This is a genomic window from Micromonospora sp. NPDC049679 (assembly GCF_040659735.1).
Lineage (GTDB): Bacteria > Actinomycetota > Actinomycetes > Mycobacteriales > Micromonosporaceae > Micromonospora_I.
In genome coordinates this window covers 1-56923 of the sequence record NZ_JBFANZ010000005.1, presented here as the reverse complement: position 1 = coordinate 56923, position 56923 = coordinate 1, and the positions used below count along the sequence as shown (strand labels likewise).

General features: G+C 69.6%; 54 protein-coding genes and 3 pseudogenes (1 of these 57 cut by a window edge). 34 read left to right on the top strand and 23 right to left on the bottom strand.

The features are described 5' to 3' along the window. Window positions 1-249: the 5' portion of a hypothetical protein gene (locus AB0J06_RS05300; protein WP_357424849.1), read on the bottom strand. The gene continues 150 nt to the left of window position 1, outside the view; 249 of the gene's 399 nt are visible here — the first part of the coding sequence; it begins with the start codon at window positions 247-249; its stop codon lies beyond the left edge, outside the window. 308 nt (window positions 250-557) lie between these two features. Here AB0J06_RS05300 and AB0J06_RS05295 point away from each other — a divergent pair, with 308 nt between their 5' ends. Beyond that, on the top strand, window positions 558-1676 hold the full coding sequence (locus tag AB0J06_RS05295; protein WP_357425067.1) for a helix-turn-helix domain-containing protein: 1119 nt from the start codon (window positions 558-560) through the stop codon (window positions 1674-1676). Between the two features lie 80 nt (window positions 1677-1756). Here the strand turns inward: AB0J06_RS05295 and AB0J06_RS05290 are convergent, their stop codons facing one another. From AB0J06_RS05290 to AB0J06_RS05245, 10 genes are all read right to left on the bottom strand, one after another. Beyond that, entirely contained in the window at window positions 1757-2842 is a 1086-nt protein-coding gene (locus AB0J06_RS05290; RefSeq protein ID WP_357424847.1) for an N-acetylmuramoyl-L-alanine amidase, read from the bottom strand. A 65-nt stretch (window positions 2843-2907) separates the two neighbouring features. Beyond that, window positions 2908-3300: a hypothetical protein gene (locus AB0J06_RS05285; RefSeq protein ID WP_357424845.1), complete on the bottom strand. Its 393-nt coding sequence runs from the start codon at window positions 3298-3300 to the stop codon at window positions 2908-2910. Window positions 3301-3349: 49 nt separating this feature from the next. Further along, window positions 3350-3754, bottom strand: a complete 405-nt coding sequence (locus AB0J06_RS05280) for a hypothetical protein (RefSeq protein WP_357424843.1) — start codon at window positions 3752-3754, stop codon at window positions 3350-3352. 147 nt (window positions 3755-3901) lie between these two features. Beyond that, window positions 3902-4858: a penicillin-insensitive murein endopeptidase gene (locus AB0J06_RS05275; RefSeq protein ID WP_357424841.1), complete on the bottom strand. Its 957-nt coding sequence runs from the start codon at window positions 4856-4858 to the stop codon at window positions 3902-3904. 47 nt (window positions 4859-4905) lie between these two features. Beyond that, window positions 4906-5625 (bottom strand): D-Ala-D-Ala carboxypeptidase family metallohydrolase, encoded by a 720-nt coding sequence (locus tag AB0J06_RS05270; RefSeq protein WP_357424839.1) that lies wholly within the window; start codon window positions 5623-5625, stop codon window positions 4906-4908. 342 nt (window positions 5626-5967) lie between these two features. Next, window positions 5968-7206, bottom strand: coding sequence for an ROK family transcriptional regulator (locus tag AB0J06_RS05265; RefSeq protein ID WP_357424837.1), 1239 nt, complete (start codon window positions 7204-7206; stop codon window positions 5968-5970). Window positions 7207-7320: 114 nt separating this feature from the next. Then, on the bottom strand, window positions 7321-8421 hold the full coding sequence (locus tag AB0J06_RS05260) for a sugar-binding protein (protein ID WP_357424835.1): 1101 nt from the start codon (window positions 8419-8421) through the stop codon (window positions 7321-7323). Between the two features lie 52 nt (window positions 8422-8473). Further along, window positions 8474-9772, bottom strand: coding sequence for a multiple monosaccharide ABC transporter permease (gene mmsB, locus AB0J06_RS05255; RefSeq protein ID WP_357424833.1), 1299 nt, complete (start codon window positions 9770-9772; stop codon window positions 8474-8476). Further along, window positions 9769-11316: a multiple monosaccharide ABC transporter ATP-binding protein gene (mmsA, locus tag AB0J06_RS05250; RefSeq protein ID WP_357424831.1), complete on the bottom strand. Its 1548-nt coding sequence runs from the start codon at window positions 11314-11316 to the stop codon at window positions 9769-9771. The genes mmsB and mmsA overlap by 4 nt, the downstream gene beginning before the upstream one ends. A 288-nt stretch (window positions 11317-11604) precedes the next feature. Then, window positions 11605-11799, bottom strand: a complete 195-nt coding sequence (locus tag AB0J06_RS05245) for a hypothetical protein (RefSeq protein WP_357424829.1) — start codon at window positions 11797-11799, stop codon at window positions 11605-11607. 223 nt (window positions 11800-12022) lie between these two features. On the opposite strand from AB0J06_RS05245, the gene AB0J06_RS05240 reads away from it, so the two are divergent. The 8 genes from AB0J06_RS05240 to AB0J06_RS05205 all read left to right on the top strand — a co-directional run bounded on the left by AB0J06_RS05240 (window position 12023) and on the right by AB0J06_RS05205 (window position 20908). Next, complete coding sequence (locus tag AB0J06_RS05240) at window positions 12023-12580, top strand: PH domain-containing protein (RefSeq protein ID WP_357424827.1); 558 nt, start codon at window positions 12023-12025, stop codon at window positions 12578-12580. A gap of 139 nt (window positions 12581-12719) precedes the next feature. After that, window positions 12720-13229: a GNAT family N-acetyltransferase gene (locus tag AB0J06_RS05235; protein ID WP_357424826.1), complete on the top strand. Its 510-nt coding sequence runs from the start codon at window positions 12720-12722 to the stop codon at window positions 13227-13229. Window positions 13230-13330: 101 nt separating this feature from the next. Beyond that, the gene (locus tag AB0J06_RS05230) at window positions 13331-13501 is read left to right on the top strand and encodes a hypothetical protein (protein WP_357424824.1); all 171 of its coding nucleotides are present in this window, start codon (window positions 13331-13333) and stop codon (window positions 13499-13501) included. A 242-nt stretch (window positions 13502-13743) separates the two neighbouring features. Beyond that, a complete protein-coding gene (mraY, locus tag AB0J06_RS05225) occupies window positions 13744-14847 on the top strand; it encodes a phospho-N-acetylmuramoyl-pentapeptide-transferase (RefSeq protein WP_357424822.1) in 1104 nt (367 codons plus the stop codon). Between the two features lie 764 nt (window positions 14848-15611). After that, on the top strand, window positions 15612-16226 hold the full coding sequence (locus tag AB0J06_RS05220) for a GNAT family N-acetyltransferase (RefSeq protein ID WP_357424820.1): 615 nt from the start codon (window positions 15612-15614) through the stop codon (window positions 16224-16226). A gap of 101 nt (window positions 16227-16327) precedes the next feature. Next, a complete protein-coding gene (locus tag AB0J06_RS05215) occupies window positions 16328-18400 on the top strand; it encodes a penicillin acylase family protein (protein ID WP_357424818.1) in 2073 nt (690 codons plus the stop codon). A 199-nt stretch (window positions 18401-18599) separates the two neighbouring features. After that, window positions 18600-18857 carry a hypothetical protein gene (locus AB0J06_RS05210; RefSeq protein ID WP_357424816.1) on the top strand — a complete coding sequence of 86 codons (258 nt, stop codon included), beginning with the start codon at window positions 18600-18602 and terminating at the stop codon, window positions 18855-18857. Beyond that, complete coding sequence (locus AB0J06_RS05205) at window positions 18857-20908, top strand: acyl-CoA dehydrogenase (protein WP_357425065.1); 2052 nt, start codon at window positions 18857-18859, stop codon at window positions 20906-20908. Before AB0J06_RS05210 ends, AB0J06_RS05205 begins: the two co-directional genes overlap by 1 nt. 108 nt (window positions 20909-21016) lie before the next feature. Here AB0J06_RS05205 and AB0J06_RS05200 read toward each other — a convergent pair whose 3' ends face one another. Further along, the gene (locus AB0J06_RS05200; RefSeq protein WP_357424814.1) at window positions 21017-23260 is read right to left on the bottom strand and encodes a penicillin acylase family protein; all 2244 of its coding nucleotides are present in this window, start codon (window positions 23258-23260) and stop codon (window positions 21017-21019) included. Between the two features lie 1056 nt (window positions 23261-24316). Between AB0J06_RS05200 and AB0J06_RS05195 the strand changes: the two genes are divergently transcribed. From AB0J06_RS05195 to AB0J06_RS05165, 7 genes and pseudogenes are all read left to right on the top strand, one after another. Then, complete coding sequence (locus AB0J06_RS05195) at window positions 24317-24736, top strand: DUF1232 domain-containing protein (protein WP_357424812.1); 420 nt, start codon at window positions 24317-24319, stop codon at window positions 24734-24736. Between the two features lie 400 nt (window positions 24737-25136). Then, entirely contained in the window at window positions 25137-25310 is a 174-nt protein-coding gene (locus tag AB0J06_RS05190) for a hypothetical protein (RefSeq protein WP_357424810.1), read from the top strand. Window positions 25311-25839: 529 nt separating this feature from the next. Then, a pseudogene (locus tag AB0J06_RS05185) lies at window positions 25840-25995 on the top strand (IS5/IS1182 family transposase); the annotation flags it as partial. A gap of 78 nt (window positions 25996-26073) precedes the next feature. Further along, window positions 26074-27072, top strand: a complete 999-nt coding sequence (locus AB0J06_RS05180; RefSeq protein ID WP_357425063.1) for an RNA polymerase subunit sigma-70 — start codon at window positions 26074-26076, stop codon at window positions 27070-27072. Window positions 27073-27077: 5 nt separating this feature from the next. Further along, window positions 27078-27230, top strand: coding sequence for a hypothetical protein (locus tag AB0J06_RS05175; protein WP_357424808.1), 153 nt, complete (start codon window positions 27078-27080; stop codon window positions 27228-27230). A 141-nt stretch (window positions 27231-27371) separates the two neighbouring features. Next, complete coding sequence (locus AB0J06_RS05170) at window positions 27372-27827, top strand: DUF6069 family protein (RefSeq protein ID WP_357424806.1); 456 nt, start codon at window positions 27372-27374, stop codon at window positions 27825-27827. Window positions 27828-27998: 171 nt separating this feature from the next. Beyond that, window positions 27999-28169, top strand: a complete 171-nt coding sequence (locus AB0J06_RS05165; RefSeq protein WP_357424804.1) for a hypothetical protein — start codon at window positions 27999-28001, stop codon at window positions 28167-28169. 156 nt (window positions 28170-28325) lie between these two features. Here the strand turns inward: AB0J06_RS05165 and AB0J06_RS05160 are convergent, their stop codons facing one another. Continuing rightward, window positions 28326-29030: a CBS domain-containing protein gene (locus AB0J06_RS05160; RefSeq protein ID WP_357424802.1), complete on the bottom strand. Its 705-nt coding sequence runs from the start codon at window positions 29028-29030 to the stop codon at window positions 28326-28328. Window positions 29031-29215: 185 nt separating this feature from the next. Here AB0J06_RS05160 and AB0J06_RS05155 point away from each other — a divergent pair, with 185 nt between their 5' ends. The 4 genes from AB0J06_RS05155 to AB0J06_RS05140 all read left to right on the top strand — a co-directional run bounded on the left by AB0J06_RS05155 (window position 29216) and on the right by AB0J06_RS05140 (window position 35310). Beyond that, window positions 29216-31954, top strand: coding sequence for a GNAT family N-acetyltransferase (locus AB0J06_RS05155; RefSeq protein WP_357424799.1), 2739 nt, complete (start codon window positions 29216-29218; stop codon window positions 31952-31954). Between the two features lie 32 nt (window positions 31955-31986). Then, window positions 31987-32877, top strand: a complete 891-nt coding sequence (locus AB0J06_RS05150; protein ID WP_357424797.1) for a universal stress protein — start codon at window positions 31987-31989, stop codon at window positions 32875-32877. Window positions 32878-33002: 125 nt separating this feature from the next. Then, a complete protein-coding gene (locus AB0J06_RS05145; RefSeq protein WP_357424795.1) occupies window positions 33003-33305 on the top strand; it encodes an HPF/RaiA family ribosome-associated protein in 303 nt (100 codons plus the stop codon). A 271-nt stretch (window positions 33306-33576) separates the two neighbouring features. After that, window positions 33577-35310: a GAF domain-containing sensor histidine kinase gene (locus tag AB0J06_RS05140; RefSeq protein WP_357424793.1), complete on the top strand. Its 1734-nt coding sequence runs from the start codon at window positions 33577-33579 to the stop codon at window positions 35308-35310. Between the two features lie 8 nt (window positions 35311-35318). Here AB0J06_RS05140 and AB0J06_RS05135 read toward each other — a convergent pair whose 3' ends face one another. Beyond that, a complete protein-coding gene (locus AB0J06_RS05135) occupies window positions 35319-35957 on the bottom strand; it encodes a response regulator transcription factor (protein ID WP_357424791.1) in 639 nt (212 codons plus the stop codon). Between the two features lie 239 nt (window positions 35958-36196). On the opposite strand from AB0J06_RS05135, the gene AB0J06_RS05130 reads away from it, so the two are divergent. The 6 genes and pseudogenes from AB0J06_RS05130 to AB0J06_RS05105 form a co-directional block, all read left to right on the top strand. Further along, a complete protein-coding gene (locus tag AB0J06_RS05130; RefSeq protein WP_357424789.1) occupies window positions 36197-37201 on the top strand; it encodes a nitroreductase in 1005 nt (334 codons plus the stop codon). A 6-nt stretch (window positions 37202-37207) separates the two neighbouring features. After that, on the top strand, window positions 37208-37588 hold the full coding sequence (locus AB0J06_RS05125; RefSeq protein WP_357424787.1) for a universal stress protein: 381 nt from the start codon (window positions 37208-37210) through the stop codon (window positions 37586-37588). After that, entirely contained in the window at window positions 37585-38559 is a 975-nt protein-coding gene (locus AB0J06_RS05120) for a nitroreductase family protein (RefSeq protein ID WP_357425061.1), read from the top strand. The genes AB0J06_RS05125 and AB0J06_RS05120 overlap by 4 nt, the downstream gene beginning before the upstream one ends. Beyond that, entirely contained in the window at window positions 38556-39428 is an 873-nt protein-coding gene (locus AB0J06_RS05115) for a universal stress protein (RefSeq protein ID WP_357424785.1), read from the top strand. Before AB0J06_RS05120 ends, AB0J06_RS05115 begins: the two co-directional genes overlap by 4 nt. A 161-nt stretch (window positions 39429-39589) precedes the next feature. Then, window positions 39590-40141, top strand: coding sequence for a hypothetical protein (locus AB0J06_RS05110; RefSeq protein ID WP_357425059.1), 552 nt, complete (start codon window positions 39590-39592; stop codon window positions 40139-40141). A gap of 265 nt (window positions 40142-40406) precedes the next feature. Next, window positions 40407-40517 (top strand): annotated as a pseudogene (locus AB0J06_RS05105) (IS6 family transposase); the annotation flags it as partial. A gap of 153 nt (window positions 40518-40670) precedes the next feature. On the opposite strand, the gene AB0J06_RS05100 reads toward AB0J06_RS05105, so the two are convergent. Together AB0J06_RS05100 and AB0J06_RS05095 are read right to left on the bottom strand one after the other, a co-directional pair. Further along, window positions 40671-41222: a TOPRIM nucleotidyl transferase/hydrolase domain-containing protein gene (locus AB0J06_RS05100; protein ID WP_357424783.1), complete on the bottom strand. Its 552-nt coding sequence runs from the start codon at window positions 41220-41222 to the stop codon at window positions 40671-40673. Window positions 41223-41449: 227 nt separating this feature from the next. Next, window positions 41450-42031, bottom strand: coding sequence for a DinB family protein (locus AB0J06_RS05095; RefSeq protein WP_357424781.1), 582 nt, complete (start codon window positions 42029-42031; stop codon window positions 41450-41452). Between the two features lie 150 nt (window positions 42032-42181). Here AB0J06_RS05095 and AB0J06_RS05090 point away from each other — a divergent pair, with 150 nt between their 5' ends. The 6 genes and pseudogenes from AB0J06_RS05090 (at window position 42182) to AB0J06_RS05065 (ending at window position 45716) form a co-directional block, all read left to right on the top strand. Further along, window positions 42182-42535 (top strand): transposase, encoded by a 354-nt coding sequence (locus tag AB0J06_RS05090; protein ID WP_357424779.1) that lies wholly within the window; start codon window positions 42182-42184, stop codon window positions 42533-42535. A 45-nt stretch (window positions 42536-42580) separates the two neighbouring features. Continuing rightward, a pseudogene (locus tag AB0J06_RS05085) lies at window positions 42581-43725 on the top strand (IS3 family transposase). Between the two features lie 126 nt (window positions 43726-43851). Further along, window positions 43852-44178: a hypothetical protein gene (locus tag AB0J06_RS05080; protein ID WP_357424777.1), complete on the top strand. Its 327-nt coding sequence runs from the start codon at window positions 43852-43854 to the stop codon at window positions 44176-44178. A 362-nt stretch (window positions 44179-44540) separates the two neighbouring features. Continuing rightward, entirely contained in the window at window positions 44541-44771 is a 231-nt protein-coding gene (locus tag AB0J06_RS05075; protein WP_357424775.1) for a lipopolysaccharide assembly protein LapA domain-containing protein, read from the top strand. 140 nt (window positions 44772-44911) lie between these two features. Then, entirely contained in the window at window positions 44912-45436 is a 525-nt protein-coding gene (locus AB0J06_RS05070; protein WP_357425057.1) for a DUF5994 family protein, read from the top strand. 133 nt (window positions 45437-45569) lie between these two features. Further along, a complete protein-coding gene (locus AB0J06_RS05065; protein WP_357424773.1) occupies window positions 45570-45716 on the top strand; it encodes a hypothetical protein in 147 nt (48 codons plus the stop codon). Window positions 45717-45885: 169 nt separating this feature from the next. Here AB0J06_RS05065 and AB0J06_RS05060 read toward each other — a convergent pair whose 3' ends face one another. From AB0J06_RS05060 to AB0J06_RS05030, 7 genes are all read right to left on the bottom strand, one after another. Continuing rightward, entirely contained in the window at window positions 45886-47259 is a 1374-nt protein-coding gene (locus AB0J06_RS05060; protein ID WP_357424771.1) for a glycoside hydrolase family 130 protein, read from the bottom strand. Window positions 47260-47401: 142 nt separating this feature from the next. Continuing rightward, on the bottom strand, window positions 47402-48475 hold the full coding sequence (locus AB0J06_RS05055; RefSeq protein ID WP_357424769.1) for a glycosyltransferase: 1074 nt from the start codon (window positions 48473-48475) through the stop codon (window positions 47402-47404). After that, window positions 48472-49689: a glycosyltransferase gene (locus AB0J06_RS05050; RefSeq protein ID WP_357424767.1), complete on the bottom strand. Its 1218-nt coding sequence runs from the start codon at window positions 49687-49689 to the stop codon at window positions 48472-48474. Before AB0J06_RS05050 ends, AB0J06_RS05055 begins: the two co-directional genes overlap by 4 nt. 650 nt (window positions 49690-50339) lie before the next feature. Further along, window positions 50340-51068, bottom strand: a complete 729-nt coding sequence (locus AB0J06_RS05045) for a GAF and ANTAR domain-containing protein (protein WP_357424765.1) — start codon at window positions 51066-51068, stop codon at window positions 50340-50342. Window positions 51069-51159: 91 nt separating this feature from the next. Next, entirely contained in the window at window positions 51160-51876 is a 717-nt protein-coding gene (locus tag AB0J06_RS05040) for a GAF and ANTAR domain-containing protein (RefSeq protein WP_357424763.1), read from the bottom strand. 361 nt (window positions 51877-52237) lie between these two features. Continuing rightward, the gene (locus AB0J06_RS05035) at window positions 52238-52657 is read right to left on the bottom strand and encodes a sigma factor (protein ID WP_357424761.1); all 420 of its coding nucleotides are present in this window, start codon (window positions 52655-52657) and stop codon (window positions 52238-52240) included. A gap of 1956 nt (window positions 52658-54613) precedes the next feature. After that, complete coding sequence (locus AB0J06_RS05030) at window positions 54614-55522, bottom strand: hypothetical protein (protein WP_357424759.1); 909 nt, start codon at window positions 55520-55522, stop codon at window positions 54614-54616. A gap of 183 nt (window positions 55523-55705) precedes the next feature. Here AB0J06_RS05030 and AB0J06_RS05025 point away from each other — a divergent pair, with 183 nt between their 5' ends. Continuing rightward, window positions 55706-55882, top strand: a complete 177-nt coding sequence (locus AB0J06_RS05025; RefSeq protein WP_357424757.1) for a transposase — start codon at window positions 55706-55708, stop codon at window positions 55880-55882. Window positions 55883-55896: 14 nt separating this feature from the next. Continuing rightward, window positions 55897-56403, top strand: a complete 507-nt coding sequence (locus AB0J06_RS05020; protein WP_357424755.1) for a transposase — start codon at window positions 55897-55899, stop codon at window positions 56401-56403. Window positions 56404-56923: the final 520 nt, after the last annotated feature.

Sequence of the window (56923 nt, the reverse complement as noted above, 5' to 3'; positions counted from 1 at the left end):
GTTGTAGACGACCTCGGAGTACGCGCTGTGCGACCCCAGCGTCTGCCAGTAACCCATGTCCTGATAAGTGGCGGTGGGACGCCTGGCTTGCCAATCGGCCTCGGTCTTGTAGAAGCAGACCCGGGGCCATTCGCAGCCGTATCTCGTGGCGGCAGCGGCGGGCGCGGCGCCGGAGAGCGCCGCGGCAGCCACCGATACGAGGACGACACCGGCGGAGACGACGGTGCGCGTGAGAGTGTGGATCTTCACTGGCGTATCTCCCAGGAGAAGGATTGAACGGGGACGATGGGCGACGGGTCGCATCGGGCGAACCTCGGGTCGCCCAGCGACAGCCTGTCCCGCTGCCGGACGGCCGACAACGCCCCGCGGTTCACTGGGATGGTGGGATGGGACGCCGCCCCTGGTCAGGGAAAACGTTCAGGGCTGGAACGGCGGGCGAGAAGTGCGGCGCGGCAACGGCGGGCCGCGGCGAGCGGGCGACGTCGCATCGATGACTCAGCACGTGTGCTTTACCCGGCCGGTGTACGCTCTGCGCGCTTCGGTATTTACAACCAGTGATGGGGCGACTGATGTCTGACTCCCGCGCAACGCAGGACCTGGCCGATCTGTTGCAGCAGCTGAAGGACCGCACCGGTCGTAGTTACGAAGCGCTGGCACAGCGTTCGGGACTCAGCAGGTCTACCGTGCACCGCTACTGCTCGGGTGCCGCCGTGCCGAGCCAGTTCGACGCGCTCAGCCGGCTGGGCCGTGTCTGCGGTGCGAGCCGCGAGGAACTGCTGGAGTTGCACCGACGCTGGGCCGTCGCCTCCGCAGCACAGTCCGCCTTGATTACGGGTGATGACGCGGCTGTGGCCGAGCCGGCCGGGGCCACCATCGCGGCAGACCGCGAGCCCGTCCCGGTCGACGATCCGGACGTGGCGGCGGAGCCCTCGACGACTTCCCTCAGCGCTCCGGCGACCGTCCGCTCGTGGTACCGGCGACCGTTGATGATCGGAGTGGCGGCGGCATTGATCGCCGCGGCGGTTCTTGTCGTGCTGTCGCCGTGGAAATCGTCCGGCTCGGTCGAAGCGGACGGAGACGATCCGCTGCTGATGTCGCGCGCCTGCGCCGAGGTGATTGCCATGGGCCAGCAGGACGAGTGCGTACGCGAGGTGCAGCGACTATTGGCCCGGACCGGCACCACGGTGGGCATCGACGGCAGCTTCGGACCGCAGACCCTCCGCAAGGTCACCGCGTTCCAGGTCCTCGCCGGTCTCCCGGCCAAGGGCGTGGTCGACAACGCCACCAAGCGCGCCCTCTACGAGGGCGGAGTCTCGATGGCGACGTGGTCGCCACAGCAGGTGGAAGCGCAGATCCGCGAGGTCTTCGGCCCGGAGGTGGCGGAAAGTGCGGTGAGAATTGCCCGTTGCCAGTCCAAGTTGGACCCGCTGTACGTACTACCAAACACCAACGCCAGCCGGAACTGGGGTCTTTTCCAACTCTCCGACGGGCTACTGAGCCGGTACGACGGCACACCGCGCCAGGCGTTGGATCCACAGTGGAATATCGCCGTCGCGAAGCGGGCCTGGGAGGAGCACCGCGACTTCCGCCACTGGGAGCACTGCGCGGCCGCTGCCACGCCCGCCCCGTCCGCGTCCACGGGACCTTTGGGTACGCCCAGTCCCGGTAGCCAATAGGACCGCCCGCGATCCCGCAGCGTTGGCAGCGCTGCGGGACCCCGGACGGTAGAAGGATCAGGAGGGTGCCGACCGGGTCCTCAGGCGAGCAACCGGGAAAGCGTTCGGGGGTCGACGATGCCGTCGGCGGTGAGGCTCACCCGATTCTGGAAGGTCTTGACCCCGGTCTCGGTCCCCGGACCGAAGGCGCCATCGACCGCGACGGAGATGCCGTTGGCGACAAGCTGGTTCTGCACCGCCTTGACCGCTTCTCCGGACGCGCCGCGAGTCAGGTACCACGCCAGCTGGTTCCACGTCTGCGATCCAGCCACGCCGTCCGACGAAGCCTTCGTGCGCCCCTGGAAGTCACGTACGGCGGCCTCGGTGGCAGCTCCGAAGTCGCCGTCCACCTCGATCGTGGCGCCGCGCGAGCGAAGGAGATACTGCAGCGCCTTCACGCGTTCGGCCCGGTCGCCCCGGCGTAAGGTGGGCCACGCCGGCGGCGTCGGATCGCCCCCGATCCGGGCCGCGACGTCCGAGCGCAGCCGGGGCAGCATCGCGTAGAGCCGATCCCCGGGGCAGTCGGTGGCGTTGAAGTTGCGGTGACCATAGATCTGGTACGCCCGGATGCCGAACTGACTGCAGATGTAGGTGGAAAAGTCGACCAGCACGGCGTAATGCTCCGCGCGCATGTCGACTGTCATGTAGTTGCCTTCGTTCTCGATCCCCACCGCCACGTCGTTCTGCGCGGTACAGTGCGCGCCCTGGACGTGGACACGCCCGTTGCGCAGCGCTTCGAGACTGCGATGCCGCCCTTCGAGCGCGTGGCCGCCACGCGTGAGCGTGAACTGCTGCCCGCTGTCGATCCAGCCCCGGTTCATGTGGTCGCGCTGGATGGAACGGGCCAGTGCCTGCCCGTGGGCGAGCGAGTAGTCCGTGCTGTTGCCGGTCGCGGTGTGGTGGATGAACAGCTTCTTCGGTGCCTGGTTCAGCATTTCGACTGCCGAGGACGGCGGCACGGCGCCCCAGGAGGAGGTGGGATGGATCGTGGGAGGTGCTGCGGCGGAGGCGAGCGACGCGCCGATCGGGCCGGCACCGAGGGTCAGGCCCACGCCGGTCGCCGCCGTCAGTCCGAGAAATCGTCGGCGCGCGATCGGCGCAGCGCCGGGTGTTGGGATGTCCTGCACTGGATGACCTCTTCACGTGATTGGCTTGTGTGCCGGGCAGGAAGACGCAGGGCCGCCAGGCTGAGCTAGAAGGCGAGCTTGCCCGACTCCGACGTGTTGCCCCCGTACTCGAAAACCCGGACCACGAAGCGCGTGCCGTCGATGACGTCCGTCGCGACCTCGGCCCACGTGGCTCCGAAGATGTCCGGTTCGGGGTGGGTATTGCAGTTGTTCGTGTGGTCGATGAAGACCACACACGCGACCACCTGCCCGCCGTTCGTCTTCAGGTTGATGTCTCGGCAACGTGGCGACGCCCGGTAGGGGCCGATGTCCTTCGTGCCGCCGTTGTACGTCCAGTTGACGGCGCCGCCGTAGCAGGTGGTGGCCGCGGATGCCGCCGTCGGCTGCGCAAACGCGCCACCGAGCAGACCGGCGGCCACCATCACGGCGGAGATGCGTCGTCGAGCCGATGTGGACATTCGGCTTCCTTTCCTGTGCGTTCGGGGGCGTCAGCTGACACCGTGCCGGTCAGTACGCGACCTTGCCGCCGGTAGCGTTGAGCTCGCCTGAGACGTCGTAGGACCGGAGACGCACCTTGAAGCGGGTGCCGTTGCGAACGTCCGTGGCGATCGCGGCCCATGCCGGTCCAACGTTCTGGTAGCTGTTGTCGCGGTTACAGAGGTTCGTGTGATCGACGAAGACGACACAGGCCACGATGTAGTTGCCGTTGGTCCTCAGATTGATGTCGTTGCACCGGGTGGACGCGGTGTACGGACCGATCTCCTTGATCCCGCCGTTGTACGTCCAGTTGTCGGCTTCGCCGTAGCAGGTGGGGGCGGCGGACGCCGCGACCGGCTGCGCTACCGCGCCACCGAGCAGCCCGCCGGCCAACGCCAGCGCTCCTGCCACAACCCGGGGTTTGAAGGTGATCATGAGGTTCCTTTCTGATGGGGTGGAGGCCGACCGGGGCCGCGGACCGTCGGTGCCGCGGCCCCGGCGCGTGCGTATGACTCGGCCACTGTCGTGGTCCGGGCGCCGGCCGCCGCCCCCGTGACTCGCGGCCGGCGCCGTACCCGAGGATCAGCAGTCGTAGAGACTGTTCGGGTGGACCCGCTCGCAGTAGCGGACGTGCAGGTGGTTGTCGTGGTTGGGATACTGGGTGGTCAGCCCTTCGCTGATCAACGTGGGATCGTTGAAGTAGATGACCTTGGTGTGGCCCGAGGCTGCCGCCCGGATAGCCTTGACCAGGTCACGGGTCGCGGCCCGGTCGTACGTGGCGGACTGCCAGGTGATCCGGCCGGCGCTGCACTGGGCGTTGTCCGTCCGGATCGGCCAGAGATCCACGTCAAGCCCGACCTCGTGGCTGGCGTGACCCGGAATGTCGCCGCCGTGCTCGAAACCGATGTCGCCGAGCGGGACCTGCCCCTGCGAGGTGCCGAAGGAGCGCACCGCCGCCTCGAGCTGCCCGACCGCCGCGCCGGTGCCCCAGTTGGCCGCGCCGTTCCCGTCCGGGTCCCTGTCGCACATGCCGGCGCCCACGTCGGGGTAGTCGTAGTGCCAGAGCAGGTTCTTCCACGTCGTTGCCCCGACCACGCCATCCGCGGTGATCCCGGCGTGCTGTTGAAAGGCGACCACGGCAGCGTGGGTACCGCCGCCGAAGTTCCCGTCGACGGCAAGGCTGAGGCGACGCTTGGCGTTGAGCTGGGCCTGCAGCGCCTTGACCGCGGACCCCTGGGAGCCCTGGCGTACGGTCACCGCCAGAGCGGCCCAGGTGTTGGGGCCGACGATGCCGTCGTCCGTCAGCCCCTTGGCGGACTGGAAGCTCTTCACCGCGGCGTCGGTGCCGGAGCCGAAGACTCCGTCGGCGGTCACGTTGTGCCCGCTCTGCTGCAGCAGGTACTGCAACGCCACCACATCGCTGCCCCGGTTCCCGCTGCTCTGCGTCGGGTAGAAGGCGTTGGCGAACGCCTCAGCCCGACCGCCGACCAGCAGCGTGCCGACCAGCGCCGCCGCCATCACCATCGCGCGTACGACCATGCGGCGCTGCTGAGGCCGGGCACCCGCTGTGGCGGATGTGGCCATGGTCAGCATGACGAGGCGCTACGGAAGGCCGCCCGCCCGATGACGTGCCGGTTGTCGGCGTGCACGTGGTCGTCGTGGCCCGGGTATCCGGGGCCGAGGAGGCCACTGAAGCCCGCGCTACGGGCGGCGCGGTAGATCGTGCAGAGCGAGTGCGGACCGGAGCCCAGGTCGCCCGAGAGCCCGTACAGGTGCGGGCTGTCGGCCGCTCCACCGGCCCGCGCGTTGCACGCGTCGTTGCGGAACCCTGAGGTGACCCGCAGCGGGTCGTCGCCGAGCTTGCGGCGCAGGGCCTCGAGCTGCCACATCACCTGCAGCGTGCGGGCCTTGGCCGTAGCCTGCGAGGCCTTCGAGCTGCCGGTGTAGTTGTCGCCGCACTTGTCCAGCTCGGCGTAGGTGAAGTGGATCGGCGTGCAGTCGTTGTCCTGCAGCTCGTAGATCTTGTTGAACGTCTGCGGTCCGGCGACGCCGTCGGCGCCCAGGCCGTACCCGGCCTGGAAGCGCTTCACCGCCGCGGCGGTGCGCGCCCCGTACTCGCCGTCGACCGAGAGCACCTCATCCTGGCCGACCCAGCCCGCCACCCGGATCTGCAGCTGCCGGACCGCCTCGCCGGTGGAGCCCTCGCGCAACGTGCCGCTCCAGGTGTAACAGCCGTCCGCGGCGGCGGGTGCGGCGCTGCCGAGGCTGACCAGACCCGTGGTCAGCACGCTGACGGCGAGCGCCATGACGACCGTGAGCCAACGTACGGATCCGAGTCGCCGACGCGGGGTCCCGCCGTTTTCCGAACTATGCATGGACATCTTCCGTCCCGTTCATGGCGGCCGGACATCGAACCCGGCCACTGTCCAATGATGACGGGGTCACCATTTTCCACCCGGGCTGTCGACGCAATGCCTCTGGGATCACGTGGGACGGTTGGGACGGCACAGCCCGTCCGAGCAGGGCTTCCCACACCCGTGTGGAACGTCTCACGGGAACGGCTCCGCGCCGGGACACGGCGCGCATTCGTGCTCAGGCGTCGCGAGTCGCGGGATTGTGGCCTCGGCCAGCTCGTCCGGGCAGAACAGCTACCCCGCGGCCCCGGCGTTCAGCGGGTCCGCCAGCAGCTGGTCGAAGGCAAGTTCGGCGGCGCCGATCAGGGCGGCGTTGCGGCCGAGCGCCGCCGCCCGCAACTGCACGTGCTCGCGGGAGGCGGGCAGCACGATCTCGTCCAGGCGGCGGCGGACCGCGTCCGCCCCGGCGGCGTAGACCCGGCGCAGCGAGCCGCCAAACACGACGGTGTCCGGGTTGACCACGTTGACCAGGTTGGCCACACCGAAGCCGAGCCAGTCGGCGACGTGCTGGAGCGCCGCCCGGGCCGAACGCTCGCCGCTGGCCGCCGCATCCAGGACCTCGAGGATCCCGCCGCGCTCCCCCGGCTCCCGGCCGGCGTGCCGCAGCAGCGCCGCGTCGCCGATCTCGGTCTCCCAGCAGCCGCGCGAGCCGCACCCACAGGGCAGGCCGCCCGGGTTGACCACCATATGGCCGACCTTGCCGCTGTGCCCCCGGTGGCCGACGACCAGCCGGCCGCCGATGATGATGCCGGCGCTGATGCCCAGGTCTCCGTGCAGGTAGACGAGATCGTTGATGCCGGCCGCCGCGCCCCGGAGGTGTTCGGCGAGGCCGGCGATGTCGGCCAGATCGCCAGCGACGAAGCCCAGGCCGGGGGCGAACTCGGCCTCGAGCGCAGTGCGGAGTGCGTCGTCGGCGCCGCCGATCCGGATCTTCCCGTCGCGGTCGCGGGTCGTGTCGGCCACGGCGACCGCGCCACCCACGAAAAGCGCGTCCGCGGCGACGGCGCTGTCCATGTCACGCACGAGACCGCCCAGCGGGCCGACGGCGTCGAAGGCGGACATCCCGCCGGGGCGGCTGACCTCGCGCAGGTCCAGGATGCGGCCACCGAGGCCGATGAGCGCGGCGCGCAGCCGGTCCCCCTCGATGCTCAGCGCGTGCGCGTAGACGCGGTCGGAGCGGGGGCTCACCACCAGTGAGGGCCGGCCAGCACGACGGGCGGTGGTCGGTGTTTCCTCAGTGACGAGACCGGTGGCGGCAAGGTCGGCCGCGAGCGCTCCGATGGTGCTGCGGTTGAGGCCGAGCCGGCTGGTCAGCTCGGCACGCGAGGTCGCACCGTGTACGTGGACGTGGCGCAGCACGGCACCGAGATTCTGCCGGCGGATCTCCTCCTGGGTGGCACCGGGTGCCGAGGGCAGTGGGAACTCCGGGTTCCGGACGGCCCGGGGCAGCCCGGACCGTACAGGTGTCGCCACGGTCGGGGCCTCCTCTCGCCGTCGCTTCCGCGTCGTCCGCCGGCACCATGACGACGAAGGGTCCCGGGAGACGGAGCCCGGGACCCAACGACCGTCAATGACTGCCCTGCGTGCTTACTTGGTGAGCGGCGAGAGCTTCGGGTCGTTCGCGTACGCCTCCGCCGCGTTCGCCTTGGTGACGGCGACCGGCGGGAGCAGGTACGTCTCGACGACCTTGCTGCCGTTGTTGTAGGACTTGGTGTCGTTCACCTCGGGGGTGTTACCGGCCTGCAGCGCCTTCACCATGGCGATGCTCTGCTTGACCAGGTTCCGGGTGTCCTTGTTGATCGTCATGTACTGCTCGCCAGCCATGATCGACTTGACCGACTCGACCTCGGAGTCCTGGCCGGTCACGACCGGGACGGTCTTACCGGCACCCTTGACCGAGGTGATGATCGCGCGGGCCAGCGTGTCGTTCGGGGAGAGGACGCCGTCGAGCTCCTTGCTGCCGTAGGTCGAGGTGAGCAGCTGGTCCATGCGGGCCTGCGCACCCTCGGCCTTCCAGCCCTGGATGGCGGTCTGCTTGACGTCGGTCTGCTTCGAGGCGACAACGACGTTGCCCTTGTCGATCTCCGGCTTGAGGACGTCCATCGCGCCGTTGAAGAAGACCCCGGCGTTGTTGTCGTCCGGCGAGCCGGAGAAGAGCTCGATGTTGTACGGGCCGGTCGGCTTCTTGGCCTTCATGCCCTCCAGCAGGGCCTGGCCCTGGAGCTGGCCGACCTTGAAGTTGTCGAACGCGACGTAGTAGTCGAGGTCCGGCGTGTTCGTGATGAGCCGGTCGTACGCGATGACCTTCACACCGGCCGCGTGCGCCGCGGCGACCTGGGTCGACAGCTGCGCAGCGTCGGTCGCGCCGATGATGATGACCTTGGCGCCCTTGGTGACCATGGCGGTGATCTGCGCCTGCTGGTCCGCCACGGTGGTCGACGCGCCCGCGTACTGCACGTCGCTCTTGAAGCCGGCCTCCTTCAGGCCGTTGGTGAACAGGTCACCGGCGAGGACCCAGTTCTCCGACGTCTTGGACGGCAGGGCGACGCCGATCAGGGAGTCCGCCGAGAAGCCCTTGGCCTGGCCCTCCGAGCCGCCGGACTCCGCGTCGCGGCCGGTGCCGCAGGCGGTCAGAGCCAGCGCCGCGATGGCGCCGATGGCCACCGACTTGCCAATGAGAATGCGCATGAGGAGGTAGTGCCCTTCTGCAGAGGTGATACGGGTGAGAGGTCGGTGGCCGTCAGCCGGGCACCGTCGTCTTGGCGGGCTCGTGGTCCGCGGCTGACGATGACGTGGGTGTGGCAGGTGTGTCACGGCGGAACGAACGGGTGATGCTCCCGATGACGGAGAAGCGTCCCTGGCTCTTGTTGTAGACGTCGAGTGCGACGGCGAGCAGCAGAACCAGGCCCTTGATGATCTGGACGCGGTCGGTGCCGACGCCGAGGAGCTGCAGGCCGTTGTTGAGCACCGCCATCACCAGGCCACCGACGATCGAGCCGCTGATGGTGCCGATACCGCCGGAGACGGCCGCGCCACCGATGAAGACCGCGGCGATCGCGTCCAGCTCCCAGCCGTTGCCGTCCTGCGGCCCGGAGGCCGCCGAACGGGCCACGAAGATCATGCCGGCCAGTGCGGCCAGGACCGACATGTTCATCATGACGAGGAAGTTGACCCGCTTGAGCTTCACGCCGGAGAGTTCGGCAGCCCGGGAGTTGCCGCCGACCGCGTAGATGTGCCGGCCGCCGGCGGTGTTGCGGGTGTAGAAGGAGTACGCGAGGACCAGCGCCACGAGGATGATCCCGGAGACCGGGAAACTGGTGCCGACGCGGCCGCTGGCGAAGCGCAGCGCGGCGAAGACGATCACGCCGACCATGACGGCGATCCGCAGCACCGAGATCCACATCGGGGCGGGATCGGCGTCCATCTCCCGGCGGGTCTTGCGAGTCTGAAACTCGCGCCACACCACGGCTACACACGCCGCCAGGCCGAGCAGCAGCGTCAGGTTGTTGTAGCCCGTGCTCGGCCCGACCTCGGGCAGGAACCCGGAGCCGATCACCCGGAAGCCCTCCGGCACCGGGATCGTGTTCGCGTTGCCGATGAACTGGTTACCGCCGCGGAAGAGCAGCATGCCCGCCAGGGTGACGATGAACGCCGGCACCCCGATGTAGGCCACCCAGAAGCCCTGCCAGGCGCCGACCACCGCGCCGATCGCGAGGCCGAAGAGGATCGCGACGGGCCAGGGCAGCGACCATTCCGCCATCGACTTGGCCACCAGGATGCCGGCGATGGCGGCGACCGAGCCGACCGACAGGTCGATGTGCCCGGCGACGATCACCATCAACATGCCGATGGCCAGGATGAGGATGTACGAGTTCTGCTGGAACAGCGCGATCAGGTTGTCCGACCGCAGGGTCAGGCCGTCGGTCAGGATCTGGAACAGAACGACGATCGCGACCAGGGTGAAGATCATCCCGAACTGGCGGGCGTTGGAGGTGGTGCCTCCGAAGAGGTTCTTCTGCAGGTCCTTGAATCGGCTCATCGTGTCTGCATCTTCTTCGTCGAGGTCATCTGCTTCATGAGGGTCTCCGGATCCGCGTCCTGCCGGGTGATCTCCCCGGTGATGGAGCCTTCGAACACGGTGTAGATGCGGTCGCAGAGCCCGATCAGCTCAGGCAGTTCCGAGGAGATGACGATCACGCCCTTCCCCTGGTCGGCGAGCCGTTGGATGATGCCGTAGATCTCGTACTTGGCGCCCACGTCGATGCCGCGGGTCGGTTCGTCGAGGATCAGCAGGTCCGGGTCCGTGAACATCCACTTCGCCAGGACGACCTTCTGCTGGTTGCCGCCGGAGAGCTTGGAGACGCTCTCGTCGACCGTCGGGGCCTTGGTCCGCAGTTCCCTGCGGTACGCCTCGGCCGCCTTGTACTCCGCGACCTCGTCGAGGACGCCGTGGTGCGTGACCTTGGACAGCTTGGCGGCCACCGTCGACGCCTTGATGTCGTCGAGCAGGTTGAGGCCGATCGCCTTACGGTCCTCACTGACGTACGCGAGCCCGTGGGCGATCGCGTCCGCCACCGACTTCAGCACGATCTCCTTGCCGTCCTTGATGACCGTGCCGGACTCGTACACCCCGTAGGAGCGGCCAAAGACGCTCATCGCCAACTCCGTGCGGCCCGCCCCCATGAGACCGGCGAAGCCGACGATCTCGCCGCGGCGCACGACGAAGCTCTCGTTCTTGCAGACCTGGCGCTCGGCGGAGATCGGGTGCCGGACGTTCCAGTCGCGGACCTCGAAGAAGACCTCGCCAATCTTCGGCGTGTGGTCCGGGAACCGGCTGCTCAGCTCGCGGCCGACCATGCCCCGCACGATCCGGTCCTCATCGACGCCGTCCGCCTTGACGTCCAGTGTCTCGACCGTCCTGCCGTCACGCAGGATGGTGATCTGATCGGCGATCGCCTCGATCTCGTTCAGCTTGTGCGAGATCATGATCGAGGTGATGCCGCGCCCGCGGAAGCCGCGCAGCAGGTCCAGCAGGTGCTGGGAGTCGGCCTCGTTCAGCGCGGCGGTCGGCTCGTCCAGGATGAGCAGCTTCACATCCTTGGCGAACGCCTTGGCGATCTCCACCAACTGCTGCTTGCCGACACCGATATCCTTGATCAGCGTGTCCGGGTCCTCCTGCAGGCCGACCCGGGCCATCAACTCCAGCGCCATCCGGTTCGCGGACTTCCAGTCGATCGCGCCGCGCCTGCGCGGCTCGTTCCCGAGGAAGATGTTCTCGGTAATCGACATGTCCGGGATGAGCGCGAGTTCCTGGTGGATGATCACGATGCCCGCGTGCTCGCTCGCCCGGATGTCGGAGAAGCGGGTCTCCGCGCCCTGGTAGACGATGTCGCCGTCGTAGGTGCCGTGCGGGTAGACCCCACTGAGGACCTTCATCAGCGTGGACTTGCCGGCGCCGTTCTCGCCGCAGATCGCGTGGATCTCGCCGGCGCGCACCACCAGGTTGACGTCGGAGAGGGCCTTGACTCCGGGGAACTCCTTGGTGATGGAGCGCATCTCCAAAAGGATGGGCGCCTCGCTCATCGTTCGCACCACCTCGCCACCATCATGGATCCCTCCGGAAGGGGTCTGACCTTCAGCTGTTTTTGTTGCCGATGGCAACCTATTGCGCGCAGAAGATCGTCCGCAAGCCTCCGGCTCACCGATTAGGTAACAAACCTGCAATATCGATACGCATGCACGCCACCCTCGCCGCGCTGATGCAAGCTGCCGCAGGAGGCGAAGAGCCCAGGCCGCCGTTACCCCTCGGTTGCCGGCACCCGCATCCTCAACTCAAGTCCCCAGCCGCTCACCTCCCGACCGTCGCTGCTCCTACCGAACGCTCGGTAGCCCGAACGTGACCGGTAGCCGGTGGCCGTCCACCCGGTAGGCGTTCAGTCCGTAGATGCCGTCCTGCCCTGGCAGGGCGTTCGTTCCCCAGCGCAACGGCTGTCGTCCGGGAACCACCTGGGCAACTGCTGCCTCGATTGTGTCCCAGCCGGATGCCTCGACATCAACCTCAGTCACGATCCGCTTTCTCGTCGCCGCGCTGGCCCTCGGTGTTGACGTCCGTCCCGTGAGGCTGGGCCCTCTGTCCGCAATGTCCCGGAAACAGCTCGGTCAAGCATGGGGTGGGACCAGACAGCCGGCAGACGGCTGGCTGCAGTGTCGATCCCTGGTAGCCGGTTGGCCCCGCTACCCGGTCCACCGACCGCAACCTTGTGTCCGACAGCCCTTGCCGTGTCCTGCGATGATCAGCGGGGTGTTGATGGGAACGAAGGACCGGAAAACTGTGACTGGCCGACTGTCGTGGAAGCGGGTCCATCCCATGGGCCGCCACCAGCTACTCCTCGGCTTCTTCCTGGGCTTCGGAGTGCTGTTCACGGTGGTGATCTCGGCGAGCTTGTTGGGTCGTGCTGGGGGCGGTCACTGGAACGTGCATCCTGCCGTCGGGATAGCAGTCATCTATGGAGTCCTGGCGGTGTGGCTGACGTTCGTCGCCCGGATGTATCTGACCGGCATTTTCGTCAACGACCATGGACTACGACTTCGGTACGTGTTCTTTACCCGCACCCTGCCCTGGGCTACGGTGACCGGCTTCGACGTCCGACCGGCCCGAATATTCGATACGGACACTGACCGGCAGGCGTGCTGGGTGTCGACGACGAGTGGGACGTACGAGACCCCTGTGCAGCTCAGCTCCGGCACAGCCGCATTGCAAAAGAGGTCAGGCCCGGTGCTCCCTGCCGACGACTTCAACCGGATGGTCGACCAGCTTGAGCGTCACCGTCGAAGTCGAGGCCATTGACATACCCTGATCGCCCTATGGTGACCGCCGCATCGGGCACGGGCCTCCTGCCATGCGGCTGATCCGACAGGTTGGCCGGGGGCCGGGCGGAATACCGGCTCCCGTGCCAGTGTGCGACGTGGATCGCTATCGTCGCCGCATGCCCGACCTGATCGCGCCCACCGTCCGCCTGCGCGCCGCCTGGCTCGAGGCGCGTGACGAGTGGGGACCCGGCGTCCACGAGGACGGCTTCGGGCTGCAGCCGTCCGATGAGGTGGACTCGCCTGCCGGGTTCGCGACCTGGGTGGCCCGGCTGGCTGACGAGACGGATCCGGCGAAGCCGCTGGACGGCGGCCGGGTGCATTGCACGTACCGATGGATCGTCGAGGGCGACCGGGTGCTCGGCGCGATCGCGCTACGGCACGAGCTCACCGACTTCGGCCACATCGGCTACGGCATCCGGCCGTCGGCGCGCCGGCGCGGGCTTGCCACGTGGGCGCTGGGCCGGATGCTCGACGAGGCACGGTTGCTCGGCCTGGACCGGATGCTGATCATTTGCGAGGTAGACAATATCGCCTCGGCGAAGACGATCGAGCACCACGGCGGCGTCCTCGAGGAGGTCCTGGACACCGAACACGGCGCCGTGCGGCGTTACCGGATCACGATCTAGCCCACCAGCCTGCCTTCCTACGCCCAGGCGCCGATCTCCACCCGGGTGCGGATCGACGCCTGGCCGCCGTGGAACGGCACGCACCATTGTGGGCGTTGCCCGTGGCCCACCTGGTTGGATGGGCCCACCCGATGGTTGGTCTGTGCGGCGTCGGTAACGGGCTGCTCGTCGTCGCCCTGGGCGTCGCGCTTATCGCCGGTTGCCTCCCGCAGGGCGGGGCCCGTGGCTTCGATGGCCTGGCGTTGCAGGCGGAGCCGGACGTGAAATGGTGACGTCGGTTATCGGAACTGTCCGAATGCATCCCTCCGCGGCTTGGACTCGGGTTGTGCCTCGTGCAAGACCGTCGTTGGGTTCGTGTCGGCGAGTTGCGAACCACGGAGCTGTGGGGTCCCGGGCTGCTCCGGTTGCTGTCGGATGGCAAGATCGTGCCCCGTGATCGATGATGCTGACTTATCCGACACGCATTGCGCGGTGGGGACGCCGTGAGTAGTCCGGATCTCGTGGAGGCTCGCCCGTGAGGGCGGTCATCGTCGCGGCGGCAGTCGCGTTCGTCATCTCCCTGTTCGGTACGCCTGTGGCGATCCGGGTCTTTACCGCGCTTAAGGCCGGACAGCCGATCCGGTCCCTCGGACTTGCCTCGAACCAGGGCAAAACGGGCACCCCTGCGATGGGTGGTGTCGTGTTCATCGTGGCGACCCTCTGCGCCTACGTCGCCGGGCACGTGGCGCTGACCACGCTGCCCGAGCGGCAGATCGCGCAGGAGAAGCCGACCATGACGGCCCTCGTCCTGCTCGGCCTCTTCGTCTTCTGCGGCGCGGTCGGCTTCGTCGACGACTTCCTCAAGGTCCGCAAGCGCAACTCTGACGGCCTATCCGCAAAGGGCAAACTGCTCGGCCAGGCGATCGTCGGCGGCGGGTTCGGTCTCGCCGCGCTCTACGTGGCGAGCACCAACGGCCAGACCGTGGCCAGCGAGCACATCTCGTTCATCCGAGACATCAGCTGGCTGAACGTCGGCAAGGTCGGCTCGGTGATCGTGTTCGTCTTCGTGATCACGGCGATGTCGAACGGCGTGAACCTCACCGACGGCCTCGACGGCCTGGCCACCGGTGCGTCGATCCTGGTGCTCGGCGCGTACGGGCTGATCGGGTTCTGGCAGTACCGGCACTGGTGCGCAGACGAAACGTACGCCCGCGCGAATGACTACTGCTACCAGGTCCGGGATCCCCTGGAGGTCGCCATGATCGCGGCGGCGGCGGCCGCCGCTTGCGTGGGCTTCCTGTGGTGGAACACGTCCCCGGCGCGGATCTTCATGGGTGACGTGGGCTCGCTCGGGCTCGGCGCCCTGATCGGCGGGCTCGCGGTGGCAACCCGCACCACGCTGCTTTCGATCCTGATCGGCGGGCTCTTCTTTATCATCACGACGACCTGGGTGATCCAGATCGTCTCGTTCCGGACCACCGGTAGACGTGTCTTCCGGATGGTGCCGCTGCACCACCACTTCGAGCTGGCCGGGTGGAGCGAGGTCAATATTGTGGTCCGGTTCTGGACCGTGGCCGGCGTCTGCGTGGCGGCTGGCCTGGGCCTGTTCTACTCGGATTTCTTGGCGGCCGTCGGATAAAAGCCACGGAAACGTCTGGGTCGTGCCAGCATCGCCGTCAGCGTTGGTCGGTGGGATCGGCTTGTTGCCTGCCGATACCGCGGATCACCGCGCTCCTCGACGACCCGGAACTGGCCGAGGCTGCCGCGGCCAACCCGGCCCTACCGGTCGATCAGATGGTGCGAATCCTGCGGCCCGGCGGTTGTGGCGCCCGAGGGCGGTGACGGTGACCGGATTGCCGTCGCTATCGCAAGCTGGTCATCTTCCTGCTCCTGCGCGAGCGGGACGGCGACGCCGACGGGTACGGCGAGTACGACCTGTGCGACGCCGTCGCCGAGGCGTACCCAGAGACGGTCCCCAGGACGTCGGCCCGCTCGGCGAGCGCCGGCTCGACCACGGCGCCGTCTGGCTGACCATCACCCTGTGGTTGCTGCCCGTGGTGCTGGCAGCGGTCGTGCTCTTCGCTGGCCTGCGCCTGGCTGTTCCGCTCGCCCGGCGGTGGGTCCGCCGCCGGGCCGAGCTGGCGGCGGCCCGCGCGTCAGCGGAGTCCGCCCTGGGCCGCCTGGCCGCGCACCTCACGACCCGCACCCCCGATCCCGGCGAGGTCGACCGGATCTCGGCGAGCTGCATCGGACTAGTTGAGGCGCTCAACCGCGCCGAGTCGCGCGAGGAGCTGGCGCTGCCGCGCAGACCGATGGCCGCGGCACGACATGGCCGTCCATTGTGGTGGAGCGCCGGCCTCCCGGGCCGCCGACCGGATGGACGGATCGGGTACGGTCTGCGGCATGGACGCACGTCACCCCGTGGCCCGCGATGCCCACGACCGGCCCTCGACCGGAGACGTCCCCGGTCCGACGTGGTACGAGCGGCAGATCGAAGGCTTCGGCACCGTCCGCATCCGGCCCGTGGAGCCGGTGCACGATATCGATGTGATCCACGACTGGGTCACTCAGGAACGGTCGCGATTCTGGGGCATGCTCGACGCGGACCGCGAACGGGTTCTGGAGATCTACGAGTACCTGGACTCCCTCACCACACACCACGCCTACCTCATCCACCGCGACGACGAACCGGTCGCGCTCTTCCAGACGTACGAACCGACGGCCGACCCGGTCGGCGAGTGTTACGACGTCCAACCCGGTGACTTCGGTATCCACCTGCTGATCGGCACACCCTCCGGCCGCACCGAGCGGGGTTTCACCGCCGCCGTCCTCTCGACGTTTCTCGCCTTCGTACTGGCCGACCCGGGCCGGCGCCGGATCGTGGCCGAGCCGGACGCACGCAACGACAAAGCCATCGCCCGCCTGATCCGGGCGGGTTTCGTGCCCGGGCCACAGATCGACCTGCCTGAGAAGCGAGCCCAGCTGATGTTCCTGGACCGGGCGGTGTTCGACGGATGACAGTCCGGTCGGCGACGGAACTGGCCGGCGGCCGGACGGGGTCAGCCTAAGTTGACAATTCTGTGGGGAGCGCCATTGCCGCACGTCCGACCGGCGATCCGGTGAGCGGCATCTATCGGGATCCGTGGGGAATTCCGCACCTACGGGCCGACACGGTCGACGACCTCGCCCGGCTGCAGGGCCGCGTCGCGGGCACCGACCGTGCCTGGCAGATCGAGGTGGAGCGGTGGCGCTCCGAGGGCCGGCTCGCGCAGCACGTCGGCCCCGCTGAGCTGGGCTGGGACCGATTCGCCCGACGCGCCCGCCTCGACGACACCGCACGACGCTGCTTCGAGCGGCTCAACCCGCGTACCCGACGCTGGGTCACCGCCTACGTCGACGGGGTCAACGAGGGACTCGCCGAGGGTGCGGCCGCGGCACCCGAGTTCGCGACGGTCGGCTGCGCGCCGGGCCGGTGGCGGCCGTGGTCCCCGCTGGCTGTCTTCCTCGTCCAGCACGTGCTCTTCGCCACCTTCCCCAACAAGCTGTGGCACGCCCACGTCACCGCCACCCTCGGTCCCACCGCGACCGACCTGTTCGCCCTCGAGGGCCCCGGCGGATCCGGCAGCAACGCCTGGGCGCTGCCCGGCGACCCCGCGACCGGCCGGGCACCGGTCATCGCCGGCGACCCCCACCGGCTTCTCGAACTGCCCGGCATCTACCAACAGGTACGCCTCGCCTGCCCCGAGTTCGACGTGCTCGGCTTCGCGTTTCCCGGCGTCCCGGGCCTTCCCCACTTCGGTCACGCCGGCGAGGTGGCCTGGGCCATCACCAACGCGATGGCCGACTACCAGGACCTCTACCGCGAACAGTTGCGCCGCGACGGCGACCGGATCCTGGTCCGCGAGGCGGACGGCTGGGTGCCCGCGCAGTGCCACGTCGAACGGATTGAGATCCGTGGTGGCGAGCCGGAGTCCGTCGAGGTGATCGAGACGGCCCGCGGACCGGTCATCGACCATGACCGGGGCACCGGTGAGGCGATCAGCCTTCGTACCCCCAGCCGCGCGGAGGAGAGCCTCGGCTTCGACGCGCTGCTGCCGATGCTGCAGGCCACGAGCGTCGACGACGTGGCGGAGGCGTTGCGCGGCTGGGTCGAGCCGGTCAACAGCGTGCTCGTCGCGGACCGGCGCGGGCACGTGCAGCAACTGGTCGCCGGGCTCGTTCCGGTCCGCGACGACCGGTGCCGACGGGAGCCGGTGCCCGGGTGGGATCCGCGATACCGGTGGCGGGGCGGTTACGCGCCGCTGACCCGCACCGAGGTCGACGGGTTCGCGGTCTGCGCCAACGACCGCCGCGACGACGTGGCCAACCTCGGCGCCGACTTCGCCCCACCGCACCGCGCCCGCCGCATCCGAGCCCTGTTGGCCGAGGGCGTGGAGGCGGAGGTCGTACACATGGACACCCGGCTGGACGCCGCGGCCCTGCGCGGCGTGCTCGGCCGGCTGGAGCCCGACGGTCTCAGCGGGCCGGCGCGCGTCCTGCGGGAGCGGCTGATCGCCTGGGACGGGCGGATGCAGGCCGACAGCACGGACGCCGGTGCGTTCGCCGCGTGGCGTACGGCGCTGGTCCGCCGGCTGCACGACCACCCCTGCCTGCGCCCACTGCACGCCCCGAGCGCGTTCGACGAACTCTTCGCGCCGTGGACCGACCCGCTGTCCCGCATCGGCCATGCCCTCGACCGAGTGGTCACCGGGCTGCACCGCCTCGGCGGGGAGATCGGACCGGTAGCGGCGGCGGCGCTGGAGGAGACGGCGCAGGACGGACCACCCGGGGAGTGGGGACGACGCCACACGCTGCACCCGGTCCACCTCGGGGTGGATCCGACGGTCAACGCCGCGGTAGAGGCCATGCGCGCGCGGGTCACGCTGGGCGGCGACACGGACTGCGTGCTCGCCACGTCCAGCGTCCCCGGGGTGTCCGACGCGTGCTGGCGGGGGCCGGTCGCCCGCTACGTGTGGAACCTGACCGACCGCGCGGACAGCCGCTGGATCGTCCCCTTCGGCGCCTCCGGACGCCCCGGCGACCCGCACTTCACCGACCAGCTACCACTGTGGGCCGGCGGCGAGCTCATCCCCGTGGTCACGGACTGGCGCGAGCTGATTCGACAACCGGGCGACGAGGAACGCGTGACCTAGCAGGAGAAGCTCCCCGGCTTCGGCGAGCTGTCGCTCGTCGTGCTCGACCCACGGCCCCACGCCGAACTGGTGCACGGCTGGGTGACCCGGCGCCGCGCCACATTCTGGGGGCATGAGCTCGCACTCCGATGGCACGACGTGGGCCAGCGGGCCCGAGAGCGACGCGGATGGCATTGACACCGTGAATCGCAGAGTGCGTATGATCAAATTGGTTGTCCACCCGCAGTCCCTCGACCGGCCCGCCGGCAGCGACCCGCTGAGCAGCCTGTCCGACCTCGTCGGCGACCGGGCGGCCGGCTTCGTCGCGGTCGCGCTGCAGCAGGCGCACCAGCCTGACGACGCCGCCGACTGGTGGCTCCGCGCCGAACGCCCCATGCTCCGCAGCGAACTCGCAGCCCACCTGACCGATCTGGCCCGGGCCGGACTCTCCGGCGTCACACCTCAGGAGGAGAAGTGATCAGCACCGTGCCCAGGAGCGTGGATCCGGCCAAGATCCGCGACGTCCTCGACGGCCGCTGGGCGCACGTGCGCCGCGACGCCCGGGAGAAGCTGCACGACGAGGAGTTCGTCCCGGTCTACGGCGAGAGCGTGCAGGAAGCCCGCGAGCGAGTCACCCGTATGGCGAAGAAGCTGGCCGACTCCGGCCAGGTCTGCCTGGGCTTTCCCAAGGAGTACGGCGGCGAGGCCGATGCTGGCGGCTCGGTCACCTCGATCGAGATGCTCGCCTTCGGCGACCTGTCGCTGATGGTCAAGGCCGGCGTCCAGTGGGGCCTGTTCGGTGGCGCCGTTCAGCTGCTCGGCACCAAGCGGCACCACGACGGGTACCTGCGCGACATCATGAGCTTCGACCTGCCCGGCTGCTTCGCGATGACGGAGACCGGGCACGGCTCCGATGTCCAGCAGCTGCGGACGACCTGCACCTACGACCCGGATACGCAGACGTTCGACCTGCACACCCCGCACGAGGCCGCGCGCAAGGACTACATCGGCAACGCGGCCAAGGACGGGCGGATGGCCGTCGTCTTCGCGCAGCTGATCACCCAAGGGACCAACCACGGGGTACACGCCTGGCTGGTGCCGATCCGCGACGGGCAGGGCAACCCGATGCCCGGCGTGACCATCGGCGACGCCGGCCCCAAGGCCGGCCTCAATGGCGTCGACAACGGCCGGCTGACCTTCGAGCACGTCAAGGTCCCCCGCGACATGCTGCTCGACCGGTACGGGCAGGTGGCCGAGGACGGCACCTACACGTCGAGCATCGGCAACGAGACCCGGCGCTTCTTCACCCAGCTCGGCACGCTGGTGCGCGGGCGGGTGAGCGTGGGCGGCTCGGCCGGCTCGGCGACGAAGCTCGCGCTCGACATCGCGGTCCGCTACGGCGACATCCGCCGCCAGTTCACCGCTCCCGGCGAGGGGCGCGAGATCGTCATCAACGACTACCTCGTGCACCAGCGCAAGCTGCTGCCGGCGCTGGCCACCACCTACGCGCTGCACTTCGCGCAGGGCGAGCTGGTGAGCCAGATGCACGACGTCCAGACGGCGGTGCACGAGCACGGCCAGGAGATCGACGAGGCCGCCCAACGCGAGATCGAGTCCCGCGCCGCCGGGCTCAAGGTCGCGCAGACCTGGCACGCCACCCGCACGATCCAGCTCTGCCGGGAGGCCTGCGGCGGCGCCGGCTACCTGCAGGAGAACCGGCTGCCGCACCTGAAGGCCGACACCGACGTCTTCACCACCTTCGAGGGCGACAACACAGTGCTGCTGCAGTTGGTCGCGAAGGGCCTGCTCACCGGCTACCGCGACGCGTTCGGCTCGCTCGACGGCTGGGGCAGGATCGGCTTCATCGCCGATTTGGTCCGCGAGACGGTGCTGGAGCGGACGGCGGCCCGCGGGCTGATCCAGCGGCTCGTCGACGCCGTCCCGGGGCGGGACGACGACGTGCCGATGCTCGACCGCGGCTGGCAGCTGAAGACCTTCGAGGACCGCGAGAAGCACGTGATCGAGGGCGCGATCCGGCGGCTGCGCAATAACGCGGCGACCGACGGCATGAAGCCGTTCGACATGTTCAACAACGTCCAGGACCACGTGCTGCGCACCGCGCAGGCGCACATCGACCGGGTGGTGCTCGAGGCGTTCGTCGCCGGCATCGAGCGCACGACGGACCCCGCCGCGAAGGCGCTGCTCGAGAAGGTCTGCGACCTCTACGCACTGTCGACCATCGAGCAGGACAAGGCGTGGTTCCTCGAGCACGCCCGGCTGACCCCCACCCGCGCCAAGATGCTCACCGCCGCGGTGAACCAACTGCTCCACGAGCTGCGGCCGCACATGATCACGCTGGTCGACGCGTTCGCCATCCCCGAGGAGTGGAAGGCCGCCGCGATCCTGTCCGAGGAGCACGACCGACAGGAGGCCATGGCCGCCCGCGACGCCGCGGTGCGCGCCGAGGCCGAGGGCGCGCAGACCCCATCGGAGAGCGCCACCGACCTGGAGATCGCCCCCGCGCAGTGAGGGGTGCTCGGGACCTGCGTGACAGAACGGTATCGGGACCGGCGTGAGACCCGACACGGCCGGCAGCCGTTCCAATTTTCGAGGAGCGCCTCCCCCGTTGGCGACTGATCACTTCCCCGGCTTGTAGCTCCGCTCGACATGGCCCTTGAGGTCATCGGGATAGAAATAGACGGGCCGGAGGTTGCCGCTCGCGTAGCGTTCCGCCTGGTCGTTGAAGTGCGGCGAGTCGGGATGCCCGCTCGCGCCGCCCGCCGTTACCGCCCAGGCGCGCAGCCTCGGCCCGAACTCCACGACGGCCACGAAGCTGTTGCCGCTGGTGCCGTAGTAGCGCTTCGTGCCCGGGTAGCGCCGCGCCCCGAACGAGGCGAGCGAGCCCCACTGCGCGGAGGTGAAGGGCACCGGGATGCTCGGCCTGTCGTCGTCGAACGTCTGGACGATCGCGCCGTCGTTGCGCTGGAAGCGGTTGATCTCACCCCAGGGCACCTGCCAGCTGCCGAAATCCTGCGTCAGCCGCTCCACCGCCGCCTGCAGCGCCGCGAGCCGCTGCGCGTCGGTCGCGCGCTCGGCCAGGTAATCCCACATCGACATGCCCGCGTCTCTCGCCGCCTGGGCCAAGGGCGCCCAGAGCGCCTCACCCCAGAACACGGCCAGCGACGTCGCGGTTGATTGCGCGCCCCAGCGGTAGTCCCAGCCGCGGAGCACGCCGATCGGGCCGGCGAGCTCCGCCTTCTGCTGGTCGCCCTCGGGCAGCTTGTCCCACGCCGCGACGAGCCCCGGCACGAGCCGGACGAAGGCGGTGAGGTACGGATCGAAGGCGGCTGCGATCAGCGTCTGCGGGGTGAAGTCGCGCCGCGCGGTCAGCACCCGGATCACCTGCGGCCCGCGCGGATTCTCACCGGCCTGGTCGAAGTAGCGTGGATAATCGGCGGCCCGGGGGCTGTCCGCGCCGGCCGCGGTCCAGGGCCAGTTGTTCGCGTTGAACGCCCAGCCATTTCTCGGGTTCACCGCCTGCGGCAGGCTGTTGAGGCTGTGCAGCCCGCGCCAATCGGTCGCCGGGTCACTGCCGTCGACGGGCCTGCGATAGTCGAAGCGATCGTGCCGGACCGGCATGAACTGCGGCACCAGGAAGGCGATCTCGCCCTTCGAGTCCGCGAAGAGGGTGTTGTTCGAGCTGTTGGCCTTGAGACCTGCGACCTGGATGAAGTCCGCGTAATCCCGCGTCTTGGTGCGCAGGAAGCTCTGTTGCAGCGCCTCGAGGGGCCGGTTCATCAGCGCGAACGCGATCCACTTGCCGTCGACCTCGCGCACGATCGGGCCGTGGTGCGTGGCGAAGGTGGTGAAGCTGCGCTGCGCCCGCCCGCCATCCGCGGTGCGATAGGACAAGGTGATCGTCTTTGTCGTCACCGGCCGCAGCGCGCTGCCGTAGCGGTAGGAGCGGCGACCATCCGCCCCGATCACGATCGTCTCGGCGAACTCGTCGACGTTGTCGACGCCGCTCGACGTGTGCATCCAGCCCGTGTTCGCGTTGAAGCCCTGGTAGATGAAGAACTGTCCCCAGGTGGCGGCCCCATAGGCATTGAGCCCTTCCCCGCTCGTCACATGCTGCTCCGACCGGAAGAAGAAGCTGGTGTGCGGGTTGATCAGCAGGAGTGCGTGGCCGTCCCGGGTGTGGCTCGGCGCGATCGCGATGCCGTTCGAGCCACTGGGCTCGCGGAACAGCAGCCCGCGCTCCTCATCGGTCATCGGCACCGCACGCCTGCCGTAGAAGGCTTCGAGCTGGCTGAGCGGCACGCGCTCGATGTCGCCGCCGATGCTGCCCTCGGAGAAGCTCAGCGGCATCCACGGCTCGAACCGATCGATCACGCGTGGCTGCACCTCGGGGTGGGTCGCGAGGTAGTAGTTCAGCCCGTCCGCCCAGGCCTGCATGAGCGTGCGCAGCCAGGCCGGGCTCTTCGCGTAATCCCTCTTCAGCACCGCGGGGTCGACGAACAGCCGCTGTCGCAGGTCCTGCCAGATCGCACTCTCGCCCTCGGCCTCGGCAAGCCGGCCGAGGCTCACCAGGTAGTTGCGTTCGATCCGGTTGAAGTCGTCCTCCGCCTGGGCGTACATCATCCCGAACACCGCATCGGCGTCGGTCCTGCCCACGACGTGCGGGATGCCCCAGTCATCGCGGGTGATCGTCACGTGCGCGGCTTGCCGACGCCAGCGGGCGAGGTCGGGTGCGTTCTTCGCGGGAGCGGCGGACGCGCCGCCGGATGGCAGCGCTGCGGCGGCCGCGGCTCCAGCGGCCAGTCCGGCTGCTCCGCCCAGGACGCGGCGCCGGCTCACCCCTTCGTTCTGCGGCTGGTTCATGAGTTGGTCCGCCTTTCTCGGGGTCAAGGGATCATGCGGCGTTTACGCGATCTGTGACGGTGGTGGGAGTGGCGCCCCACCACCGTTCCCGGCGGTAACGGCGGCGATCGGTGCCGCGAAGACCATCTCTCTCCGCAGCGCTACTGCCAGTCCACGTTGCTGAATCCGCGGCGTCTCATCCCGACGCATCGATACGATCACCGCGGCACGGATTCCGAACGATCGCGGGTCGGTCGCGACCGGACACAGATCGTCGTGAGGCCGACCGCTCGTGTGCGCGGGCGGCCGTACGCGACGACGCGGTCCGATGGCTGGTCGGTGACGGCCACCGTTCGGCCGGGGAACGGCAACGATCATCGCCGCCTCCTGGGCCGCTTGGTGATCAATCTGCTCTCAAATGACTACCACTCGCTCGATGGCGCGGCAATAGAGGTAGACAGATATTTGCCCTCCAGGCGTGGCGGTTGCGAGAGCGAGTGGATCCGGGCGGTGGCTCGCCGCGTCCGTGACTACTCGGTATCGCGACCGCCGAACGCGAGGTCCTGACCCTGCGCCTCCAGCAGCTGACGGGAGCCGGGACCGGCTCACCAGGCAACCCTCGCCCGCCGAGGTCACCGCCACCGGTGGATCAGGCGGTCCGGGTCGTGAGCCGCCGGTACGCGGCCAGCGCGGTGTCGACGAGCAGGAACGCGAGCAGACTGATCCCCAGCAGGGGCAGGAAGAGCCCGACCGCGATCGCCACCACCGCTACGGCGTCCAGCGCTGTCCAGGGCAGCGCCCGCAGTGCGCCGGGGGCCGTAGGCCGGGCCGGGGCGCCACCGCGCGGCGCTGGTGGGCCGCCGCTGCCACCACATGCGGTAGCCGAGCACCAGCATCGTGACCAGGCCCGCCGCGAGACCGGCCAAAGCGACCTAGTCGGGGAGTCCCCGTAACTCGCTGCCGCTACGATCGCGTGGGTGGCCGCGCTGATCAGCGCCAGAGACCCCGTACGCCCGCCGCGGCGGTGTTCCAAGCTGGGAACTGAAGTCAACGGCTATCGAGGACAGGTAGGCGCTGATGCGTAACTGGCTACTCGGCTTGAGCATCGCCGTGCTGTGCGTTCTGCTCAGCTGGGCGCTGCTGGTGATGCTGGCCCGGCGGCTGCCACCGGGCATCATGCGGGACCTCGCCGCCTTCATTCCCGATTGCGTCACCACGGTGCGGCGGCTTCGCGCCGACCCGCGCGTGCCCCGCCGGGCGAAGATCGCTGTGGTGATCGCCGGGTTGTGGGTGGCGAGCCCCGTCGACCTGATCCCAGAGTTCCTGCCGATCATCGGCCCGCTGGACGACATCGTGGTCGTCGCCCTCGCGCTGCGCTACGCCGGGCGGCATGTGCCCCGCGACGTGCTGCTGGCCGCGTGGCCCGGCGAACCGCGCCTGCTCGAACGGCTCCTGGGCTCACCTGGGCCGGGGAAGAAGCGCCGGCTACAGGCGTAACGGGCGCAGCAACCGCGACACCCCGGACCATCTCGCCCAGCGGTTCCCGGCGCAGCGGGACTGCCCGTACGGAGGCGGTGCGTGGCCGTGCTCACCACCCGTCACGAGCCGCCAGAGCGCAAGTGTGGGGACGGGACGCCGTCGCCGCTCACCGTTCGCCGGCCCGCTACCGGCGTGCACCGGGCCGCTACCGGTACGGTCCCGGCGCGGCGGGGCCGACTTCCTGGTCGACGGTCGCACGGTCCCGGCCTCCCTTCGACAGAGCCTGCAGCCCACCACGACCGCATCTTTGACGGTGTGTCGGGGGACGCAGAGCATGCAGAGCTGCGCCCCGTGGCAGAGCATCACCCATTGGCCGGTGCGAACGTCGGCCCGATCGAACCGAGACGAAGGGACAGCGATGAACGGCATCGACAAGAACACCCTGGACGAGGTCGTGGCCAAGACCTTCAAGGAGCTCAGGACCGCGATCGACACGCACAGCGAGAAGAGCATCGAGATGTACAGCCTGGCCCTCCGTGCCTTGGTGAAGCTGCGGGCGCAGGTGATCGCCGAGGAGCGTACCGACGGCTGACGCGCGGCCACGGGACGCCGGTCGCCGCCACCGGGGGCCGGCGTCGGCGTCCGTGAGTGACCTCACCGCGCCGCTCGGTCCGCTCGTGCCGCCAACGCAACGAGCTCGCCGTGCCGCGTCGGGGTGACCCGGCCCGCTGGCATTCACCTGTCCACACAGGTCACGAGGCGAGCGGCATTGGCCGAAGGCCGATCGGCACGACGTCGTGGAGCTGCGGCGCCGTGATCACGTCACCCGCGACCACTATCTCCGAGCCAGAGGCGGAGATCGGAGACACCCTCCGCGGGACACACCGAAGGGCTCATAGTTTGCGTAGCCGGGTAGACCGGGACAGCGGGCGGGGACTGCTCCGCCGCGACTTAGCTTCACCTGCGGGGCCGCGCTCATGCGCTCGCCAGACCACGGCAATAAGCCATTTCCAACCTGATGGTGCAGCTCAGTGGCGTGGTGAAGGTCGGTAGCCAGGTTAGGCGAGGCTCCCGGTAAGACAAGCAATCGACCAAGGAAGATGCCCCTACCGGGAGCCTCGTTGCTGGCTTACCCCGCCTCGATCCCGCTGTCCACCCGATCGATGAACCATCTCGCCGACCTGATCCGCACCCACCGCCACCAGCGACGATCGCGCTGGCGCCGACTCGACCCCGGCCGGCAGGCCCTGCTCGCCCTGGCCCACCTGCGCAACGGCGGCACCCCTAGTGATGAGTTGTCACGCCCGGACCCGTCACACCTACGACAGGACACGACGAGGCGGAAGGATGACGTGATGAGTGCGGACATGCGGCTGGAGGAGCTGGGCGTGAGCGGGCTGGGCGAGGTCGACGAGCCGGCGTTCTCGGGGCTGGCGAAGCGGCACCGGCGGGAGCTGCACGTGCACTGCTACCGGATGCTCGGGTCGTTCGAGGACGCCGAGGACACCGTGCAGGAGACGTTCCTCCGTGCCTGGCGGCGGCGGGAGACCTTCGAGGGGCGGTCGACCTTCCGGGCCTGGCTGTACCGGATCGCCACCAACGCCTGCCTCGACCTGCTCGCCAAGCGCCGCCCGGAGCCCGCGACCGGCGGCGAGGTGCTGTGGCTGCAGCCCTACCCGGACCGGCTGCTCGACGAGCTGCCCGCGGGCGACGCGGACGAGCCGGAGACCGTCGCCGTCGCGCGGGAGACGATCGAGCTGGCGTACCTGGTCGCAGTCCAGCACCTCGCGCCGCGCCCGCGGACCGTGCTGATCCTGCGGGACGTGCTCGGCTGGCCGGCGAAGGACGTCGCGGAGCTCCTCGGGGACTCCGTCAACTCCGTGAACAGCGCGCTGCAGCGGGCCCGCGCCGGCATGCGGGAGCACCTGCCCGCCGAGCGGCAGGACTGGACCGGCGGCGAGGAGGACGCCGGGACGCGCGAGCTGGTGCGCCGCTATACCGACGCGAGCGTGGCCAAGGACGTCGACGGTCTCGCTGCCATGCTCCGGGACGACGTCCGCTGCTCGATGCCGCCCACGCCAGGCCTGTACGTCGGCCGCGACACGGTGGTGAACAGCTGGGTCAAGGACGGTTTCGAGGATCTGGGGCAGCTGCGCTGCGTCCTCACGTCCGTGAACCGGCAGCCCGCCGCCGCCTTCTACCTCTGGCGGGAGCAGGAGGGCGCGTACCTGCCGCTGACGATCGACGTCCTGCGCGTCACCGGCGGGGCGATCACCGAGATCGTGACGTTCCACGACGACCAGTTCCCGCGGCTCGGGCTGCCGGAGCGCCTGCCGGCGGACGGCACGGAGTAGTCCGGGTGTGGACGCTCGCGCTGCGCGGTGGCGGGCGTGTCGCGGTGATCGCGGCGGAGCGGTGCGACGCGTTCGGCGTCGTCACCCGCGGGCGGGTGCAGCTGGAGTTGCGCGACGGCGAGCCCGGGCCGGTCCTCGGACGCGACGCCGGGGTCTGACTCCGCGGCACCGGCGTCCGCGCCCTGCGGAAACCCCGGCCGTCGCACGGCGAGGGTGCGCATCGTCACGTCCAGGGCCAGGACCGTCACATGCCAGTCAACACACCCCGCACGCCAGTTACCGAATGATGGAGGAACGACATGAACAGCATGAATGACACCGGGGTCGTCGCAGGCCCGGCATCGGGCCAGACCAGCCACACCCACCGACTCCGCGGGCTCGCCGTCACCGGCTTCATTGCCACGCTCGCAGCGATGGTGGCCACCACCCTCGCCGCTGCGCTTGCCCAGGCCGTTGGCGTCGATTTCGAGGTCCCCGATGGCGGCGAGACGATCCCGTTGTCCGGGTTCGCCGTGGTGACCGGCTTCTTCTCGGTCGTGGGCATCGTCATTGCCGTCGCTCTTCTTCATTGGAGCGCTCGCCCCGCCCAGCGATTCGTGTGGACGGCAGTGTCGCTGACCGCGATCTCGTTGGTCCCGCCCCTCCTCTCCGGGGCAAACACCGCCACCACCACCGCCCTCCTCGGGCTACACCTCGTCCCTGCGACGGTAATGATCCCCACCCTGGCGCGGAGCCTCCGCACCCGGACCGATTGACGATCCCGCAACGGGACAACGCGCGGCGTAAGGGCGTGCGCACTAACGCGGCCCCGGTGCTCCCACCCTCCATTCCAGGTTCCTTTTCTTGGTCAATTCGAAAGCTGAGTCGCGTGTGCGAATAAGCACACAGGCACCTTGCGGGATGAAGACCAACTCTGGCGAGATGACGTGAACCGTCGACATGTACTTCGCCAGGCGGCATTCAGCTCCGCCGGCTCGAATCGGGTCGGACATGTGCTGGAGGGCCGGCCCGCGGACGTGCTCACGGCTGCCGCGACAGCGGCGGATCTGCTCGTGCTCGGCAGCCACGGTCACACCCGGCGGTGCTCGGCTCGGTGAGCGAGGAGTGCATCCGCAAGGGAACGTGCCCCGTCGTCGTCATCCCGGTGCCCGCGCCGGCCCCCGAGGTCCCGGCGCAACCCGCTCGCCAAGCATGATTCCCACATACGAGGGGACGCCCCGCAGAACGGGGCGTCCCCTCGTATGTGGCCGGTGTCAGGCGATGCCGGTCGGTACCCCGGGCCAGGAGTCGATACCGGCCAGCACCGTGTCGTCGAACTCGTAGCGCAGCTCGTTGACCACCTCGACTACTCCGCTGACCCGCCCCGCGAGCCGGCCGGCAATGTCAACCGTGGTTCGCCGGTCCAGCTGGCCGGTCAGGGTGACGACACCGTTGTGCACCTCGACGCGGACCGTGCCGTCCTTGACGGCCAGCACCCGGTGCAGGACCTCCTGGGCGACGTCGTGGCGGATGTCGGCGTCGGGGCGCAGGTGCACCTTCAACAGGTCACTGCGGGTCACGATACCGACGACCCGGCCGAGATCGTCGACGACCGGGAGGCGCTTGACCTGCTCGCGGTCCATCAGCTTCGCGGCGGCCACGAGCGAGGTGTGCGGGAACGTCGTCACGGCCGGCGCGGTCATCAGGTCGCGCGCGATGCCGGCCTCGCCCATTGCCCGGGCGCTACGGCGCCGGTGTCCCTCGAAGATGCGCCGCTCGTGCGGCTCGCCCATCCACTCCACCTTGTGCAGCAGATCGGCCTCGGACACCACGCCCCGCACGTGCCCGAAGTCATCAACCACCGGTACGGCGCTGACGCGCCGGCCCGTGATCACATCAACGATCTTCCGGTAGGGGGTCTTCTCCCCCACCGTCGCGACGTCCGTGGTCATCACGTCGCGCACCTGCCATGTTCTCATCGCCAACCTCCTCCAGGTCGCTCCGAGCTCAGGCTATGGCGGGGCCGAGGGCCCCGGTGAGAGCCGACAGACCGCTCCTGTGGGGACCTGTGGCAGCCCACATCCGGGTCGGATGGCCCTGTCTCGCAGCACGTCGGCTGGCGTTGGCTGGAGTCGACGGAGTCCGATGTCCAGGGAGGCCGACCGTGACCACCACCGCACCCAGAGCGACCGCCGAGCCGAACGACGGATCGCGGGGCCGCGAAGCGAGCGGCGCCGACGCCTTGACCGCCGATGGCGGGATCATCCGGATCCGTCCCGTGCGCGCCGTCGACGAGCGGCCACTGACGGCGTTGTACGAGCGGGCCTCCGTCCGCAGCCTGCGGATGCGGTTCTTCATGGGCCCCAGCCCGGCGACGATCACCGCCGAGGTCGAGCGGCTGTGCCGGGCGGCGAGCCCCGACCACGAGGTGCTCGTCGCGACCGAAGCCGGCGCCATCGTGGGCGTCGCGTCGTACGAGCGTGGCGGCGACGTCGAGCGGCGGGCCGAGTTCGCGGTCTTCGTCGACGAGCAGCAGCACGGGCGGGGAATCGGCACGTTGCTGCTGGAGCATCTGGCCGCTTGTGCCCGCGCGCACGGCGTGGCGGAGCTCGTGGGTGACGTACTGCCGGGTAACAGTCAGATGCGCCTGCTCGCGCACGATCTCACCGCACGATCGTGGTCCCGCTTCGACGACGGCGTCATCGACGTCGGCATACCGACCGGCGTCGACGAGACGACGCAACGCACGATGGACGAGCGGCAGCGCGCCGCGGAGCGCGCGTCGCTGCGTCCGCTGCTGGCGCCGCGCTCCGTGGCGGTCGTCGGGGCGGGACGTCGGCCGGGCGGCATCGGCCACGAGACGCTGCGGGCGCTGCGGGAGTACGCCTTCACCGGCGAGCTCTACGCGGTCAACCCCTATGCGACCGAGATCGACGGGGTCCCCGCGTACCAGTCGCTGACCCGGGTCCCGGGCCACGTCGACCTCGCGGTGATCGCCGTGCCGGCCGAGGCCGCCGTGGGCGCGCTGGCCGACGCCGCCGAAGCCGGCGTGCGCGCCGCGGTGGTGCTCACCTCCGGGTTCGGGGAGGCGGGCGCACAAGGGCGCGCCGGGCAGACCGAGCTCGTCCGGATCGCCCGCGAGCACGGCATCCGGCTGGTTGGACCGAACTGCCTCGGCATCGTCAACACCGACCCGGCCGTGCGGCTCAACGCCAGCTTCACCCCGACCGCACCGCCGCCCGGCGGCCTCGCCGTGGCCTCCCAGTCCGGCGCCGTCGGCATCGCGCTGCTGGACCACGCCGCGCGCACCGGCTGCGGCGTGTCCACCTTCGTCTCCCTGGGCAACAAGGCCGACGTCAGTGGCAACGATCTGATCGCCTACTGGTACGACGACCCCGCCACGACCGCCGTCGCGCTCTACCTCGAATCGTTCGGCAACCCCCGCACCTTCGCCCGCACGGTGCGAGCTCTCGCCCGCCGCAAGCCCGTGCTCGCGGTCAAGAGTGGCCGCTCCACCGCCGGGCAACGCGCCGGCGCCTCGCACACCGCCGCGGCCGCCGCCCCGGACGTCACCATCGAGGCGCTGTTCGCCCAGGCCGGCGTCATCCGCGCCGACAACCTCGGCGACCTGCTCGACACCGCCCGACTGCTCACCGGCCAACCGCTGCCGGCCGGCAACCGGCTGGCCATCGTCGGCAACGCCGGCGGGGTCAACGTGCTCGCCGCCGACGCCGCCGAGCCCGCCGGCCTGATCGTGCCGCCGCTGAGCCAGGGGCTGCGCGAGCGGCTCGCCGCCGCAGTGCCGGCCGCCGCCGGTCACGATAACCCCCTCGACCTGGGGGCCGGCGCCACACCGGAAGCGTTCACCCGGGCCGCGCGGATGCTGGCCGACAGCGGTGAGGTCGATGTGCTGCTGGCCGTCGTGGCCGCCACTCGCGCCAACGACGTGTCCGCGACCCTGGCCGCGATCGCCCCCGTGATCGACGCGCGCCCCGAGCTGACCGTCGCCGCCGTCGTCATGGGCATGACCGACCCACCGCCGGTGCTCGGTGCGCGCCGCGCGCCGGTCTTCGACCTGCCCGAGCGTGCCGTGCGGGCCCTCGGCCAGGCCGCCCGCTACGCGGCCTGGCGACGCGAGCCGCTGGGGGCCCGGCCCCGCCTGTCCGATTTGAACACGGCGGACGCCCGCGCCGCCGTCGTCGAGGCACTGGCCGCGGGACCGGGCTGGCAGCCGGCGGACCGCACCGCCCGGATCCTCGCCGCGTACGGCATCCCGCTGCTCACGACCGTAACCGTGACCGACGAGCGCAGCGCCGTCGACGCGGCGGCCCGATTGGGCTACCCCGTGGCGCTGAAGTCCGCGGACGCGCAACTGGTGCACAAGTCTGACACCGGTGGCGTGCAGCTCGACCTCACCGACGCCGCCCAGGTCCGCGCCGCGTACCGCACGGTCACCGCCGCCGGGCGCCCCGGCACCGGAGCACTGGTCCAACCCATGCTGCGCGGGCATGTCGAACTGGGCGCCGGCATCGTCCACGACCCACTCTTCGGATCCCTGGTCATGACCGGCCTCGGCGGCGTGCACACCGACCTGCTCGGCGACCGCGCGTTCCGGCTCGTGCCGATGACCGACCTCGACGCCCGCCGCATGTGGCAATCCCTGCGTGGCGCACCGCTGCTCACCGGCTACCGCGGTGCCCCACCCGTGAACACCGCCGCCGTCGAAGACGTGCTGCTCCGCCTGGGCCGCCTCGCTGAAGACCTACCCGAGGTCGCCGAACTGGACCTCAACCCGGTGTTTGTCAGCCCCGACGGGGCGCTCGCTATCGACGCCAAGCTCCGCCTGGAACCCATCGGCACCGAACCCGACCCCACGCTGCGGCGCCTACGCCCCGTCGCGTGAGCCCGTCCACGCGCATCTCAATGGAGGCTCTCATGACCACCCGACCGATCCTCGTCGGCTACGACGGATCCCCGCAGTCGCAGACCGCGCTGACCTGGGCCCTTGACGAAGCCGCCCGCACCCACGCGCCCGTGCTGCTGGCGTACGCCTTCGAATGGTTTGCCGTCGCCGCACCGATCGCACCCGAGGTCGCCAACTGGCCCGACGCGACCGCGCGCCGCGACGCCGAAGCGATGGTCCATGTCGCGGCCGCCGAGGCCGCCGAAGCCCATCCCGACGTCACCATCACCGGCGTGCTCGTCGACGGACCGGCGGCCGTCACGCTCACCGAGAAATCCCGGCAGGCCTCCCTGGTGGTCCTCGGCAACCGGGGACACGGCGGCTTCGCCGACCTCCTCGTCGGCTCCACCAGCGTGGCCGTCTCCGCGCACGCCCACTGCCCCGTCGTCGTGGTCCGCGGCGAGCCGACGGAGCGTCGGGGGCACATCGTGGTGGGCGTCGACGGCTCGCCCTGCTCGCTACTGGCGCTGGGGTACGCCATCGAGCAGGCCACCGAGCGGGACGTGCACCTGCACGTGATCCGCACCTGGACCCCACCGCCGCCCCAGTACACCCCGCTCACCTACGACCCCGCCAAAATCAGCGCTGCCGAGCGGGACGCTCTCGACGACCTGCTGCGCAACTGGAGGGACAAGTACCCGCAGGTTCAGGTCACCGCTGAAGTCGTCGCCGACAGCCCCAGCCGCGTCCTGGTCAACGCCAGCCGCAACGCCCAACTTGTCGTCGTCGGTTCCCGTGGCCGCGGCGGATTCCGGGGCCTGCTCCTCGGCTCGGTCAGCCAGCAACTGCTGCACCACAGCCACTGCCCTGTCGCGGTGGTCCGGGAGATGCCAACCGCCACCGCGGCGTCCGACGATGCCTGACCCAGGTTTCCGGCCAGGGACCTCGGTCCCTGGCCGTCCGGGCCACAAGACTCTGCCGCGACCGCGTCGCACCAGCCATCGTGATCATGCGAGCCGCTCACGGGCGGCCGGATTGGGGATCAGTCATGACAACGCGGGAGCCGCTTCCGACCGTGCAGCTACAGGGTCACGGCGAGGGGTGCGACGAGGTAGCCGACTACGCCACCGGGAAGGTACAGGTCGCACTGCAGCACTCGCCCGCGCGCGTGTTGTTCGCCCGCCTGCACCTGGACTCGGCGGCGACGCCGCACACCGCCGTGGCCCGGGTCCATGTCGACGTCAACGGCACCGACGTGCACGCCCGGGCCGAGGCGCCGACACTGCGCGAAGCGGTGGATCTCATGCAGGACCGCCTACGCGGGCAACTCGCCCGCTTCGGACGGCACTGAGCACTGTGGTTCCGCCCGGCGGGGCCGGGCGGACCCACAGTGCCGGATCGCCACGGCGAAGCTGCGGTATCGGAACGGAGGAGACCTGGCGCATCACCGGATCGTTGAGGGACGCGACAGAGAGGCTTTTCGTCATGTACGCGAGCCGCCTCTGCCCACACAGGTCTGTCAGCGGCGAGACCGAGCGGGGACTCCGTTGCAACGACGACTTCCGCCTCGTTCGGTCGCTCGTGCCGGATGTGCTGCAGTGCCGTGCTTGTAGCATTCGAGCATGTCCGCGACAACAACCCCTCCGACCAGCGACAACGAGCGGGAGAGCCCGTCTCTCGGCCTGACGCCGCTGTCGCGGGTGCGCCTCGATGAGCTGTTGCAGGAGATGCTCGACCGGGTCGGCGAGGTCGTCACCAGCCGAGAGCGACTGCGGGCGCTGCTCGACGCGGTAGTTGTCATCGGCACGAACCTGGATCTGCGCAGTACGCTGCAGCGGATCGTGCAGGCGGCCTGCGAGCTGGTCGGGGCCCGGTACGGGGCACTGGGCGTGGTCGGGCCGGACCGGCTATTGACGGACTTCATCACCCACGGCATCGACGCCGAGACCCACGCGCTGATCGGTGACCTGCCGCACGGGCGCGGCGTGCTCGGGCTGCTCATCGCCGAGCCGCACCCGGTGCGGATGCCCGACATCACCCGACATCCGCAGTCGTACGGCTTCCCGCCGAACCATCCCCCGATGCACAGCTTCCTCGGTGCCCCGGTCCGCATCCGCGAGCAAATCTTCGGCAACATCTACCTGGCGGAGAAGCAGGGCGCGGACGAGTTCACCGAGGACGACGAGGAGATCGTCGTGGCGCTCGCAGCGGCGGCGGGTGTGGCGATCGAAAACGCTCGCCTCTACGCCGTGGCCCACCGGCGCGAGCGGTGGCTGGCCGCCGCCGCCGAGATCACCGGTGTGCTGCTCGGGGAGGTCCGGCGTACCGACGCCCTGAGGCTGGTCGCCCGCCGGGCACGCGAGGTGGCTGAGGCCGAACTGGTCCTGGTGCTGCTCTACGACGAGGACGCCGACCAGTTCACCGTCGAGGTCATCGACGCGGCGGCTAGTGAGGCTGCGCAGCTGCTGGGAACCGTCCTGCCCGCCACCGAGACCACCTTCGCCGCATCGGTGACCGGCCGCCGACACGCGGTGATCGAAAGCCTGGCAAAAGCGGCGCCCTGGCCGATCCCGGTGACCGCGGGACCGGCCGTGGTGTCGCCGCTTGCCGCCGGCGGCATTCTGCACGGCGTGCTGATCGTGGCCCATCCGGCCGGTCACACGCGGCAGAGTGACGACGACGTGCCGCTACTGGCCAGCTTCGCCGGACAGGCGGCGCTGGCGATGGAACGCGCCCGGGCGCAGGAGGAGCGGGAGCTGCTCGTCGTCCTGGAGGATCGGGAGCGGATCGCGCGTGACCTGCACGATGTGGTGATTCAGCGGCTCTTCGCGACCGGCCTGCAGTTGCAGAGCACCGTGCCGTTGACCGTCCGAGCCGACGTCGCCAAGCGGATCAACGCCGCCGTCGATGACCTCGACTCCACCATCCGCGACATCCGCCGAGCGATCTTCGAGCTGCGTACGCCGATGAGCGCCGCGCTGCGCACCGAACTGCGCGACACCGTCGAGGCGGCCGCCGGCCCGTTGGGATTCCGGCCGAAGCTGGAGACGTCCGGCCCGATCGACAGCGCAGTGCCCGATGCTGTTCGCCCGGACCTGCTCGCGGTGCTGCAGGAGGCGCTCTCCAACGCCGCCCGCCACGCCCACGCGAGCCGGGTCACGGTGGGCGTGCAGGTCGAGGCCGGCTGCCTCACGCTGACGGTCCGAGACGACGGCGTCGGCACGGACCCGGCGGCCGCCCGCGGCGGGCTGATCAACATGCGTGAGCGCGCGGCTGGTCACGGCGGGGAGTTCGAGGTACAGCCGAATGAGCCGTCGGGCACCGTGCTGCGCTGGAGTGTGCCGCTGCGCGACTGACCGGGGCGTCAGCGGCGCTCGCCCAGCAGCCGCGTGGCCAGCACCGCCGCCTGCGTGCGCCGCTCCAGACCCAGCTTCGCGAGCAGGCTGGAGACGTAGTTCTTCACCGTCTTCTCCGCCAGGAACATCTTCCCGGCGATCTCCCGGTTGGTCAGCCCTTCGGCGACGTGCTCCAGGATCCGCCGTTCCTGCTCGGTGAGCGCCTTGAGCTCGCGCGGCTCCTCCACTCCCGAGCGGATGCGCTCCAGGACGCGCTGCGTCACCGCCGGGTCGAGCAGCGACTGCCCGGCCGCCACCCGACGCACCGCGTCGACGAGATCGTTGCCGCGGATCTGCTTGAGCACGTACCCGGCGGCACCGGCCATGATCGCCGCGAACAGCGCCTCGTCATCCTCGTACGACGTGAGGATCAGCCCCTTGATCGAGGAATCGACGGCCCGTATATCGCGGCACACATCGATGCCGCTGCCATCGGGCAGCCGGGCGTCGAGGATCGCCACATCCGGACGCAGTGCCGGGATACGTCGCGTCGCCTCCTGCGCCGAACCCGACTCACCCACCACCTCGATGTCCCCGGAACTTTGCAGCAGGTCGGCCAGGCCACGGCGGACGACCTCATGGTCGTCAAGAAGAAAGACACGAATCACCTCCTATTTCTACCGGACGACCGCGCTGGACTGACCAGGGCCAAAGGTCCTTCTGACCCTGGCAGTACCGCCCCTCCCGGCGGGTCCGCTCGCGCGCGACCCCTTCGCGGTGCCCCGCCACGGCCGATTCGGGCAGCATGGCGGGGGCAGGTAGGCCCGGGGGGACGGGACGTGCGGCACTGTCCGCATCCGGCGTACGCGGGACAGCCTTGGTGTGACATCAGCGAGGAGGATCCCCGATGACCAGTACACCCGCAACGCCCCAACCCGCCGAGATCGTCACAGCGCTGACCCAGGCTGCCCAGCAGGCCCTGCGCGCGCCGTCGGTGTTCAACTCCCAGCCGTGGCGGTGGCGCATCACCGCAGACACGCTCGAGCTGTTTGCCGACCCGGACCGGCAGCTGACGGTCATCGACCCCGAGGGGCGGCTGCTGCTCATCAGCTGCGGGGCAGCGCTGCATCACGCGCGGGTCGCGTTGGGCGCGGCCGGGTTCCAGATCGAGATCGCACGGTTTCCCGAGCGCGATGATCCCGACGTGCTGGCCCGCATCCGCGTGGTCGCACGGCAGGATCCGGCCCCGGAGGACCTGCGGCTGTATGACGCGATTCCCCTACGACGCACCGACCGACGCGGGTTCGGCGACACCCCTGTGCCCGCCGCGGCGTTGACCCGGTTGCGCCTGGCGGCCGAGGCCAACGACGCCTTCCTGCACATGGTGCGGATGGATCAGATGCCGATGCTCGCGATCGCCACCGCTCAGGCCGCCGCGACCGAGCTGGCCGACCCGGCGTACCGGGCGGAACTGATGCGGTGGACCAACCGGCCGGCGGACAGCGGCGACGGGGTCCCGCCGTCGACCGCGGTGCGGCAACGCTCACGGCGGGTGCCGATCCGCGACTACGCGCTCGGCGCGGAGCCCGGACTGGAGATGGGCGAGGAGAACGACCGCGGCGCGACGTACGCGATCCTCTTCGGCCAGCAGGACGAGCGCGCGGCGTGGCTGCGCGGCGGGGAGGCGCTGTCGGCGCTCCTGCTCACCGCCGTCGTCGAAGGCCTGTCGGCGGCGCCGCTGAGCGACGCGATCGAACAGACATGGCCGCGCCGGTTGATGCGCGACCTGCTGGCGGGAATCGGCGAGCCCTACCTGGTCGTGCGGCTGGGAGTGGGGGCGGATCCCGCCGGCCTGCCGCCGGTGCCGCACCGCGACCCGGCCGAGGTCATCGAGGTGACAGCAAGGAGGTGAAGGGCCGTGCGACCAACCATCGTGGTAGGTCTCGGTGGCGGCGGAGGCTGGCACGCGCTGGCGTGGGCGACCAACGAGGCGCTGTCGTCCGGCGCGCGCCTCGTGCTGTGCCACGCCTGTCGACCCGACTCGGTGTTGGCCAGCCGCGGTCCGGCCGCCCCGACCGGCCTGCCGGAACTGGTCGATCCCGCCCTCGCGCGTGCGGTCACCAGCGCCCGCACTCGCCTGGGCGGCGACCGGGTCACCCTGCGTGTTCTGCCGGGCCGGCCCGAGCACCTGCTCGTCGAGGGTGCCGCTGACGCCGTCGCCGACGGGGCCCTCGACGGTGCGGGCTGCCCCGTCGCGGTCGTGCACGACTGGGACACGCAAGGAGGACAAACATGCTGACCGTGGCTTTCACCGAGAGCGACCTGCGAGCCGCGGTGTCCGCGGCGATCCGGGCGCCGTCGCTGCACAACAGCCAGCCGTGGCGGTTCCGGCTACGCGACGGGGGCATCGAGGTGCTCATCGACCCGAGCCGGGCGCTGCCGGTGGCCGACCCGAGCGGCTGGGGCACCCGGCTGGCCTGCGGGGCGGCCGTGTTCAACCTGCGCCTGGCGCTGGCCGTCGCCGGCAGCCCCGCCGACACCCGGCTGCGACCGTACCCCGGGCAGCCCGAGGTGGTGGCGCGGCTGACACCCGCCCGGCCGCGACCCGCCACACCCGGCGAGCAGAGCCTGTACGCGGCCATCGCCCGCCGGCACAGCAACCGCGCACCCTTCTGGCCCACCCCCGTCCCCGCCGACGTGCGGTGGCGGCTCATCGAGGCCGCCCGCGCCGAAGGCGCCTGGCTGGAACTCGTCATCGGCCCGACGGCCGTCGGCGCACTCGGCGAGATCGCCCACAGCGCCAACCGCGTCCTGGAACGGAACCCCGACTACCGGGCCGAGGTCGCCCGGTGGACCCGCGACAGCAACGCGTGTGACGGCGTACCGGTCGACGTCGGCGGCCCCGCCCCCGAACCACAGGACCTGCTCCCCGCGCGGCCGTTCGCCGTGCACACCCGCGCACCCGGCCGCGACTTCGAGCCCGAACCGCTCGTCGCGGTCCTCGGCACCCCCGGCGACACCGCCACCGACCAGATCACCGCCGGGCAGGCCCTGCAGCGGGTGCTGCTCACCGCCACCGCCGCGGGCCTCGCCGTATCGATGCTCTCCCAACCCATCGACGTGCCCGCCGCCCGCGAACAACTGCGCCTCGCCCTCGGACGGTTCGGCACGCCACAGATGGTCATGCGCATCGGATACGGCGAGCCGGGCTGGCCCACACCCCGCCGTGACGCCCCGGACGTCATCGACAGCGAATCGGAGGAACCATGAAGAAGCCCGTCATCGCCGGTGTTGACGGATCGGCCGCCAGCGTCGTCGCCGCCGAACACGCCGCCTCAGCGGCCGTCAGCCGGTCGTTGCCCCTGCATCTCGTCCACGCCTACCTGCACCCCTTCGGATATGGCGTCGGGATCGACCCGTACGCGGTCGGACTGCCCCACCCGACGCCGGAAGCCGAGCGCATGCTGGCCGAGACCGCCGACAAGTTGCGCGCGAGCTGGCCCGGTCTGACGGTCGAGACGCGTCAGGTCCCGGGTGGTCCCGCCGTCAGCCTGATCGACGAGTCGCGACACGCGGAGCTGGTGGTGGTCGACAATCGGGGGTTTGGAGGGTTCTCCGGACTGTTACTCGGCTCGGTCAGCGCGCAGGTCGCCGCGCACGCGCACTGCCCGGTGCTCGTGGTGCGACCACCGGACCGGGCGTTGTCGTCGTCTGCGCCCGTGGTGGTTGGCGTCGACGGCTCAGCCGGCTGCGTGCCGGCACTGCATCTCGCCGCGGACGAGGCGGCTCGGCGGAACACCAGTCTGATCATGATCCACGCCTGGTCGCCCGAGGCGTCGCAAACCATGCACGACACGGACGCCGACGCCGCCCGGGAGATGGCAGCTGGCCTGCTCGCCGACGCCGCCGCACACGTCCGCGAGCGGCACCCGACGCTCACGCTCGAGCAGCGGCTGCTCGACACCCCTACCCCGGAGCGCGCCCTGGCAGAGGCCAGCCAGGACGCTGACCTGGTGGTGGTCGGCGCGCGCGGGCGCGGGGGGTTCACCGGTCTGCTGCTCGGCTCGGTCAGCCAGGCCCTGCTGCACCACGCGCACTGCCCCGTGCTGGTCGCGCGCCCGCACCCGCATTCGACCTGACCATCTCCGGTGGCCAACCGGCCCCAGCCACGACAGGTCGAAAGTCCCGGTCCACTGAGGACCGCCGGCCCTGCCACCTCCGTCGTTGGAAGCGTGGAATAAAGGTAGCTCCGGACGATCACATCGGAGCACTGAGAGAGGACGTGACGACCATGACCGCGATGGCCGAGCGGCACACACGCCGACTGACCGCTCCGGCGGTCAACCAGCCCACCGAGACGACCCGCCAGAAGGCCACCCGGTACGTCTGGGCCGCCGTCCGGTTGGCTCTGGGCTGGACCTTCCTCTGGGCCTTCCTCGACAAGACCTTCGGCCTCGGCCACAGCACGGAGGCGAAGGCCGCCTGGATCAACGGCGGACACCCCACCCAGGGCTTCCTGAAGTTCGGCGCCGCCGGCCCCTTCAAGGGCTTCTACAACGACATCGCCGGCGCCGCCTGGGCCGACTGGCTGTTCATGGCCGGCCTCGCCGGTATGGCCGTCGCCCTGCTGCTCGGCATCGGCCTACGGGTCGCCGCGGTCGCCGGTGGCCTGCTCTACGTGATGATGTGGACCGCCGTCCTGCCCCCGGAGACCAACCCCTTCCTGGACGACCACCTCATCAACGCCACCGTCCTTACCGGCCTCGCCCTCATCGCCGCCGGCGACACCCTGGGCCTGGGCAAGCTCTGGGCTCGGCTCCCGCTCGTGCAGCGGATGCCCTGGCTGAAGTAACACCGACACCGACAGGCGGGCCGGGCGCAACTGCCCGGCCCGTTACTGGTGTCTGCGCCGGCCCCGCGGCTCCGTTGCGTTGGGCGTTGGCATGATCGAGGCAGGCTTGACCGGTGAAGCTGTCGATCCTTCCTCGCCCGTGGCTGCCTCCGACGTCGGCGTTCGCTGGTTCCGGTTCCCACCAGAGGTGATCGTTGTCGCGGTGCGCTGGTATCTGCGGTTCAATCTGTCCTGTCGCGACGTTGAAGAACTGCTGATCATCACCGGGCATGCCTTCATCCAGAACCTTCGCCGCGGCCACTACGAACTCGGACTCGACGCACCACCGGCCCTGCGGATCGCCGCCGCGTTCACCGAACTCGCCCAAGCGATCTGACCGCCGACCCGGCGGGTTCAACACGTCCGCCGGTTCCACAACGCAACGGCGCCGTACCGCATGTCTTGAAAGGCGTCCAACCGCGCGGTAGTGGCGGTGCTGGTTCGGGCACCTTTCGCGCCGGCGGTCGAGGGGGCTTGACCTTCGGCGGGGTCAAACGGCGGTGAGCAGTGCGTCCAGCGGCTCAGGCAAGGTATTCCGGTCAACTGCCGCCTCGACGAGCAGCCGTGCGTAGCGCAGGTTGCGGTGCGAGCTGCTGCGCACGAACCGGTACATCTGTGCCTCGGGATCCCGGCCGCGCCAGGCGGGCTGGCTCTGAAACGAGCGGAACGATCGGAGGTCGCCCTGGGAGTCGAAGAGCCCTTCGACCCGTGCGGTGCCCACGGCGCGGATCAGCTCGTCCTCCAGGTCGTTGACGCAGACGTAGAACCCGAGCTGTTCCATGTCGGTGCGGGTGCGGGGTGAGCCGACATGGGTCGCGACCAGTCCGCGTCGGAACAGCTCCTCCTCACGCAGGTCGCACAGACCGGCAAGTCGCACCTGGGCACGCATCGGGCCGAACCTTGTCAGGAAGCGGCCGATCGCGTGCGCTCCGCCGATCGGTACGATCACGACGCGCTCCGCCTCGAGATCCCGGCCGCGGCCCACGGCGGCCGTTTCCAGCGCGATCTGGTCGCTGATGCCCTCTACGAGCAGCACGGCCACGGCGGACTCGACCTTCGCCAGGGCGTGGGCCGTCGCCCGGATCGAGGCGGCATTGCCACCCAAGTGGCCATCGAACGCCCCGCGGGCAAGCTCACTGCGATTGGTGACATCCATGGTGGTTTCCCGCTCTGGTTGTGATGGCATGAAACCCCCGCACGTGCCGGGAACCGACGTCTCCGGCGCACACCGGTTTTCCGCACCTGTGGTCGGCTATCTGGTCGGGTGGGTTACTGGCCGACGCGTCCATCGATCCGCTCGCGCAACAAGTCGACATGGCCCATGTGGCGGGCGTACTCCTCGATCATTCCGACCAGCACCTCGCGCAGCGACATCGGCCCTCCGCCGCTTCCGTGCTGATTCAAGGGATCGTCGCCGGTGATGTCGAGACTGGGCGCCTCGGCCACGAACCGCGTGGCGAAGTCCACCTCCGCACGCCATGCCTCCCACGCCTGCGCAACCACCTGCGGGTCCGGCACAGCACCATCGAAATCACCGTCACGATCGGTGTCGGAGCAGAACAGCCGGGGCACGTCCTGTCCCGCCATCAGCTTCCGGAACGTCGCACGCTCCACCTCGGCCAGGTGTCGCACCAGCCCCAGCAGCGACATCGTTGACGGCTCGACGGAACGCCGCGCCATTGCCTGCGCATCAAGACCTGCGCATTTCAGCTCCAACGTGAGGCGTTGACAGCGCAGGGCTTCGGCCAGCGTGCTGCGCTCGTCGCCCAACCTCGGTCCGTTCTCACGCGGGTCGTCGTCATGCGGCTTGCCGTCCGCGGTGAACATGTCGGCTCGTCGGGTTTCGGCCATGGCCACAATCATCAATTGACGTACGTACCGGCCACCAGCAATTTACCGACGGCCTGGCCCACCGCGTCCGGTGGCCTGCTCGGGCCGGGTCGTCTGGCGTGGTGACCACCTCGCGGTTGCCTCTTCGAGGTCAACCTCCGCGACGCCACGGTGACCTGCCCGGCCGGCACCACCATCCCGATCCGGGCGGTCAAAGTCCACGCGCGCCACGCCGGCAAAGCCGACTTCGGCGCCGCCTGCGCCACCTGCCCCCTGCGCGGGCAGTGCACCGACTCCAAGACCGGCCGCAGCATCACCATCAGCCGGCACGAAGCCCAACTCACCGCCGCCCGCACCCGCCAACAGGATCCCGCCTGGCGGGCCGACTACCGCGCCACCCGACCCAAAGTGGAACGCAAAATCGCTCACCTCATGCGCCGACGCCACGGCGGGCGACGCGCCCGCATGCGCGGCCGGCACCGCATCGCCGCCGATTTCACCCGGGACTGCCCCCAGTTCGGTTGACTCCTGACCTGTGAGGATGCGTTCCTCGCTGAAAGGATGTCTGCCATGCCGAAAGCGTTCCCGCCGGAGTTCCGCCGTGACGTGGTCGCGGTTGCCCGCAAGGGCGAGGCGCCGCTGTCGCAGATCGCGAAGGACTTCGGGATCTGCGAGTCGTGCCTGCACCGCTGGCTGAAGATCGCCGACGTCGACGACGGGATCCGGCCGGGCACCACCAGCACCGAGTCCGCGGAGCTGCGTGAGCTGCGTAAACGCAACAAGCTGCTGGAACAGGAGAACGAGATCCTGCGCCGGGCGGCGGCGTTCTTCGCCAAGGAGATCGCCCCAAAATGATGTACCCGCTGGTCGGTGACCTGGCCGCCGACGGCATCCCCGTCGCGGTGACCTGCCGGGTCCTGGGCTTTTCCCCGCAGGCGTTCTACGCCTGGCGCAAAGACCCGGTGTCACAGCGCGACTGGGACGACGCGCACCTGATCAACGCCGCGCTGGACATCCACCACGACGACCCCGCGTTCGGCTACCGATTCATCGCCGACGAACTCACCACCCACGGCATCGTCGCCGGCCCCAACCGGGTGGCCCGGCTGTGCAAGGTGCAGCGCATCTGGTCGGTGTTCGCCAAGAAAAAGGGCCTGACTCGCCGGGCCGGCCCGCCGGTGCCCGACGACTTGGTGCGCAAGGTGTTCACGGCCGACGCCCCGAACCGGCTGTGGCTGACCGACATCACCGAGCACCCCACCGCCGAGGGCAAGCTCTACCTCTGCGCGATCAAGGACGTGTACTCCGGCCGGATCGTCGGCTACTCCATCGACCACCGGATGAAAGCCTCCTTGGCGGTGTCTGCGTTGCGTAACGCGGTCCGGCTGCGAAACCCGGCCGGCACCGTGGTGCACTCCGACCGGGGTAGCCAATTCCGGTCCCGCAAATTCGTCAAAGCGTGACACCACAACGGTTTGGTCGGCTCGATGGGCCGGGTCGGCGCCTGCGGCGACAACGCCGCCATGGAGTCGTTCTTCGCCCTGCTGCAGAACAACGTCCTCGACCGGCAACGCTGGCAAACCCGCGAGGACCTACGCCTGGCGATCGTGACCTGGATCGAACGCACCTACCACCGCCGGCGGCGTCAGCGACGCCTCGGCCGACTCACGCCGATCGAGTTTGAGACCATCAACAGGCTCGCAACCGCGGCCTGATCCACTCAACCCGCGAGTCAACTGAACTCGGGGCAGTCCCGACGAGTCCTACGCGCCCGCACGCCTGCCGGCGTCGCCCAGGAGGTCTACGCCCTGCTGGTCACCTATCAGATCCTGCGCACCGCGATGACCGACGCCACGGACAGCGTGCCCGACGCCGACCCCGACCGGGCAAGCTTCGCCATCGCCCTCAACGCTGCCCGCGACCAGGTCATCCAGGCCGCCGTAGTCATCACCGGAACCGTCGTCGACCTCGTCGGCACGATCGGCCGTCACGTACTGGCCCATCTCATGCGCGAGCGCCGCGTCCGGACCAAGCCCCGCACCGTGAAACGCGCCAACTCGAAATACCAAGCCCGCGGCCCGAACATCGGCCGAACCACCTACAAAGCCACCATCAGCATCAACATCCTCGCGTCACCAGAACCCTTGACACCCAACCAACCCACCTAACTGAACGGCGTTGGTACTAGTTGTCATGCGGCATGAACTGCTGCCCGCGCGATGACGGCAACCCCTATCCGTCTTCTCGTCGAGGCCACAGTGGCCCTCCCCCGCCACGGTGGGAGGGAAGGCCCCACCGCGAGGGTCGCAGAACGACCGCCAAGAGCACCAAGCGCGCCAGGCCGAACAAGCGTACGATCGACTCATCCCGGAATCGACGACATCCCACTCCTGAGGTGCCAGCCACACCGGCCCTACCCCCAGGGATGTCATGTCCGTCAATCGCACCCGAAACGCACCGGCAGACCCGACCACCACACCCCCCGCCGCGGGCCCCATCAGGCCCCACCAGCCCGGTGCCCCCCACCCGGGTGAGCGCTGCCTGGATCAGTATCTGCATCGCCGCCGTCACCTTCGTTGTTCTCATCATCTTCATGCTGCAGAACACCCGCAGCGTCGAGATCACCTTCCTATGGATGCACGGCACCCTGCCGCTGGCCCTGGCACTACTGATCGCCGGCGTCGGCGCGGCCATCCTGACCATGGTGGTCGGCGCCACCCGCATCACCCAACTGCGCCGCCTGACCCGCCAACGCCACTGAGCCGCGCCGCCCGCACAGCACCCGACGCCCCTGGACCACGGCACCCCCTCAATCCCAGCCGTCGCCGGGTTCCACCGGGGACGGGCGGGAAGGACCCACATGACGCATAACACGGTCAACCGCATGACAATAATTTCGTTATCGGCGCCATCGACGCCGCGACTGCGAATGGAACCACCGGCTCCCGCCGTACCCTCCTGGACGGCGGCTGGTGGCCCCGCTCGATCGACCCCGTCGCGGAGCTGCCGGGTCTCGTCCTGGCCATCGACAAGCTCCGCGGACCGGTCACCCGGATGGTCCTCAGCGCCGACGGCTGGGACAGGCACCCGCGCCGCCTGGGCGTGGCCCGGCGGGTCCTGCGGCTGGGCTACTTCACCAGCCGACCCACCAGTCTGCTCACCGCGCTGTGCGCCAACGGCGACCGCGTCGACCTGCTGGTCGTCCCCCCGGACACCGCAACCAGGATCGCCGACGCGGCGATGGTCCTCGCCGCCACCACCACCAACCTCTTCCCTGCCCAGCACATCCTCCTCGCCACCGGCACTCAGCCGTGCCAACAGCCTGCCCGGGACGTGTGGGAGACCGACGGCGACGGCCTCGCTGCCATGATTCCGGCCACGCCGCGGACCGGGCCCCGATCCGGGGCGCGTGGATCGGAACAGTGATGACAGTGATGAGGGAAACAACCACCCGTGTCAGCGTCGGGCGTCGTCTGCCGCACACCCATCCCCGCCCTCACCCGCCTCCGGCGAACGGCCCGCCGCCGGAACGAAGATCCACGATAGGAAGGAAACCAGCATGGCAACCATGGTCGAGCGCATCCGCACATTCCTGCATAACCCGCAAGGACAACGGCTCACCCGCCAAGTGCGTGACCAGCTCAACAAGCCCGACAACCAGCGGCGGCTGCGGCAGCTTGCGCAACGACTCCGGCGACGCGGGTGACTCCCGGCGAGCCCGTCAGATAGCCAGAGCCCACCATGACCGCATCGCATGACCTGACGCTGGCCACGACCTACGCGGACTCGTAGCCCTCTGTGTCAAATCAGATGAGGCGCGATCTGACCTGAAACGTTGACGCCGGGTCTCCAGCGGCCCGGGTCGGAGGGCGGGATCAGGGCCTTGGTTCGAGGCCCCGGATTCCGTCCTCTGGCTCGGGCGGTGCCGCGCAGAGGCGATCCAGCAGCGCGGGAAGGTGCACCTGCGCCACGCGGATGGTCGCGTCGCTGGCACCGTACGGGATGGTGAGCGTGTCACCGTGGCGCAGGGCACCACATGAATAGACGACGTTGGGCACGTAGCCGTCGCGTTCGGACCCGTCGGGGACGAGCAGCGGTTCCGGCAGGGCGGCCAGCACCCGCGCGGGGTCGTCGAGGTCAAGGAGGAGCGCGCCGATCGCGTACGTCCGCATCACTCCGACTCCGTGGGTGAGCACGAGCCACCCGCGGTCGGTCTCCACCGGTGAGCCGCAGTTGCCCACCTTGACCAGTTCCCACCCGCGCCCCGGCGCGTGCAGCACCGGACCCCGCCGCCAGAAATAGCCGTCGTCGGAGCTGGCCAGGCTCGTCGTTTCCCGGTCCCACCGCGACAGCGCCAAATAGCGGCCGCCCACCGGGCGGGGAAACAGCGCCATGCCCTTGTCAGACGCCGCGGAGCCGGTCAGTTGGCGAACGTAAAACGTCCGGAAGTCCTCGGTCATGAGCACTTGCGGAGCAATCCTTTCCCCGTCGTACGCGGTGTACGTCGCGCAGTAGCGGACGCTGCCGTCGTGGTCGGTGAACCGCACAAACCGGGCGTCCTCCATGCCGTGACTCTCGGTGGGACTGTTAGGCCACAACAGCCGCTCGCCGATCGCGGTGTCCGCGGCGAAGGTGAGGTCGTAATTGGTGGCGGAGACGGCGGAGACCATCTCCACCGCCCGCTGACCGGCTCGTCTGGCGAGCAGGTGCGGGTGGAGCGCGCCGGTGGCCCGGCGAAGCTCCTCGGCGTCAAAGCGGTCGGGCAGACCACGCAGGAGCAGATCCACCGTCTCCTCGTCGACGTCCAGGCCGGCAAGCGTGGCGCTTATCTGCCCCCGGTCATACACCGGCGGGCGGGACGTGCCGGTCACCAAGGTCGCCGAAGGCTCGTCGAACACCAACTGGCCGCCAGGCCCGGCCACGCCGGTGCGGAACCCGATGCCGGACAGGTGACCCTCTCCGATGACCCGCACGCTCATCAGAAACCGGATCTGGCCGGCAGCCAATCCAGCCTGATCGGGGTGCGGCACCATCGACGGGTTGCACAGCGCTGCGGCTTCCACCGCGTATTCGTGGGTGAAGTAGGCGCCAATCAGAAGCTCGCGTTGCTCGGACAGCTCATCGACGCCGCGCCGGCCGTGTGCGACGACGGCGAAATGTCGCCGCAGCACCGCCGGCAGGTCCCGGTGGCGCTGCGCGAAAGCGGCCAACGCGGCCGACAGCGCCTGGGCGACCTGCGGGTCGGTCATCGCCAGGATCCGGTCGATCACGGCCTGAGCGCGTGACGGGCTGTCCGGTGATTCCTCGCCCGGCACGAAGAGCTTGACGATCACGCGGCGGGGGTCGGGGCGCAGCCGGTCGCCGGTCCGCACTGCCAACGCCTGCGCCCACTCACCGGTCATGATCGGCCCTCCCGAGGCGGCGGGCGTGCTGAAGCGTCGCCAGCAGCGCGAGCGTGGACTCCGCGCCCTGATTGGCGCTGGCTCCGGTGGCGCCCAGGCCGTCGGAACAGCCCCCCGTCTCGGCATCCATCATCGGCGTACCCAGGTCGTTGTCGCCGAGGAACCAGGCGATGCCATGGCGCGCCCCGTGCATCCAGCCTTGCGCGCCGGTGACGGCCAGCGCCCGCACACAGGCCTCGACCAAGGCAGCCGCCTCGATCGGCTGCTGGTCGAACGCCGGCCGAGGGCTTCCCGGCGCCCATCCACCCGCCGGAGTCACCGACAGATGACCATCGTGGGTCTCCGTCTCCAGCAGCCACTCCAGCAGGCGCAACCCATGCCCGGTCAGGACGTCGTCGTCGAGGTGTTGTCCCGCGGCGATCAGCGCGTCGGGAAGCAGCGCATTCGCGTACGCCAGCCGTTCCTCCGGCCAGGGCCAGGCCGGATCCTCACCGCATCGACCCACGACGGGTACGGCGTCGCGCAGCAGCGCCCGCGCCACTTCGTTGTCGGGCCGAACGGCAATGATCTCAGCGGCGCCCAGCGCGGCGTACGCCATCGCGCGAGGTGACCGGGACCGCTGGCGGGCGCCGAGGGTGAAGCAGGAGGAAGCCTGCTCGCGCAGCCACGCCTGGTGTCCGTGTGCGGCAGCCGCACCCAGCCCCCACATCGCGCGTCCCCACCAGTCCCCGGCGCCGACCCCGCCTCGCCATTGGCGGTCGTAGCCCATCCGGTTGCGGAACGCGCCGCTGGGGCCCTGCGCATGCGCCAGGAACGACAGACACCGTTCGGTCAAGGTACGCAGCTGCGCCGACGGGTCCGGCTCGCGGGCCAGGACGAGCAGGGCACGGCCCACGTCGTCAACGCAGTAGCCGTGCTCACGTCGCGGCAGCGCGCCGCGGGCGTGCTCGAAAACGCCGGTGGTGTCGCTGAGACGTAGCAGGTGCCCGAACGGTGGCTCGGGCGGCTGTGTCCAGTCCCCCGCAGGGACGCTGGCCCCGACGAGCTGACCCGTGGCGGTCATCGGGTCACCGCGGCCCGGCGCTGCACGACGGCGTCGGCGACCCGGCGGAAGCGTTCGGCTACCGCCGGCCAGGTCACCACGGCTGCGAGCGGCGCGGCACTCGCGCTCATCCCGGCCGCGAGCGTCGGCTCGGTCAACACCCGGCGCAGCGCGTCGGCGATCGCCACCGGATCCCGGTGCGGGACCAACAGACCGACCCCGTCGGCCAGCAACTCGACCGCGTGCGGGAAACGCGTCGCCACGACGGGCGTCTGCGACGCGACCGCCTCGATGAGCACCCCCGAGGTGACCTGTTCAACCGAGTCGTACGGCAACAGCACGACATCGGCGCCGTCAACCAGGCGACGCAGTTGGTCCAGGTTCCGATAGCCCGGTTCGAAGCGCACCATGTCGGCCACCCCCAGCGAGGTGGCTTGGCTCTGCAGGGCGTGCCGGTAGCGTTCCCCTTCGCGGGCAAACACTCGAGGGTGGGTCTGCCCGGCGACGACGTAGCACGGGGTCGGATCCATCGCCCGCAGCGCGGGCAGCGCCGCGACCGCCCACTCCAGTCCCTTACCCGGTCCCAACAACCCCCAGGTGAGGATCACTGGACGGCCATGCGACGGCGGCCTGGACGGCGGCCCCTCCGTGGGCCAGGCGCCGTGCGGGATGACGTCGATCGTGCCGGGATCGACGCCGTAGATCGCCGACAGACGGGACCGCGCGGATTCGGTCATGGTGACCACGGCGTCGGCGGCCGCGATGACCTTCTGCAGCACGTGCCGCTGATGCGGCGTGGGTGCCATGAGAACGGTGTGCAGGACGGCCACGACGGGCACGGTCACCCGCTCGAGTACGTCCAGGATCTGGTCTCCGTCACGACCGCCGAAGATGCCGTACTCGTGCTGGACCACCGCGACGTCGAACCGGTTGAGCCAACCTGCGGCGGCGACCGCCGACGCGGCGCCCGGGCGCGCATTCAGTTCGTGGACGACCTCTGGCGGGCCCGCCACGCTCGGCCCGTCGACCATCCGCACAACGCCCACCCGGTCACCGGACTGGTCCGCGGTGAGGCTCCCGGCCAGCGAGGCGGTGAACGTGGCCAGACCGCACAGCGTCGGCGGATAGGTACTCAGGAGTCCATACGCGCGGGGCGAGCCAGATCGTCCGGCGTCGCCGATGACTTGTGGGGCGTTGGAGCGCGTTTCGGGGACGTACGTGGATGCTGGTGCCATCGCCCACCTCCGTGGAACGCCACGCGGATCGAGAACGGGCCAGCGGTCGGCCGGTCGATCAGCGCGGAAGACGGAGGGCTCGCGCCAGACCGCCGTTGCGGGGCGGCCATAGCCGCCAGGGACACGCCGGGGGGCGCGCTTGAAGGCCGGTCCGACTGGTGGACCGGCGCGCCGCCCGGGGGTCTGGGCACGGCACGGTGTCGTTGGGGCGACGCCAGCGCTCCGGACGGAGCGCGGCGTAAGGCAACAGTACGCCCTCCCAGGTTGTGTCGCCGCGAGCGGCACCCGCCGGAGCTGTCGCTAGTGGACTTCGGTCGCGATCCTCAGTAGGGCTGATAGGACGGGTTCAGCGTGCTGCGCCGGCGAGCACAGTGCGGGCGCGTTCGCTGTGCGCGGCGGCCACGAGGACCCCCGGCTGAGTCCTCAGGCAGCGTGAGTTCCGCCGCCCGCTGCGACGCCGGCGCACCTCGAAGGCAGCCCCGCCGATCGATCGAAGGTGACGGATTGTGTGACGCGGGGGCGGTGGCGTGTACGGTCACAGTGTCACCCGGGTCCCCGGTGGCGGAATCCCGTGAGCGTCGCGCATTCGCCTGCCACGTGAGGGGGCAATCTGCGGCATGTCGTTGTCGGGCATCGGGCGGGTCGGGTTGTCAGCGGGGCCGGATCGTGGCCGTCGCCGACGGGATCTGCTCGGATCCATCGACGATGGCCTGGGCGAGCTCCGACAGTCGCCGGTTATGGCTGCGGGCACGGTTCCGAAGCAGCGCAAAGGCCTCGTCCATGTCCAAATGGAGACGTTCGGCCAGCACGCCCTTGGCCTGTTCGATCAGGACGCGGCTGTTCAGCGCGGTTTGCAGCTGTTCGGTGAGGACGTCGCGGCGGCGGATGGCGCGTTGCTGCAGCAGGCCGATGGTGGCCACGTCGGCCAGGGCCTGGCCGATGCGTAGCGTGTCCCTATCGAGCGCGCCCGGGTTGGTGTCGAAGAGGTTGAGCGCGCCGATGACCTCAGTGCGAAGGCGCATGGGCAGAGCATGCACCGCGGCGAAGCCGACTTCGGCGGCGGCTGCGGTAAAGCGCGGCCAGCGACCGGCGGAGGGCAGGTCGGCCACCGACACTGGTTGACCGGTGCGGAAGCAGTCCACACAGGGGCCCTGGTCGGTTTGCAGTTGGAACAGCTCCAGCAGCCGGGTCCGCTCGGAGGATGCGGCCACCACCTGCAGCGTGTCCTGCCCGTCGGTCAGCAGTAGCCCGGCCGCCGAGATGCCCAGCAACTGGACACACCTCTCGGTCAACACGTGCAGGAATTCGATCACGTCGAATTCGTCGACGAGAGTGTCGCCCATCTCTACGAACACGTCGGCTAGCTGGATCTCGGCCATGTTACTCACCCTCGTCATAAGGTAGCCCTACCGCTCTGGCGGCCGGTAGCAGCGCCGCGCCAACTCGGCACGAACAGACCGGATCCGGATCTCAACTGCCACCGCGGTCCTCGCCACCCGCGGCGTTGTCGTCGAATCGCAGGCGTCGGGCGACCACGTCCCCGGCGACATCACGCAGCCGCCGGTCGTGGGCGTACGCGTAGGCGCGTAGCCGGATGAGGGCCACCGTTACGGTCACGCCCAACTGCACGGTGATCATCCCGGTGGCCCGGTGCACCTCGGGGTGCTGCGGGCCGGCCGGTTCGGGCCAGCGTCCGTCCGCGCGTGGCCGGTCGCGCTGCGCCGCATCGAGCAGCAGTGCGCATGCCGTGTCCGCCAACACCAGCGCGTCGGCCAGTTGTTCGCGATCGAGGTCGCCGGGCTGCGCGCGGTAGAGGTCCATGACGCCGAGACGGATCGCGCCGACCTGTAGCGGCAACGCGAACACCGCACGGACGCCGGCGTGCGCCGCCGCCGGCGCGAACACCGGCCAGCGGACCAGACACTCCCCGGCCGTCAGATCGGCGACCAGTGCCGGGCCGCCGACGAAGGCATCCACGCACGGACCCTCACCGAGTGTGAGAGTCAGCTCTTCCAACTCCGAGGCGACCTGATCGCTGGCGTACATCGATTCGCGGTCCGTGCCGCAGACCATCACCGCGACGGCGGCGCTGTCTACGCCGGCTGCCGACATCACCGCGGCGCAGACGTGCTCGACCGCGACCGGCCCGCTGTGAGTGTGTTCGACCACCAGGCTCCACAGTCGCATCCTGCGATCGGCGTTCATGGCACCGCCCCATCCGAACACCGTGCTGGCAAAGATGAGACGACGACGGCTGCCTCCGATACCTCAACGGTTCGTGAGGCCGCGACGGGCGGGTGACGTAAGACAAAGACCGGGTCGAACGCGACTGGCTCCTCACCGGCTTGCCACGCGCCACCGTACGCCCCCCAGTCCGGATCCCGCGCCGGCGCGCCGCTGCGGGGGCCCCTCCCTGTCGTACGGCCGCCACAGTGACCACCCTGGTGATCATGCACGCGACGGCCGTGGTGGCTGAGGCGTTGGTCTTGAACGGACGGCGCGTTCGAATGCGCGCGGTGGGGGTTTCCCGCTGCGTATGCCTATGTCGTCACCGCAATCTGGGTGGCGGTGTGGTGGCGAGGCCGCCGTGCGGTTCGGCCCCCAGTACGGCTGCCAGTTCGTGGCTGAGGTGCCCGTCGTAGCCGGTGTCGACGGCCGACGACTGATGATTGAGTGCGCGGAGCCGGTCGGCGGCCCGGCGGGCTGCGATGGCGGTCACCCAGGCGAGTACGTCGTCGCGGCGCGCGTCGAATAGCGGCGCGAGCCGCCATACCTCGACGAACACCGCCCGCGTCACCGGCACGGCGGACGCCGGGCCGCCGAGACTCTCGCAGATCTGGGCGAAGATGAGGCGGACGAGACGGCGGTAGAGGCGGCCGAAGGCGGCGTGGTCGCGGTCAGCGATCCGCTTGACAAGATCACTCAATGAGTCGGCGCCAGGCACGGCATAGATCTGCGGAGTAGGCATCCGATCCTCCCGGTGGTGTGCCTGTGGTCAGGACACCGCCAGGGACTGGGACGGCTGCTACACGGCGTTTAAAGTACGTTACCAATGCTCCGGGAGCGTCGGCTGCGAAAATCGCACAGTCCGAGTCGTTACGGACTCCGTCTCGTGGGGCCTACTGCCATCGCCACGTGGGGTGGTCCGGTCCGCCGAAACCCGGGAAACATCCGAAGACTATTCAGAACGATCGGGCGGGGCGCGCAGAGCACGACGGGCGTGTCGGCTGATCGCCCGCGGTTCGACGGCAGCCGGACGAACTGCCCCGCAGGTCGTGCGGGTGTACCGACTGCCGGTACGGCTAGGCCGAGTTCGTCGTGGTCCGTCGGCGCACTAACGCACTCCGAGCGACATCGACACCACACGGTGGACGCCGACGAAGGGCGTCCACACCGGACCATGTGCTGGCGGTGCGCGAGGTCGCCTGGCAAAAGTCAGCCACGACCGGACCGCGGCCGCTCGTCAAGGGGTGCCCTTGGCCGTTAGAGGCGGGCTGTTCACTTCCGGCGGTCAATCTCCGTCCAGTTCAGTGCGTCGATCGCCGACTGCACCTCAGGAAGTGGTGTCATGCACATTGTGCCCGGCAAGGCCGGCACGACAGTGGCGCCAGCCGCGTCAGTTAGGGCAAGCAGCACTGGCACGTTGAGGATGGCGGGGCACACCGGCTTACCCTCCTGCTCCTGTGGCGGTAGGTGCAGTGCTCGAACGAGGGCGTCGAACGGACCGTTGGACCGCTGCGCGGCCGCCCAGACGAAATCGGATGGGGATGACGTGGCGGACCCGAGCTCGGTAAACGAGTACGTACACCGGACGACTGAGATCGGGTGGAAGTCGGCGGGCAACGGCTGCGCGGATCGTTGCGCGGTCAGCGCATCTACCGATGGGCACTGCGTGGTTGTCTGGGTGAGGTAGGGGCCGCGCTCCTGGCGGTGGGAGCAGGCCGCCAGTGCGAGGGCAGCTACCAGGATCGCGCCGGCCTACCGGATGCTCATGCCTATGCGACTGCGCAACCGCACCGTCGGTTCCCGATTAGCGACGCGTTCACATTCACTCCAACATTACCTGCGGGTTGGCAGCGGGCGACGGGCCAGCGACGCGGTCTCGTAGACCGCGCCGCCAGCCGCCGCAAGTGCACTCACTCAGTGTTGATGTGTACCCCGACGGCGCTCATCGCCCCGCGGAGGTCGGCATAGTAGAAGCTGAACGAGCACTGTCGCCCTGACGGTTTGAAGCCTTTGCACGGCCGCAGGTTGGGGCCGGTGTCGATCGCGGAGATGATTCCCTGCGCACGTACCGCCCCACCGGATGCCAGGCTGGTGATCGGCCCTCCGCTGTCGCCCTGGCCGACGAAGGCCGAGCTGTTGTTCGATGGAAGGTTCTGTGCAAACGAATTAGAGGCCGTTGACCAGGGAGAATACCCCGGTCGACGGCCTCTTTTCGTGCTGTCGGAACGGCGGGATTCGAACCCACGACCCCTTGACCCCCAGTAGTTGGAAGCCTCAGCGACATGCTCAAGCATGTCTTCCCAGGTCACTGATAACAGTACTCAGCCGAGTAAAGGAGTCGTACCCTTCCGCCATGACGAGCGGGTGCCTCGTAACGCAGAGGTTCGAGTCGGTGGGGCGATCGATACGGTAACCCCACATGCGGATCCGAACGAACGCGAGATCATCTTCGGTGTGTAGCGATGCGGCGCATAGCTTCATCTTTAACCTGTGCGTCGCAGGCCACAGCCATGCTGGCGTCATCCGGATCACCGACCACCACACCTGAACCGTGACTCAACCACGAGCGTTGACAGGTCGTCTGCCGAGGTGGACGAGACGGCAGTTGATCGACGGAATCCGGTGGCGGACCAGGGTAGGTTCGCTGTGGCGGGACGTGCCCCACCCTGTATGGGCCGTGGCAGACATGCCGCCCGCCTTAGCGCGCGGCGCCGCCCGGTCGATCTGGGCCCGTCCCGGAGCGCCGGTGACCTACGCGTGCACCCCTTATCACCGAGGAGTTGCCAGACGCGGGGCGGAAGTCCCGCGCCGCGCGGGCCACCATATCGTCGGGATCGCGGCCGAGGGCCCGCCGGATGTGCGGCGGGATGACCTCGGATGTTGCCATCGCCAGTCGGACCTGCACCGAACGGTCGTCAACCAGGCGTTCCAGATCCGCCTCGTCCAGCTCGACCGCGCGGACCAGCGCGGCGCGGACGTCGACCACGGGGTCCTGGGCAAGCACGCTGCGCTGCTCGGCGGTGGTCCGCGGGTTGCGGGCGACCCCCTTGCGTACGCGTACGGTGCGATCGGCCATCAGGGCGGTGATCACGTCAGGGTCGTGGGTGTGGGTGGCGAGTCGTTCCCGTACCTCGGGTGAGACGTCGTCGATCAGCCTGGCGGCCAGATCGGGCTCCAACTCCCGCATCTCCGCGAGGAGACCACGAAGCTCCTTGTCGGGTGCCTCTGACATCACCCGGCGAACCGACTCGTCGCAAGCCGGGTTGCCGGCGACCGCCCAGCGGACCCACCGGTCGGCGTCTTTGACGAGACGCAAGAGATTGGCGACCGAGGTCGAAGGGTTTCTCGCCACAGCCTCCCGGACCTGACGATCATGGTCCCGGGTCAGCGGTCGCAGTGCCTGCGCGGGTGCGTCGGTCCGGGCCGCGACCGCCTTACGGACCACGGCCGACGGGTCGGACGCCAAGTCGAAGAGAGTCATCTGTGGCGTTGCGGGGTCCTGCGCGAGGGCGAGCCGCGCGTCGGCGCTGTCACCGGTCGCACGGTGGGCGGTGGTACCTGACCCGCTGTGACGGTCGGGCCCGCCGACGTCCTGCTGCTTCCCCATGGGCGCAATCATGTCACGGGCGGACTGGGGCAGCGCGAGCCTGACCAGCGGCTTGACGATGGTCCAAGCGTTACCTCGCGGATGCGCCCTTCGGTATGTCAACAATGACTGAGAACTCCTAACGAAATAATGTTGGCGTAGCCGGTGGACGTGAGGATCGTTCACGTCTGAACGTGAGGAGGGGTGAGCAGCCGCCGTTGGGTCGTCTCGGACGAGCCGTGGGCTGAGATCGAGCCGTTGCTGCCACCCCGTCTGCACCGGTTCCCCGGCCGTAAGCCTCTGGATGATCGCAAGGTGTTCTGTGGGATCTTGTTCGTGCTCTACACCGCGATCCCGTGGGAGTACCTACCCAGGAGTTGAGGTTCGGCTCCGGGATGACCTGCTGGCGCAGGTTGCGGGACGACCCCAAAACCGGTCGGAGCCCGGTCGACCGCCGCAAGCCAGGCTCGAAACACCACGTCATCACGGACCCGGGCGGCCTCCCCCTCGCCGTCACGCTGACCGGCGGCAACCGCCACGACGTCACCCGACTGCTGCCCCTGATCGACAAGTTCCCACCTATCAAGGACATCCGAGGACGGCCACGACCGCGGCTGCATCCACGAAGCCTTCCTGACTCTCGCCTGCGCCATCATCTGCTGGCGCCAACTCCAACGCTCAAAGAGCTAGGACTTGTAAGTCGGCTGTCCGCAGCGCGGGGTTCCGGACCCGCAGGGGTCAAGGGATCCCGCCGGGTCAAAGGATCCACGAGTACCAAGCACACAAACGCCTTGACCAACTCAGTCAAGAAGAGACGGTCTCCGCGGGCTCTGAACTGCGGAAACCCTCGTGCTGTCGGGACGGCGGGATTCGAACCCACGACCCCTTGTTACCAACCGTAGCCACCCTGAGCTTGTCATCGCTTGCCACAAGTGGTCATTTACCTGCACAGATGCACCGGGGCACTGGTCTCTCCTTGTCACTGGTTGTGATCGTCAGGACAGGGTTTTCGGGGGGTAAACGGGGGCACGTCGGGACCGTTCACGCCTCACCACACCCCCACCACTGCGCGGTTCCCGCGCATCGAAGGACGGGCCGACCCTCACCTCAGCGGTGGTCAAACCATGGGGGTTCGTGTCGGAGGGGCGACACGCTACATACGCACACGGCTGGGTCTCACGGTCGCCTAGGTGCACCCCGGGTGGTTGCCACGGGGAACGAGGCGTTCCGGCGCGGCCCAGCAGGCGCGGGCCCACCGGAGCCTGCGCGGTCCCGTATCGGACCGCACGGCTACCCCATGGCGTTGTCCACGCGTGTCGCGTACGTGCCGGGCGCCGGCTGCCGGTGAACGGACCGGCTGGATGCGCGGAGGCCCCGGCCCGCGGGGGGGGGGGCGGGGCCGGCGGACAGCGGGTGGGTCAC

What these genes read in the sequence shown, in the direction of transcription:
- AB0J06_RS05285 (WP_357424845.1), bottom strand. Translation starts at nt 3,300, where the DNA reads ATGTCCACATCGGCTCGACGACGCATCTCCGCCGTGATGGTGGCCGCC.
- AB0J06_RS05295 (WP_357425067.1), top strand. Translation starts at nt 558, where the DNA reads ATGGGGCGACTGATGTCTGACTCCCGCGCAACGCAGGACCTGGCCGAT.
- AB0J06_RS05195 (WP_357424812.1), top strand. Translation starts at nt 24,317, where the DNA reads ATGCGTAACTGGCTACTCGGCTTGAGCATCGCCGTGCTGTGCGTTCTG.
- AB0J06_RS05210 (WP_357424816.1), top strand. Translation starts at nt 18,600, where the DNA reads ATGATCAAATTGGTTGTCCACCCGCAGTCCCTCGACCGGCCCGCCGGC.
- AB0J06_RS05260 (WP_357424835.1), bottom strand. Translation starts at nt 8,421, where the DNA reads ATGCGCATTCTCATTGGCAAGTCGGTGGCCATCGGCGCCATCGCGGCG.
- AB0J06_RS05115 (WP_357424785.1), top strand. Translation starts at nt 38,556, where the DNA reads ATGAAGAAGCCCGTCATCGCCGGTGTTGACGGATCGGCCGCCAGCGTC.
- AB0J06_RS05035 (WP_357424761.1), bottom strand. Translation starts at nt 52,657, where the DNA reads ATGCCTACTCCGCAGATCTATGCCGTGCCTGGCGCCGACTCATTGAGT.
- AB0J06_RS05280 (WP_357424843.1), bottom strand. Translation starts at nt 3,754, where the DNA reads ATGATCACCTTCAAACCCCGGGTTGTGGCAGGAGCGCTGGCGTTGGCC.
- AB0J06_RS05040 (WP_357424763.1), bottom strand. Translation starts at nt 51,876, where the DNA reads ATGCGACTGTGGAGCCTGGTGGTCGAACACACTCACAGCGGGCCGGTC.
- AB0J06_RS05220 (WP_357424820.1), top strand. Translation starts at nt 15,612, where the DNA reads ATGGACGCACGTCACCCCGTGGCCCGCGATGCCCACGACCGGCCCTCG.
- AB0J06_RS05190 (WP_357424810.1), top strand. Translation starts at nt 25,137, where the DNA reads ATGAACGGCATCGACAAGAACACCCTGGACGAGGTCGTGGCCAAGACC.
- AB0J06_RS05235 (WP_357424826.1), top strand. Translation starts at nt 12,720, where the DNA reads ATGCCCGACCTGATCGCGCCCACCGTCCGCCTGCGCGCCGCCTGGCTC.
- AB0J06_RS05270 (WP_357424839.1), bottom strand. Translation starts at nt 5,625, where the DNA reads ATGGCGCTCGCCGTCAGCGTGCTGACCACGGGTCTGGTCAGCCTCGGC.
- AB0J06_RS05240 (WP_357424827.1), top strand. Translation starts at nt 12,023, where the DNA reads ATGATCAGCGGGGTGTTGATGGGAACGAAGGACCGGAAAACTGTGACT.
- AB0J06_RS05140 (WP_357424793.1), top strand. Translation starts at nt 33,577, where the DNA reads ATGTCCGCGACAACAACCCCTCCGACCAGCGACAACGAGCGGGAGAGC.
- AB0J06_RS05150 (WP_357424797.1), top strand. Translation starts at nt 31,987, where the DNA reads ATGACCACCCGACCGATCCTCGTCGGCTACGACGGATCCCCGCAGTCG.
- mmsA (WP_357424831.1), bottom strand. Translation starts at nt 11,316, where the DNA reads ATGAGCGAGGCGCCCATCCTTTTGGAGATGCGCTCCATCACCAAGGAG.
- AB0J06_RS05200 (WP_357424814.1), bottom strand. Translation starts at nt 23,260, where the DNA reads ATGAACCAGCCGCAGAACGAAGGGGTGAGCCGGCGCCGCGTCCTGGGC.
- AB0J06_RS05080 (WP_357424777.1), top strand. Translation starts at nt 43,852, where the DNA reads ATGACCGACGCCACGGACAGCGTGCCCGACGCCGACCCCGACCGGGCA.
- AB0J06_RS05130 (WP_357424789.1), top strand. Translation starts at nt 36,197, where the DNA reads ATGACCAGTACACCCGCAACGCCCCAACCCGCCGAGATCGTCACAGCG.
- AB0J06_RS05180 (WP_357425063.1), top strand. Translation starts at nt 26,074, where the DNA reads ATGAGTGCGGACATGCGGCTGGAGGAGCTGGGCGTGAGCGGGCTGGGC.
- AB0J06_RS05065 (WP_357424773.1), top strand. Translation starts at nt 45,570, where the DNA reads ATGGCAACCATGGTCGAGCGCATCCGCACATTCCTGCATAACCCGCAA.
- AB0J06_RS05020 (WP_357424755.1), top strand. Translation starts at nt 55,897, where the DNA reads ATGACCTGCTGGCGCAGGTTGCGGGACGACCCCAAAACCGGTCGGAGC.
- AB0J06_RS05030 (WP_357424759.1), bottom strand. Translation starts at nt 55,522, where the DNA reads ATGGGGAAGCAGCAGGACGTCGGCGGGCCCGACCGTCACAGCGGGTCA.
- AB0J06_RS05160 (WP_357424802.1), bottom strand. Translation starts at nt 29,030, where the DNA reads ATGAGAACATGGCAGGTGCGCGACGTGATGACCACGGACGTCGCGACG.
- AB0J06_RS05095 (WP_357424781.1), bottom strand. Translation starts at nt 42,031, where the DNA reads ATGGCCGAAACCCGACGAGCCGACATGTTCACCGCGGACGGCAAGCCG.
- AB0J06_RS05275 (WP_357424841.1), bottom strand. Translation starts at nt 4,858, where the DNA reads ATGGTCGTACGCGCGATGGTGATGGCGGCGGCGCTGGTCGGCACGCTG.
- AB0J06_RS05145 (WP_357424795.1), top strand. Translation starts at nt 33,003, where the DNA reads ATGACAACGCGGGAGCCGCTTCCGACCGTGCAGCTACAGGGTCACGGC.
- AB0J06_RS05060 (WP_357424771.1), bottom strand. Translation starts at nt 47,259, where the DNA reads ATGACCGACCCGCAGGTCGCCCAGGCGCTGTCGGCCGCGTTGGCCGCT.
- mmsB (WP_357424833.1), bottom strand. Translation starts at nt 9,772, where the DNA reads ATGAGCCGATTCAAGGACCTGCAGAAGAACCTCTTCGGAGGCACCACC.
- AB0J06_RS05050 (WP_357424767.1), bottom strand. Translation starts at nt 49,689, where the DNA reads ATGGCACCAGCATCCACGTACGTCCCCGAAACGCGCTCCAACGCCCCA.
- AB0J06_RS05110 (WP_357425059.1), top strand. Translation starts at nt 39,590, where the DNA reads ATGGCCGAGCGGCACACACGCCGACTGACCGCTCCGGCGGTCAACCAG.
- AB0J06_RS05055 (WP_357424769.1), bottom strand. Translation starts at nt 48,475, where the DNA reads ATGACCGCCACGGGTCAGCTCGTCGGGGCCAGCGTCCCTGCGGGGGAC.
- AB0J06_RS05170 (WP_357424806.1), top strand. Translation starts at nt 27,372, where the DNA reads ATGAACAGCATGAATGACACCGGGGTCGTCGCAGGCCCGGCATCGGGC.
- AB0J06_RS05045 (WP_357424765.1), bottom strand. Translation starts at nt 51,068, where the DNA reads ATGGCCGAGATCCAGCTAGCCGACGTGTTCGTAGAGATGGGCGACACT.